General features: G+C 48.1%; 51 protein-coding genes and 2 tRNA genes (1 of these 53 only partly in view). 30 read left to right on the top strand and 23 right to left on the bottom strand.

All coding sequences use genetic code 11. The features are described 5' to 3' along the window. Positions 1-132 precede the first annotated feature (132 nt). The 5 genes from DWY79_RS13025 (at position 133) to DWY79_RS13005 (ending at position 3,762) form a co-directional block, all read left to right on the top strand. Positions 133-456: a hypothetical protein gene (locus DWY79_RS13025; protein ID WP_005856696.1), complete on the top strand. Its 324-nt coding sequence runs from the start codon at positions 133-135 to the stop codon at positions 454-456. A 46-nt stretch (positions 457-502) separates the two neighbouring features. Next, positions 503-1,183 carry an OmpA family protein gene (locus DWY79_RS13020; protein WP_005856698.1) on the top strand — a complete coding sequence of 227 codons (681 nt, stop codon included), beginning with the start codon at positions 503-505 and terminating at the stop codon, positions 1,181-1,183. A 107-nt stretch (positions 1,184-1,290) separates the two neighbouring features. Continuing rightward, positions 1,291-2,352, top strand: coding sequence for an endonuclease/exonuclease/phosphatase family protein (locus DWY79_RS13015; RefSeq protein ID WP_005856700.1), 1,062 nt, complete (start codon positions 1,291-1,293; stop codon positions 2,350-2,352). Between the two features lie 108 nt (positions 2,353-2,460). Then, positions 2,461-3,111: a DUF4136 domain-containing protein gene (locus DWY79_RS13010; protein ID WP_005862113.1), complete on the top strand. Its 651-nt coding sequence runs from the start codon at positions 2,461-2,463 to the stop codon at positions 3,109-3,111. Between the two features lie 30 nt (positions 3,112-3,141). Beyond that, positions 3,142-3,762: an outer membrane beta-barrel protein gene (locus DWY79_RS13005; RefSeq protein ID WP_005862115.1), complete on the top strand. Its 621-nt coding sequence runs from the start codon at positions 3,142-3,144 to the stop codon at positions 3,760-3,762. A gap of 78 nt (positions 3,763-3,840) precedes the next feature. Here the strand turns inward: DWY79_RS13005 and DWY79_RS13000 are convergent, their stop codons facing one another. The 6 genes from DWY79_RS13000 to DWY79_RS12975 all read right to left on the bottom strand — a co-directional run bounded on the left by DWY79_RS13000 (position 3,841) and on the right by DWY79_RS12975 (position 8,596). Continuing rightward, the gene (locus DWY79_RS13000; RefSeq protein ID WP_005862117.1) at positions 3,841-4,467 is read right to left on the bottom strand and encodes a hypothetical protein; all 627 of its coding nucleotides are present in this window, start codon (positions 4,465-4,467) and stop codon (positions 3,841-3,843) included. After that, complete coding sequence (locus DWY79_RS12995) at positions 4,448-5,254, bottom strand: metallophosphoesterase (RefSeq protein WP_087342825.1); 807 nt, start codon at positions 5,252-5,254, stop codon at positions 4,448-4,450. The genes DWY79_RS13000 and DWY79_RS12995 overlap by 20 nt, the downstream gene beginning before the upstream one ends. Positions 5,255-5,344: 90 nt before the next feature. Then, the gene (locus DWY79_RS12990; protein WP_008778335.1) at positions 5,345-6,067 is read right to left on the bottom strand and encodes an HAD family hydrolase; all 723 of its coding nucleotides are present in this window, start codon (positions 6,065-6,067) and stop codon (positions 5,345-5,347) included. Between the two features lie 22 nt (positions 6,068-6,089). Continuing rightward, on the bottom strand, positions 6,090-6,995 hold the full coding sequence (locus DWY79_RS12985; protein WP_008772089.1) for a CDP-alcohol phosphatidyltransferase family protein: 906 nt from the start codon (positions 6,993-6,995) through the stop codon (positions 6,090-6,092). A gap of 22 nt (positions 6,996-7,017) precedes the next feature. Beyond that, positions 7,018-7,881 carry a hypothetical protein gene (locus DWY79_RS12980; protein WP_121961896.1) on the bottom strand — a complete coding sequence of 288 codons (864 nt, stop codon included), beginning with the start codon at positions 7,879-7,881 and terminating at the stop codon, positions 7,018-7,020. Positions 7,882-7,897: 16 nt separating this feature from the next. Further along, entirely contained in the window at positions 7,898-8,596 is a 699-nt protein-coding gene (locus tag DWY79_RS12975; protein WP_005856716.1) for an NDP-sugar synthase, read from the bottom strand. Between the two features lie 349 nt (positions 8,597-8,945). On the opposite strand from DWY79_RS12975, the gene DWY79_RS12970 reads away from it, so the two are divergent. Continuing rightward, entirely contained in the window at positions 8,946-9,191 is a 246-nt protein-coding gene (locus DWY79_RS12970; protein WP_005856718.1) for an RNA-binding protein, read from the top strand. A 123-nt stretch (positions 9,192-9,314) separates the two neighbouring features. Further along, entirely contained in the window at positions 9,315-10,553 is a 1,239-nt protein-coding gene (locus tag DWY79_RS12965) for a hypothetical protein (protein WP_034531243.1), read from the top strand. 99 nt (positions 10,554-10,652) lie between these two features. Here the strand turns inward: DWY79_RS12965 and xyl3A are convergent, their stop codons facing one another. Continuing rightward, on the bottom strand, positions 10,653-13,259 hold the full coding sequence (gene xyl3A / locus DWY79_RS12960) for a xylan 1,4-beta-xylosidase (protein ID WP_122369455.1): 2,607 nt from the start codon (positions 13,257-13,259) through the stop codon (positions 10,653-10,655). Positions 13,260-13,465: 206 nt separating this feature from the next. Between xyl3A and DWY79_RS12955 the strand changes: the two genes are divergently transcribed. After that, positions 13,466-14,296, top strand: a complete 831-nt coding sequence (locus tag DWY79_RS12955) for a DUF5032 domain-containing protein (protein ID WP_005862134.1) — start codon at positions 13,466-13,468, stop codon at positions 14,294-14,296. Between the two features lie 126 nt (positions 14,297-14,422). Next, on the top strand, positions 14,423-15,178 hold the full coding sequence (locus DWY79_RS12950) for a NigD-like protein (RefSeq protein ID WP_005856726.1): 756 nt from the start codon (positions 14,423-14,425) through the stop codon (positions 15,176-15,178). A gap of 143 nt (positions 15,179-15,321) precedes the next feature. Here the strand turns inward: DWY79_RS12950 and DWY79_RS12945 are convergent. The 3 genes from DWY79_RS12945 to DWY79_RS12935 all read right to left on the bottom strand — a co-directional run bounded on the left by DWY79_RS12945 (position 15,322) and on the right by DWY79_RS12935 (position 16,293). After that, a tRNA-Tyr gene (locus tag DWY79_RS12945) sits at positions 15,322-15,404 on the bottom strand. Between the two features lie 19 nt (positions 15,405-15,423). Further along, positions 15,424-15,497: transfer RNA gene (locus DWY79_RS12940), tRNA-Thr, on the bottom strand. Positions 15,498-15,645: 148 nt separating this feature from the next. After that, on the bottom strand, positions 15,646-16,293 hold the full coding sequence (locus DWY79_RS12935; RefSeq protein ID WP_005862137.1) for a superoxide dismutase: 648 nt from the start codon (positions 16,291-16,293) through the stop codon (positions 15,646-15,648). Between the two features lie 196 nt (positions 16,294-16,489). On the opposite strand from DWY79_RS12935, the gene DWY79_RS12930 reads away from it, so the two are divergent. From DWY79_RS12930 to DWY79_RS12905, 6 genes are all read left to right on the top strand, one after another. After that, complete coding sequence (locus tag DWY79_RS12930) at positions 16,490-17,029, top strand: pyruvoyl-dependent arginine decarboxylase (RefSeq protein WP_005856730.1); 540 nt, start codon at positions 16,490-16,492, stop codon at positions 17,027-17,029. Positions 17,030-17,136: 107 nt separating this feature from the next. Continuing rightward, a complete protein-coding gene (locus DWY79_RS12925; protein ID WP_005856732.1) occupies positions 17,137-17,613 on the top strand; it encodes a PaaI family thioesterase in 477 nt (158 codons plus the stop codon). A gap of 28 nt (positions 17,614-17,641) precedes the next feature. Continuing rightward, on the top strand, positions 17,642-18,487 hold the full coding sequence (gene nfo / locus DWY79_RS12920) for a deoxyribonuclease IV (RefSeq protein ID WP_022192129.1): 846 nt from the start codon (positions 17,642-17,644) through the stop codon (positions 18,485-18,487). A gap of 4 nt (positions 18,488-18,491) precedes the next feature. After that, positions 18,492-19,901: a sodium:proton antiporter NhaD gene (gene nhaD, locus DWY79_RS12915; RefSeq protein WP_048927343.1), complete on the top strand. Its 1,410-nt coding sequence runs from the start codon at positions 18,492-18,494 to the stop codon at positions 19,899-19,901. A gap of 12 nt (positions 19,902-19,913) precedes the next feature. Then, a complete protein-coding gene (locus DWY79_RS12910) occupies positions 19,914-21,554 on the top strand; it encodes a dipeptidase (protein WP_005862143.1) in 1,641 nt (546 codons plus the stop codon). Between the two features lie 43 nt (positions 21,555-21,597). Beyond that, positions 21,598-22,080 (top strand): porin family protein, encoded by a 483-nt coding sequence (locus tag DWY79_RS12905; protein WP_008772096.1) that lies wholly within the window; start codon positions 21,598-21,600, stop codon positions 22,078-22,080. Between the two features lie 260 nt (positions 22,081-22,340). On the opposite strand, the gene DWY79_RS12900 is transcribed toward DWY79_RS12905, so the two are convergent. Then, entirely contained in the window at positions 22,341-22,979 is a 639-nt protein-coding gene (locus DWY79_RS12900; RefSeq protein WP_005856741.1) for an HAD family phosphatase, read from the bottom strand. A gap of 112 nt (positions 22,980-23,091) precedes the next feature. Between DWY79_RS12900 and DWY79_RS12895 the strand changes: the two genes are divergently transcribed. From DWY79_RS12895 to DWY79_RS12855, 9 genes are all read left to right on the top strand, one after another. Continuing rightward, complete coding sequence (locus DWY79_RS12895) at positions 23,092-23,901, top strand: DUF1080 domain-containing protein (protein ID WP_005856744.1); 810 nt, start codon at positions 23,092-23,094, stop codon at positions 23,899-23,901. A 106-nt stretch (positions 23,902-24,007) separates the two neighbouring features. Continuing rightward, the gene (locus tag DWY79_RS12890) at positions 24,008-25,309 is read left to right on the top strand and encodes a phenylacetate--CoA ligase family protein (RefSeq protein ID WP_005856746.1); all 1,302 of its coding nucleotides are present in this window, start codon (positions 24,008-24,010) and stop codon (positions 25,307-25,309) included. A 20-nt stretch (positions 25,310-25,329) separates the two neighbouring features. Further along, a complete protein-coding gene (locus DWY79_RS12885) occupies positions 25,330-25,755 on the top strand; it encodes a hypothetical protein (RefSeq protein ID WP_005856748.1) in 426 nt (141 codons plus the stop codon). A gap of 66 nt (positions 25,756-25,821) precedes the next feature. Then, positions 25,822-26,631, top strand: a complete 810-nt coding sequence (locus DWY79_RS12880; RefSeq protein WP_005856750.1) for an outer membrane protein assembly factor BamD — start codon at positions 25,822-25,824, stop codon at positions 26,629-26,631. A 24-nt stretch (positions 26,632-26,655) separates the two neighbouring features. Beyond that, positions 26,656-26,988 (top strand): DNA-directed RNA polymerase subunit omega, encoded by a 333-nt coding sequence (locus DWY79_RS12875; RefSeq protein WP_005856752.1) that lies wholly within the window; start codon positions 26,656-26,658, stop codon positions 26,986-26,988. 76 nt (positions 26,989-27,064) lie between these two features. Further along, positions 27,065-27,526, top strand: coding sequence for a DUF4293 domain-containing protein (locus DWY79_RS12870; protein ID WP_005862150.1), 462 nt, complete (start codon positions 27,065-27,067; stop codon positions 27,524-27,526). Positions 27,527-27,707: 181 nt separating this feature from the next. After that, the gene (locus DWY79_RS12865) at positions 27,708-29,243 is read left to right on the top strand and encodes a sulfatase (RefSeq protein WP_122369454.1); all 1,536 of its coding nucleotides are present in this window, start codon (positions 27,708-27,710) and stop codon (positions 29,241-29,243) included. A gap of 19 nt (positions 29,244-29,262) precedes the next feature. After that, entirely contained in the window at positions 29,263-30,255 is a 993-nt protein-coding gene (gene mgrA, locus DWY79_RS12860) for an L-glyceraldehyde 3-phosphate reductase (protein WP_008772101.1), read from the top strand. Positions 30,256-30,388: 133 nt separating this feature from the next. Continuing rightward, complete coding sequence (locus DWY79_RS12855; protein ID WP_122369453.1) at positions 30,389-33,268, top strand: PD-(D/E)XK nuclease family protein; 2,880 nt, start codon at positions 30,389-30,391, stop codon at positions 33,266-33,268. 151 nt (positions 33,269-33,419) lie between these two features. On the opposite strand, the gene DWY79_RS12850 is transcribed toward DWY79_RS12855, so the two are convergent. Further along, entirely contained in the window at positions 33,420-33,896 is a 477-nt protein-coding gene (locus DWY79_RS12850) for a GAF domain-containing protein (protein ID WP_022192137.1), read from the bottom strand. A gap of 62 nt (positions 33,897-33,958) precedes the next feature. Here DWY79_RS12850 and DWY79_RS12845 point away from each other — a divergent pair, with 62 nt between their 5' ends. The 5 genes from DWY79_RS12845 to DWY79_RS12825 are packed head-to-tail and all read left to right on the top strand — an operon-like array spanning position 33,959 to position 38,826. Then, on the top strand, positions 33,959-35,308 hold the full coding sequence (locus DWY79_RS12845; protein ID WP_022192138.1) for an MATE family efflux transporter: 1,350 nt from the start codon (positions 33,959-33,961) through the stop codon (positions 35,306-35,308). Further along, positions 35,298-36,326, top strand: coding sequence for an agmatine deiminase family protein (locus DWY79_RS12840; protein ID WP_122369452.1), 1,029 nt, complete (start codon positions 35,298-35,300; stop codon positions 36,324-36,326). The genes DWY79_RS12845 and DWY79_RS12840 overlap by 11 nt, the downstream gene beginning before the upstream one ends. A gap of 19 nt (positions 36,327-36,345) precedes the next feature. Beyond that, a complete protein-coding gene (locus DWY79_RS12835) occupies positions 36,346-37,221 on the top strand; it encodes a carbon-nitrogen hydrolase (RefSeq protein WP_122369451.1) in 876 nt (291 codons plus the stop codon). Then, entirely contained in the window at positions 37,221-38,228 is a 1,008-nt protein-coding gene (locus DWY79_RS12830; protein ID WP_122369450.1) for an aminodeoxychorismate synthase component I, read from the top strand. The genes DWY79_RS12835 and DWY79_RS12830 overlap by 1 nt, the downstream gene beginning before the upstream one ends. Then, the gene (locus tag DWY79_RS12825; protein WP_057326277.1) at positions 38,212-38,826 is read left to right on the top strand and encodes an aminotransferase class IV family protein; all 615 of its coding nucleotides are present in this window, start codon (positions 38,212-38,214) and stop codon (positions 38,824-38,826) included. Before DWY79_RS12830 ends, DWY79_RS12825 begins: the two co-directional genes overlap by 17 nt. 101 nt (positions 38,827-38,927) lie before the next feature. Here DWY79_RS12825 and DWY79_RS12820 read toward each other — a convergent pair whose 3' ends face one another. From DWY79_RS12820 to recQ, 11 genes are all read right to left on the bottom strand, one after another. After that, positions 38,928-40,769, bottom strand: coding sequence for a hypothetical protein (locus tag DWY79_RS12820; protein ID WP_122369449.1), 1,842 nt, complete (start codon positions 40,767-40,769; stop codon positions 38,928-38,930). An 18-nt stretch (positions 40,770-40,787) separates the two neighbouring features. Continuing rightward, the gene (locus DWY79_RS12815) at positions 40,788-42,923 is read right to left on the bottom strand and encodes a DUF5686 family protein (protein ID WP_122369448.1); all 2,136 of its coding nucleotides are present in this window, start codon (positions 42,921-42,923) and stop codon (positions 40,788-40,790) included. 4 nt (positions 42,924-42,927) lie between these two features. Next, entirely contained in the window at positions 42,928-44,421 is a 1,494-nt protein-coding gene (gene preA, locus DWY79_RS12810; protein ID WP_005862176.1) for an NAD-dependent dihydropyrimidine dehydrogenase subunit PreA, read from the bottom strand. A gap of 14 nt (positions 44,422-44,435) precedes the next feature. Further along, a complete protein-coding gene (locus tag DWY79_RS12805) occupies positions 44,436-46,952 on the bottom strand; it encodes a hypothetical protein (protein WP_122369447.1) in 2,517 nt (838 codons plus the stop codon). 21 nt (positions 46,953-46,973) lie between these two features. Next, positions 46,974-47,828, bottom strand: coding sequence for a hypothetical protein (locus DWY79_RS12800; protein WP_005862180.1), 855 nt, complete (start codon positions 47,826-47,828; stop codon positions 46,974-46,976). 8 nt (positions 47,829-47,836) lie between these two features. Beyond that, on the bottom strand, positions 47,837-48,226 hold the full coding sequence (locus DWY79_RS12795) for a helix-turn-helix domain-containing protein (protein WP_005862182.1): 390 nt from the start codon (positions 48,224-48,226) through the stop codon (positions 47,837-47,839). A gap of 180 nt (positions 48,227-48,406) precedes the next feature. Beyond that, complete coding sequence (locus tag DWY79_RS12790) at positions 48,407-50,011, bottom strand: helix-turn-helix domain-containing protein (RefSeq protein ID WP_005862185.1); 1,605 nt, start codon at positions 50,009-50,011, stop codon at positions 48,407-48,409. 4 nt (positions 50,012-50,015) lie between these two features. Next, entirely contained in the window at positions 50,016-52,505 is a 2,490-nt protein-coding gene (locus DWY79_RS12785; protein WP_122369446.1) for a TonB-dependent receptor, read from the bottom strand. 14 nt (positions 52,506-52,519) lie between these two features. Next, complete coding sequence (locus DWY79_RS12780) at positions 52,520-54,037, bottom strand: DUF6850 family outer membrane beta-barrel protein (RefSeq protein ID WP_005862189.1); 1,518 nt, start codon at positions 54,035-54,037, stop codon at positions 52,520-52,522. 6 nt (positions 54,038-54,043) lie between these two features. Beyond that, positions 54,044-55,222, bottom strand: a complete 1,179-nt coding sequence (locus tag DWY79_RS12775) for a DUF4876 domain-containing protein (RefSeq protein WP_005862191.1) — start codon at positions 55,220-55,222, stop codon at positions 54,044-54,046. Positions 55,223-55,316: 94 nt separating this feature from the next. Then, a complete protein-coding gene (gene recQ / locus DWY79_RS12770) occupies positions 55,317-57,152 on the bottom strand; it encodes a DNA helicase RecQ (RefSeq protein WP_022192151.1) in 1,836 nt (611 codons plus the stop codon). A gap of 108 nt (positions 57,153-57,260) precedes the next feature. On the opposite strand from recQ, the gene DWY79_RS12765 reads away from it, so the two are divergent. After that, on the top strand, positions 57,261-57,671 hold the start of the coding sequence (locus tag DWY79_RS12765; protein WP_122369445.1) for a DEAD/DEAH box helicase. 855 nt of this gene lie beyond the right edge of the window; the window shows 411 of its 1,266 coding nt (coding positions 1-411); its start codon is at positions 57,261-57,263; its stop codon lies beyond the right edge, outside the window.

Here is a 57,671-nt window from a genome sequence, read left to right as displayed (position 1 = left end):
GAACTATGTTCAAGTAAGGGCATTTGCTTTTGTTAAGTCATGTCCGTAAATAAGCTTAATTGTTTTTGGGATATAAAATCAAAATATTTCCGTACATTTGCCGCTATTCAAACCAATTAAACAAGATTAATTATGAGCACGAACAATGACGAGCTACTTTACGACGAGGATGATTCCGTAAAATTTATCCAGAATTATCTTCCCCAAGAACTGAAAGGAAAGTTCAGTAATGACGATATCAACTATATCGTAGACTTGATCTACGACTTCTATGAATCTAATGGCATGCTAGATGATGATGGTGACGATGAGATCGAGATCGATGAGGAAGAGGTTGTAAATTATGTAATTAAGAACGCCCAGAAAGACGGCGTAGGCAAATTCGAACCGGAGGAAATCACTTTTATAGTACAAGGAGAACTTGAATATTGCGATTCGATCAACATGTTTGATTGATATTTGTTATATATATAAAGTTGTTTAAGTGAAATTGTAGAAGATGATGAGGAACATTAAATTATTATCTGTTTTACTGCTATGTATGGCAGTGGTGTTTACGAGTTGCGGAACGTGGAATAACACGGCGAAGGGTACGGCGATCGGTGTAGGCGGTGGTGCCGCTGTCGGAGCTGGCGTTGGTGCCTTGGCCGGAAATACCGCATTGGGTGCCGTGATCGGTGCGGCCGTAGGTGGTACAGCCGGTGCGTTAATCGGTAAGAAAATGGATAAGCAGAAGAAGGAGCTGGAAGCTACCCTGCCTGAGGACACGAAGATCGAAAGCGTGAACAATGGTGAGGCCTTGAAGGTTACTTTTGACTCCGGTATCTTGTTTGCCACGAACTCGAGTACGTTGAGCGACGCTTCCAAGAGTGCCTTGCGTAACTTCGCTACCAGTTTGAAGGCCAATCCGGATACGGATATCCGAATCATCGGCTTTACGGATAACACCGGCAAGGTGGATTATAACCAGACCTTGTCCGAGAAACGTGCGAAGAGCGTTTACGATTACCTGATGATGCAGGGGGTAAGTACGGATCGTATGGTTTATGAAGGCAAAGGTATACATGATCCTGTGGCTAGCAATGACACTCCCGAGGGTCGTTCGTTGAACCGTCGTGTTGAGATCGTGATCTTGGCTAATCAGAAGATGATCCAAGAGGCTCAACAAGGAACGCTTCGATAAGTTTTTTAAAGCTATCCCTGCCGGAAGCGGACAGGTTATAGTGTATGAATTGGGGGACTGTCTTTTCCGGATAGTCCCTTTTTTGTTTAAATCGCAGGATAGGAAGGATGAAGAAGTTGATATATATTTTATTTGTGTTGATTACGATCGCTTTTGCCGTGGCAGCCATAGCCGGATTCGCTACCGGACGTATGAATCCGGAAGGGAAGGAGTGGATCTCGTTTCCCGGATTGGTGTTATTACCGGTATTGGCGGTCAATCTATGTCTTTTCTTGATGTGGTGTGTCTTTAGGAGCCATTGGTGCTGGGTACCTTTGGCGGCGTTATTGTTGAACTGGGAGTTTTTGATATCGATGTTCCAGATACGGGTCTTCCCTAAAGAGATTCCGATAGGGAAAGAAGCGGTTAAGGTGATTACCTATAACGTGAATAATTTCAATACGGACGGAAAGAAACAGCTTCCTAATATAGCGGATTGGCTGAGAAAGGAGGACCCGGATATCGTTTGCCTCCAAGAATGCCCTGTTGAATCGGCCCTGCGGATGGATTCTGTCGCCAAGACCTTATCGTTCCTACCGTATTATTGCTCTACCCGTTCGGCTACGAAAGCGGCGGGCAACGCTATTTTCAGTAAATATCCGATCCTTCGTTTTGAGTCTATCCTATACCCGGAGTCTAGCAATAAATCCTTGTTTGCCGTCATGGATATCCAAGGGGATAGTGTTCGTGTATTTAATAACCATTTCCAAACGACTAGCGTGAATGCCGTAAAGCCTCGTCTTTACCAAGCCCATGCCGAGGGTAAACAATTGGAGGAAACCGAGGCCGCCTTCCATATGGCTTTTCAGATGAAGAAGAATTTCGTGAAACGGGCTACTCAGGCGGATTATATCCGTCAGATGTTGGATGCCGGGGAGGGGCCCGTGATTCTTTGCGGTGATTTTAATGATACACCGGCCTCTTATACGTACCGTACCGTGAAAGGTGATTTAACGGATGGGTTTCGTGACTGTGGCTCCGGTTTCGGGTACACCTTTCGTCAATTAAAGCGTATATTTCGAATTGATTACATAATTTATTCTCCTGATTTTAAGGGTGTAACTTATGATTCTCCTAATTTAGACTACAGTGACCATAAGCCCGTCGTATGGTTAGGATATGTTAATTAACACACCCAAAAGGATAGTTTTAGAACCTTTTTCAACTCATGCTGTTTTAATAGTGACTTATATATAAGCACAAATAATAGTATAAACTGTTTTAAACGTTAAAATGAGATGAAAAAGATTTTTCCTTTTTTTCTGTTAGTTCTTCTGCTGGCTTCTTGCCAAAAGGACCCGGACATGTCGAAATTGGACAATGATTTTCTGGTGTTCACGAATCATGATAAGGACGCGAAATTCGAATCGTTCACTACGTTCTACATTCCGGATAGTGTATTGGTTATCGGCACAAGCGAGAAACCTCAGTTCTGGACAGCCAATGAAGCAGACGATATTATCACTACGTTGGTGAATAATATGGAAAGCCGCGGTTTCAAACGCACGCTAGACAAAGATAACGCCGACTTAGGTCTGCAAGTTTCTTACGTACAAAGTACTCAATATTTCGCTGACTACAACGATGGCTACAACTACCCGTACTGGTGGTGGAACTATCCGGGATATTGGAGTCCGGGTTACTGGGGACCGGGTTGGGGTAATTGGTATTACCCGTATCCTGTAGTGTATAGCTATAGTGTAGGTTCCTTGTTGACTGAGTTAGTGGATTTGGATGCTCCTGCCGCTTCTAAGGCAGACGCTAAACTTCCGGTTCTTTGGACCGCTTACATGAGTGGCTTGTTGTCTGGTTCTGATAAATTCGACACTCAGCTAGCTGTTCGTGCTATCGAGCAAGCATTTGTACAATCTCCGTACGTAAAGAAATAATAATTCGAATGATTAAAAGTTTGAGGTTCTATGAAAAAGATAAATAAATTAATCGCTTTACTCATCGTTTGTATGGCGATGCCTGCTCTGGCTGGCGCCCAGGTTTTGAAAAACGCGTATTTTAATGTAGACTGGCAGATCAACTCTCCGTTCGGTCAAGACTTCTCAAAGAAGACTAGCGGTTGGGGTGCTCACGCTGAGGGTGGTTACTATGTGATTCCTAATTTCGCTATAGGTGCGTTCATCTCTTATCATACAAATAATGAGTATGTGGACCGCCAGACGATTCCGGTAAACTCAACATCCGTAATCACTTCCGATCAACAGCATTCTATCTTCCAGTTACCTTTTGGCGCGGCTTTCCGTTATAACTTCGCTCCGGAAGGACAATTCCAACCGTATGTTGGCGCTCAGTTAGGTGCTAGCTATAGTGAGATGTCTACCTACATGAACGTGTTGAAGGTTTACGATCGTAACTGGGGATTCTATGTAGCTCCCGAGATCGGTATGACCGTGTACTTCACACCTCAGAAACAGATCGGCGTACATATGGCCGCTTATTATAACTACGCTACCAACAAGGGGGATGTCCTCAGCTATCATATCGATGGTTTGAATAACTGGGGTATCCGCTTAGGTCTAGCGTTCTGATAGACAACGTTTGTTCTTTTAAGTGTTTTATGTAGTTTAGGGAAACGGAGGGCAGTGAATGTCTTCCGTTTCTTGCTTTTATAGGATCTGTAGTTTCACCCCGAATGAAAGGCTTAAATAATCTTTTGGCTTCAAGTAGCTGTTGCCGATAGCGTTTATTATATACAAATCGCAGGTGCTCAACTCATAGAAGAAGCTGATGGATTTATGCCAGCTACTATTTGGATTCAGTTTGAGCGTGATCCGCTCCCCGATAAAGATATGGTTACGGATGCGGGTGGAGAACCAATAATATCCCGGGGGATACTTATTCGGTTGCTTGGCCCAGAAATCCCGGTCAAATAGGAAATTTACGTAGATACCGCAACAAAGAGGCTCGAAAGATACTTTTTCTCCCAGATCGATATTCCAAGGAAAATAGTTTTGTTTCAAGGTGAAAGTCACGTTCGCGTGATCATTCGCGTTGCGGGGGACGATACCCAGCAACATATCCGTTTCCCAATGATTCCGGTAATAATTCCAACCGGTACCCACGGAGAGCATCGCCATGGAACCTGCGAATTGTACTTTCGTATAGCGAGGGATGACCCGTTGCCATGCGTTCTCGTACCGTTGCACTCGTTTCGTGTATTTATCCTCTTGCGCATGGAGTGTAAGGGGAAAGACACAAGTTAAGAGGAGAAGCTTAAAAATTGACCACTTCATACATATAATCGTCAGGGGTTAAGGTAAAAAGAAGATAACTTCGTTTGGCGATATTGGCGCAACCGTAGTAGATAATACCATCCTCAAACAAATCGGCTGCCGATACACAATGGTTATGCGCATGCAAGCAGAACATTAAAGATGGTAATGTCTTGATATAAAGTTGGAACACGTCTTTCACGTTATTGTCGAACTGTTCGTTCCCGGGAGGGGCGTGCATGACTACGATCGTGCGTTTATTACGGGTACTATCCGCTATCTCATTCTTTAGGAAATTAAAATCGGGTACCGGATGGGAATAATCATACTCGATAGCGTTCGTATTGAGGCATACGAATTTCACGTCGCTCACGACAAACGAGAAGTTCTCATTCCCAAAGATTTTACGAAATACTTGGTCGCCATTACCGATCACGTCGTGATTACCGATCAACCCTACGTAAGGCACTTTTAGTTTGGACAAGATATCATCGTTCCACTCGAATTCCTTCTTTAAGCCGAACTCCGTATAATCTCCTCCATGGATAATGAAATCGATGCTATCTAATTGATTAACGTACTTGACGAAATCTTCCGTCTCGTTATAACTCCGCTGGGTATCGCCCATAAAAATAAAACGGATCGTGTCTTTCCCTTCGCAGACTTTCTCGATACGCTCGATATTGGTCGGGTTGATCTCCTGGGAAGTATCGGAATCCAGACGGCCGTCATACGGATGATAGTCGATTAAGTCGCAAGCCGTGAGGAGCGTAGCGGCAGAAAGCCATATGTATTTCTTTAAAAACATAGCATCCTAACTTTTTTATATGCAAAGTTAGGATGCTATCAGTACCAAAAAAGGTCATTTCTGAGCTTATACTGGTCTAAAATGTATATTCTATAAAGCGAATACTTGCTTTATTTCCGTGAAGTCGGATAATACGATATCGGCAGTCTCATTTCCTTTATAAGCGCTCCAACCAATACTTTTTAGCCAGATTGTCTGGCATCCGATCCGGGTGGCGGGGACGATATCCTTATCATAGGAATCACCTACGACAACAATCTCGTCGGCGGGAAATCCCAGTTTATCCACTCCTAATCGGAAGATCGCCGGGTCCGGCTTACGGATACCTACGACCGCCGATTCCACGATAGCGCCGAATAAATGATCCAAACCGAAATCTTTCAACACGGATTCTATGTTCCCATAGAAGTTCGATACCAATACCAATGGGTAACGTTCCGCTAATTGCTCCAGAATGGGGCGGGCGCTATCGATTGCCTTCCGGGCGTATTCGTAACACCAATCCGCTAATTGTTCCGGTAACTCCGGGGTAATCGCCTCGGCGGATAAATGCCCGTTCTCTTTCAGCCATTGGATTTGTAAATCGCTTTTCAAGCGCAACATATCCAAAAACGTATGATGAGGCTTCACGATCGGATTCTTTCCAAGCGTTCTTTCTCCATGTACATAGGCATCACGGAAAACCGCTTTGGATACGGGAACCTTCAAGGCCTCATACGCCATCCAGATCACCTCTGCCCAGTGCATGCCGTTACTGTCTATCGTTCCGCCGTAATCAAAGAGGATTCCTTTTACTTTGTCTAAATTGAACATAATCGAATGGGGTAAAAAAACGTTATAACTGTTTGCTGAAATCTTCACAAATATGCTCATGCTTTTTGATCATATAGAGCAACATCGAGTTTAATACGGTCAGCTCGAATACGAAATACAGCCAAGGCATGTCGATGAAAAGGCTGACAAACAAAGCGATCACCCGGGTATTGAATGATAGCATATTTGTATATTTCATTAATGGCAGGCTCTTTGTTCGAAAAGCCTTACGGAACCATTCCGGCGCTTGTCCGTTGTATTTCTCACGGATGATGTTCATCATGTGTTGGAATTTAGGTGTCCATGCTTCTTGACCTACCGTATAATTAATGTAGAAGGTCTCGAACAATTTATAGATAAAGTCATGTTTCCAACTCATCTTCTTATAATTCTCCTTCAATAGGGGAGAGTGGGAGAGCTCGCTACCCGATTTACCTTTCAAGAACAACAAGTGAATATTGCGATAATAATCCGCCATGGCCGCTTGCTTGCTATGGAAGAATCCCGTCGTAGCCGCCAATAGCCAGATCCATATTCCCCATTCCGGCGTGAGGCGTAAGCAGATTGCCGCGTAGATAGCGATAAACCAGAAATCGCCGGCGGCACCGTCCAAGATACGTCCCAAGGCACTTTTCTGTCCGGTCATACGGGCCAATTGTCCGTCTGCGCTATCATATGAGTTTGCCCAGATTAACAGTAACATGCCGATCACGTTGATAGCGAGGCTCTGGAAATAGAAACAGATACCTGCCGCTATGCCGATAAAGATGCTGGCGATCGTGATGCTATTGGGCGATACTCCCAATTTATTAAAGAACAAAGCCCATTGGTAACCAATGGGACGATAGAAATGAATATCGATAAACTCCTCGGTGTCCAGAGATTTTAAGGTTGACTCCAGACTGGGAGTAGACTTAGTCTTACTCATGATTGATTTTGTTAAAACGATTTTAGATGTGTTCTCGCATAAGATCCCAGATGCGACGTGCGATGTTTGGCGCCGCTTCTTCCCGGCAAGGGGCGAAACTGGGCCAATCGTTGAAATCGATAATTCGCATGACACCATCCTCGGAGACGATACAATCTCCCCCGTATATATGCACGTTCAATACCTCGGCTGCCTTGTGGCAGAGCAGACGAAGCTGCGCTTCGTCGAAGGGGATCCCCTTCGCTGTACCATTGATAACTTCTAAGCCAAATTTACTATGATGCATGTTCGATGGATAGAACCAATAAAAGAAATCGGTTCCAGCTACCCCGTAAAATTTCACCAAATCGCCTACCAGATGCTCATTGATTACCGCCGACGGGATACCACGGATAGCGTATTCCTTCAGTATGCTTCTCGCCTCTTCCGGGTTTCTCACGTAGGTGACGTCTTCCCGGTGGATAGCGTGGAAATCTCCCCGTTTGATCCAGCAATTAAAGAAACCGGCTTTCTCAAGGGCTTCTGTCGGATCCTCATCTGTCCGTAAGATTAAGCTTTCCGGATGGGAGATATGATTGGATAATAGGAGGCGGGTCATTTTCTCACGGGTACAATTCTCGATCCCGTAACCCGAGTTCACCACGAAATAATTTTTATCCTCTAGTTCTTGCAGCTTATGGATGGACTTCCAGTCTCTTACCATATTAAAGATACCCTTTTCCTTCGGGTCTTGTAGCAGCAGATCCGATTCGATATATTCGTTTACATCGCATCCCAATTTTCGTAAATGCTGGGCTGTCAAGGCGAAGATCGCCGCATCGTTGCCGATATGATTGGGGGAGAATTGATTTCCTCTGCGGATACCTGCTAAAGTTAATTTACTCATTGTTAGACAGTATTCTTTATGACTTTAAAAATGATTCGGCTTTCAAAATGTCATCGGCGTGATCCACGTCGATGATCTTGCTGAAAGGATAGGCCTTTAGCCTCAACCCCTCGGCGATGAGCTGCCGTTGATAATTGCGCATTCTCGACATTCCCTGCGAGATGGCGTTGTTCAATACACCCAGAGCCGGACGCCTCAAGCAATAGATACCTCCCGATATGTAACGGCAATCACCGTCTGCCTGATCTAGGAAATTCCGGATGTAAAGTTCGTTGTCTGTTTCTACATATAAGGGTTTCTCGTCATCAATAAAATCAGTGACGGCCATCAATCCGTCCAGTTTATCCTCTTGGATGAACTGTTGGATATAGCCGCTGAACTCTTCTTCCTTGAAGATCGTGTCTACAGTAGTTAAACAAATCTTATCACCGTCCAGATAATGACTCAGCTCGTAGAAGCTGTGCATAGAGCTGGGGGTGGATTTTACCAACAGGTAAAAGGGTATAGGTAGTCGCAGGGCCTTCAGGTAATCCTGTACCTCGGTCATCTCCTCGTTTACGATGATACTGATAGAGGTAGCGTTATTTTTCAAAAAAACGTCTATCAACCGGTCTATCAAAGCGACACCGTTGAGTCTAACCAGAGGCTTTGGCCACTTAACACCTTCTTGCGCCAAGCGGGAGCCTTCGCCGGCGGCAATGATCGCGTAATCCATAACTTTTATTAGTTCAAATAATAATTTCGCAAAGTTACGAGATTTCTGAGATAGTTTTAGGCTATATCGTTGATATAATTGGTCAAAATTTCTATAAATTAGGACTATTTGACTAGAACAACAAAGACGTTATAAAGAGCTTGAATGTTTTTTTGAAAATAATTATCGTTTTATAGTTGCTAATTCAAATAGAATGCTTTCCTTTGTGCCATGAACAAAAGATAGTTTGTATAGCTCTTTTATCTTTTAGCATTTATTCATCAGCGATGATAATACTTTCTTTTAGAGATTGACTTCACCAACCATCCTTGTTTTATTATTAATTTTTATTTTTTTATATCATTTTCGTATGAATATTTACATTGGAAACCTGAATTATCGGGTAAGAGAATCAGACTTACAACAGATTCTGGAAGAGTATGGTGTTGTAGACTCAGTTAAAATCATTGTTGACCGTGACACAAAACGTTCTAAGGGCTTCGCTTTCGCTGAGATGCCTAACGCTGCAGAGGCTCAAAAAGCTATCGAGGAGTTGAACCAAGCTGAGTACGAAGGTCGTCAGATGGTTGTTAAAGAAGCTATCCCTAGACGTTAAATTTTAGAAGAAAGAAATTTTTAAAATAAGACGAAAAAGCGGGGAAACGAGGTGAAAACTTCCGTTTCCCCGCTTTCTTTTTTCGGTGTATTTTGTTTATGTTCGCGAGAAATTTTAAGAGTGATGAAGAATATAGGTGTTAGGAGTCTCATTGTGGGTCTTTGCTTGATGGGATTGGGGAGTTGGTCTCCCTCGCTGAAGGCGCAGATCGCGGATCGTGTCTATAAGACGGATTATCATATCGACCCGGAGAAGGCCCGGGAGTTGTCCGTGGAGTTGGATAATATTAGCTTCTTCAAGGATAACGAGTATACGGGTAAATTTACCAAAGGGTATTCGTTGCCGGGGCTTTGGGTACAAGGCAAAGCGGTTTATTATCCCTTGCGGAATATCAAGTTGGAGGCGGGTGTCCATATGTTGATCTATCATGGGGCGAATAAATATCCGAGCATGGCTTATCAGGATATCGCTTATTGGAAGGGAGACCAATACCAAAAAGGGGTACATGTGTTGCCCTATTTCCGGGCGCAGATGGCCCTCTCGGATCATGTGAACATCGTGCTGGGAAATATTTACGGCGCTTCCAACCATAATTTGATAGAGCCTCTTTATAATCCGGAGTTGAATTTGACCTGCGATCCCGAGGCGGGCTTGCAGTTGTTGTATGACTCGAAGGCTTTCGACTTGGATGTGTGGGTGAACTGGCAGAGCTTTATTTTCCGGGAGGATGTGCATCAAGAGGCGTTTACCGTCGGGATCTCTTCGCGGCTAAAGTACAACGACCCGGCTTCCCGTTTCCATTTCTATACGCCGGTGCAAGGATTGGTGCAGCATAGGGGAGGCGAGATCGACACGATCTTCAACAATTCCGTGCAAACCTTGATGAATGGCGCGATCGGTGTCGGAGGTGTATGGAATACCGGACATCGTATTTTCAAGAACTTGAACGTGGAACTGGATGCTACCGGTTATTATCAGCAAGCGGGAGAGATATGGCCTTTTGACAGCGGATATGGCTTGTATGCCCGTGCTTCCGCCGATATCTATGATTTCCGGGTGAAAACGTCGTATTGGACCTGCAAGGATTTCATCTCTATGTTTGGTAGCCCGTTTTTCGGGGCGGCCTCGATGATTGATGAGGGGGTTACGTTCGACCGTCCGCAAATGATCTATCTGGGGGTGGAATATTCCCGGCAACTAGCGAAGGGTTTCTCGATAGGGGTAGATGTGGACGTTTTTCATCATCTCTCCGGAGATATGAATGATGCGGATGGAGTAAAACAACCGATGGGAAGCGCCACGAGTTTTACGGCAGGGGTTTACATGCGTATCAATCCGTCTTTCTTGATTAAAAAATTCTGATCATTACCTTCATAGAAAAACACAGTAGTATTCGATTGTGAATACTACTGTGTTTTTCTATGAATACTATTGTGTTCAGCCGTGAATACAATAGTGTTTTTATTCAATTACTAAATCAATCTTTTTCAGTGTCTTATCGTCCGAGGAACCTCCATATAGGATTTGGTATTTACCCGGGCGAACCTCCATGGTCTGCGTATTGTCATTGAAGGATTGGAAAGCTTTCGGTTCCAATTGGATGCTAACCGGTTGTTCGCTGCCAGCCTTCACGTTCACACGTTTGAATGCTTTCATCGCTTTTAGCGGTCCGGCAGGATCGTTCGGGTTCTTGATGTAGATCTGAGCGACCTCGTCACCATCCATCTTGCCTGTATTGGCGATATCGAAGGAGAGGGTAACCGATTCGTTGGAAGCGATCTTATCCTTTGATAACTTGGCGTTCTTATAATCGAATGTCGTATAGCTCAAGCCATAACCGAACGGATAAAGCGGAGTCTGCGTCATGTAACGATAGGTACGGCCTTTCATGCTGTAATCTTGGAAGTCCGGAAGCTGGTCTACGGATTTATAGAACGTGATCGGCAAGCGTCCGGCCGGGTTATAGTCTCCGAATAAAACGTCGGCCACGGCTGTTCCACCTTCTTGTCCGCCATACCAAGCGTTCAAGATAGCGTTTACATGATCGTTCTCCCAGTTCAATGCCAATGCGCTACCCGTACATACCACGTATACCACAGGCTTTCCGGTGGCTACCAAGGCTTTGACCATTTCCTTCTGTACGGCCGGGATCTCGATATTCGTGCGGTCGCCTTTCCGGAAACCTTCAGCGTCTACTGGCATTTCCTCACCTTCCAGACGTGGAGAGATACCACCTACGAATACGATGACATCAGCGTCTTTAACCTTGCTGGCCGTAGCTTGGAAATCTACGGGTGTGCGTACGCCTACCGTAAAGTTCAGATCAGCGCTACCCGTGCGTTGCATGTATTCGATCTTTATGGGATATTTCTCACCTTTCTTAGCGTTTAGCGTATAGAGTTTTTCCGCTCCATATTCGTTTTCCCATACCTCGGCGACTTTAGCCGTATCGATATACAGGCGGAATGCGTCGTTTCCGGATAGTTTGAACTCGACAGGACCATCTATCGGAGACTCGAATTCACCCGTAAAGCGAGCCGTGAAATTCGTCAAGTTCACGTTCGGGGCGAATTGGGTGTTACCTCCAGTGGTATAATGAAGCTCTTTCGCTAATCCCTTGTAGGCGGGGGTACCCTCGAACTCGGTATTGTTGAAGAATTCGGAGGCGAAACCCTGTCCCGCCGTGGAAGATACGTGGCTACCTAGGTCTGTCACGACAAAATCGGCGGTATGGTTGCAACCCAGCTCGTAGATAACCTCTGCGTTCGGGACTTTATTGCGGATACCTTCCACGATCGTAACGGTCTTGCTAGGGAAGCCATTGTAGTTGGCCCATAGCATGGTAGAGTCCGCCGCGTTCGGTCCTACTACGGCGATCTTCTTGATATTCTTGTCCAAAGGAAGCATATTATTCTTGTTCTTCAACAAAACGATACTTTTACGTGCCATATCCAGTGCCTTGGCGATATGCTCCGGGCTCTCGACTACGCTGTAAGGTATTTTAGAATAAGGAACCCGCTCGTCCGGATCGAACATACCTAGCTCGAAGCGACCTTTCAGCAGGCGGCGTAAGGATACGTCCAGATCTTTCTCCGAGATCTTACCGTCGGCCAAGGCTTTGTTTAGCGCACGGTAGCTACCGCCACATTCTAGGTCGGTACCGTTCAATACGGCGTCGGCGGATGCGCTCTCAGCGTCCGGGTGCGTCTCATGGCGAGGCGTATTCTTGTCTTTTCTCCAGAAATCATCGATAGCACCGCAGTCGGAGAGGATGATATTGTCGTATCCCCAGCTATTACGCAAGATATCGATCAATAATTTGTCGCTGCTACAGCAAGGTTTGCCCTCAAAACGGTTATAGGCGCACATTACCTCTTGTACATCGCCCTCCTTAACCAATGCCTCGAAAGCTGGAAGGTAGGTCTCGTACAAGTCACGAGGGGTAGCTTCTGTGTTGAATTCGTGGCGGTTCCATTCCGGGCCGCTGTGTACGGCGTAATGCTTGGCGCAAGCGTGTGTCTTATAATAATTAGGATCATCGCCTTGCAATCCGCGGGTTACGGCTACGCCCATCTTCTCGGTCAAGTAAGGGTCCTCGCCATAGGTTTCCATACCCCGTCCCCAGCGAGGGTCACGGAAGATATTGATATTCGGGGTCCAGAAAGTAAGACCTTTGTAACGGTCGTACTCCTTGTCTTTCTGGTATTGGTGGTATTTGGCACGGGCCTCGTCGCTGACCATCGTGAAGGTCTCGTGAACGGCGTTATCGTCGAAAGTAGCCGCCATGGCGATCGCTTGCGGGAATACGGTCGCACGTCCGGCACGAGCCACGCCGTGAAGAGCCTCGTTCCACCAGTCGTAAGTCGGGATTCCCAAACGCTCGATGGCGGGGGTTACGTTCATCATTTGGCCGATTTTCTCCTCCGGTGTCAGTCGGGATAGTAAGTCGTCGATACGTTCTTCCAAGGGAAGATCCGGATTCCGGAAAGGGTAATCTTGTTGTTTTTCACTACAAGAGGCGGTGAGTAGGAGGGTGATCATCGCTACTGTCAGTTGTTTCATTTTCATGTTATTAAATTTTAGATATTGTTTATCTTACATTATTACTTATTGTAAACTATTTTAAGATAGATCGTTATCTTTGATATTGATGGAGCAAAACTACGATTTTAGAAGCATTTTTTCAAACAGGAACACTTAAAATAGGTTACTTTCGTGGTTATTCATTTAAAAGCCCTACTTTTGCCGTAACAGATTAAAAACACGAAAGAATGATGAAGAAGTATCTATTTTTGTTACTAATAGGGGCCGCTAGCCTGACGGCCTGCGGAGACGATGACGATCCCGTTGTTCCGGAATTGAATAAGCTAACGAAAGTTTCTTGTTATAAAGACGGAGCTTCAAGCCCGCTTTTTACCGCTGATATCAATTATATGAATGACGGGAAAATATCGAGTATATCTTTCCATGGAGATAAAGAGTTTCGTCTTTTCTCTTCTGACAACAAATATTTGATGATAGATATCTCTACCGGGGACGAACTAGGAGAATATATATTAAGTGGAAATGTGATCACGGCAAAGAACGTCTTGAGGAAAAATTCGTATGCGAGTAATGAGGTCTATGTGAGTGATGAATATAAGTATGGTTATTCCGGATCTAATCTGGTGTTGACCTCATGGGTAGCTCGTTGGCCGAAAGAAGACGGTCAAGGGTATGAGAGTGAGGATTACAGGGAATATGATAAGTTTTATTGGGAAAACGGGAATGTGGTAACTTTTTCTCGGAATCAGGATCGGATGGAGTATGAGTATAGTACGGTGGAGAGGCCTGAAAATTATCCTCTACGTGTGATCGGCTCTTTTGCTCCGGTTGATTTTGAAGCTGTGACTCCCTTGAACCTATTATATGGTGTTCAGAACCGGAATCTTCCGATCCGTGCCTACACCTATACGATCCCTAACCAGAGCGAGGTGAAAGCTGAGTACAAATACACCTATACCACCGTGGGAGATTATATAATGTGTATGACTATCGATGAGAATGACGGAGGAACCGCAAGCTCTTATAAGTATACTTTCGAGTATAATTTCGCCGTGAAGTAAGGAGACATGCCTTGTTTGGTTTAATTAACATACGCATATGCAGCATTTCCGCCCTAAAACGCATTTCTAATTTTATAGAATTAAAAGGTTGATTAGTTTAATTGATAAACTTAGAAAGGAAGTATTATGAACGGATTCTTTAATTTTAGGAAATTAGTTGTAGGTGTAATGGCGGCTACTTGTTTTATGGGATTTCAATCTTGCTTGGACGATGATGATGATTATCCTTACAGTAAAGTGTTGCCGAATGCGTTGGTGACGGTTAAGCCGGTCGATGATGGTTCATATTTTCTTCAATTGGATGATAGCACGACCTTGTTGCCTGTCAATATGACCTCTTCTCCCTTCGGGCAGAAGGAGGTGAGAGCGTTGGTGAATTTTGACGAGACGAACGAGTCTAGCGGAATTTACAGCAAGGCCGTAAATATTAATTGGATCGACAGTATCCTTACAAAACCAATCGCTCCGGATTTGGGGGTGACTAGCAACGATTCGATCTATGGCTCCGACCCTGTGGAGATTGTGAACGATTGGGTTACCATCGCCGAGGACGGATATCTGACACTCCGTTTCAGGACGATCTGGGGAGACCGCAATAAGGCTCATTTTGTAAACCTACTGACAGGCAAGGACCCGGAGAATCCTTATGAGGTAGAGTTCCGCCATAATGCTTATGGCGATGTATATGGCGCATATGCGGATGGACTGGTCGCTTTTAAATTGGATAGCCTTCCGGATACGAATGGTAAGACGGTTAAGTTGAAATTAAAATGGAAGTCATTCGATGGCGATAAGTCTGTGGAATTCAATTATTGTTCACGCAAGTCTACTCCGGCAAAAGCATCCATAGCTGCCGAGAGAAGCGCCTTAAATTTGAAATAGGTCGGTTTGATCGTTTAAATAGATGGGGATTTGGCAGGGAGTGAATCTCCCTTGCTTTTTGAAAGTTCTTTCCTAGTGATAGGGAAGGACTTTTTTTATGGATAGAAACAAAAAAGGACTCTAAGAAGAGTCCTTTTTATTCGTGGGCAGTGATGGATTCGAACCACCGAAGGCGAAAGCCAGCTGAGTTACAGTCAGCCCCATTTGGCCACTCTGGTAACTGCCCATTCCAATATATTTTCTTGAGCCTCTTGTCGGATTCGAACCAACGACCCCGAGATTACAAATCACGTGCTCTGGCCAACTGAGCTAAAGAGGCATCTGTTATTCGTTTGCGGGTGCAAAGGTAGTAATAATATCTTACGATGCAATAGCTGGAGGTATTTTTTTTCAAAAGGGAACGAAAAAAGCCGTCCGGGAAAACTCCCGGGCGGCTCTTCTCTACACGTAACTTACATCAAATTAAATCAATATCTCTTACCAACGGTTTCCCAGTCGATAATCCCCCACAATGCGTTCAAATGATCCGCACGGCGGTTCTGGTAATCCAGATAGTAAGAATGCTCCCATACATCGAATCCCATGATCGGAGTCAATCCCTTAACGACCGGGTTACTACCGTTGGGTTCTTTGGTAATTGAAAGTTTGCCGTCTTTATCTTTAGCCAACCATACCCATCCTGAGCCGAACAAGCCTGTACCGGCAGCCACGAACTCTTTCTGGAAGTTCTCGAACGATCCCCACGTAGACTTGATAGCCTCGGCTAGCTTACCCGTAGGCTCGCCACCTCCGTTCGGGGAGAATTGGGTAAAATATAGATTGTGATTCAATACTTGGCCGGCATTGTTGAAAATGGCTCCGTCAGACTCACGAACGATCTGCTCCAGCGGAGCGTTCTCGAATTTCGTGCCCTCAATCAGCTTATTAAGGGTATTTACATAGTTCAATAAATGTTTTCCGTAATGGAAATCAATTGTTTGTTTGCTGATAACTGGTTCTAAACCGTCGTTTGCGTACGGTAACTGGATTAACTCGAATTTCATAACTTCTTCTTTTTTATCTGTTATTTGACTATTTGTGATCATTAATAATAAACTTAAACATAATGTAAGCATTGTCTTCTAGTTTTTTATGTTGATTTACTATATAAACAGAGCCGAGGGGATGAAAGTTCTAGGTTCGGTGATGATTTTTTAGTGAAAATATGTTTGCGGCTAAAGTTTTATAGGGAAAACTATGCGTTATATATCGCGAAAGTTTCTATTTTTGTGCGCTCTTAAGCTTTTATTAATTAGTAAAACATATTTGTAGATGGTAAAGAAAGTTGGGAATTTAATTCCAAACACCTTTTTTATTACAAAAGGAAGTGGCGAATCAGACTTGGAGAAACACGCTGGTTCTTACCACATGGCTCTTTATGACGCCGGTATCTCTGATTTTAATATCATGACGTATTCGTCAGTGATACCCGCTACGGCACATCTGGCAACCATGGATGAACTAGACCTTCCTCCATTTGGTTCGGAAATGAAAACGATCATGGCTGTATCCCATGGATATCAGGATGAGTTCGTGTCTGCTGGTGTGGTTTACGCATGGATGTATAAGGATGAGAACTTCGACGAGAAGGTTGGTGGCCTTGTGTGTGAGGTCAGCGGACGTTACCGCATCGAGGAGCTTGAGTCTCGTCTGATCCGTGTTATTAACGATCTTCATCAGAAGACGTATGGGAAGTATTATCTTGGAGAGCTTAACTTTATCACCGAGGGAATTACGATCGAGAAACGCTATGGAACGGCGTTGGCCGCCCTTTGCTTCGTGGATTTCCTTCAACCGGAGATCGAGGAATAAGTCGTGTTGAGTATTTTTTGTGATATTTATAGAGCCGGTTCCTTTCAAGAGCCGGCTTTTTTGTTAACTTTGAGCAACAAAAAACATATAAATATTGTTTTCGTGATATGAAAAAGATAATTAATCCGTGGGAAGGGCTGGACGGTTATATGTGTTTCGGTTGCGCTCCGAACAATCCGCTGGGGCTGCATATGGAGTTTTTTGAGGATGGTGACGATATCGTGGCGTTCTGGAAGCCTCAAGGTACTTACCAAGGATGGCTGCGTACGTTGCACGGAGGTATACAGACTACGCTGATGGATGAGTTGGCCGGCTGGGTGGTCTTGAGGAAGTTGCAGACCTCCGGGGTGACTTCACGCCTCGACGCCAAGTTTATGAAGAGTATCTCTACGGACGAGCCCCAACTGACGATACGGGGACGGATGACAGACCGGAAACGGAACGCCATCTTCATAGAGACCGAGATCTATAACTCGGCGAATGAGTTGTGTACCCGTGCCGAGATGGTTTATTTCATCACCCCGCAAGAACGTGCGATGGAGGAGTTTGGTTTTTGCGGGTGTAAGACTGAGGATGAACATTAGTATAAATAAAAAGAAAAGTTAGGTTATTATGAAGTATGTTGGGGCTCACGTGAGTGCGGTCGGTGGGGTTGAGAATGCCCCCGTTAATGCCCATGAGATCGGTGCGAAGGCTTTTGCCCTTTTCACCCGGAATCAGAGGCAATGGAAGTCGCAGCCGTTGAAGGCGGACAGTATCCATTTATTTAAGGAGCGGTGTGAAGCGTACGGTTACGATCCGGGATGTATCTTGCCGCACGATAGCTATTTGATCAATCTGGGGAACCCGGACGCCGAGGGATTGCAGAAATCCCGTGACGCTTTTCTGGACGAGATGACACGCTGCGAGCAACTGGGACTGAAAATGTTGAATTTCCATCCCGGAAGCCATTTGGGGAAGATGGAGGTGGATACCTGCCTGTCTCGCATCGCCGAGTCGATCAATATCACGTTGGCTCAGACGAGTGGCGTATGTGCCGTGATAGAGAATACGGCGGGGCAAGGCTCGAACTTGGGATATACTTTCGAGCAGATCGCCTATATTATAAACGAGGTAGAGGATAAGAGTCGGGTGGGAGTATGCCTCGATACGGCGCACACGCTTGCCGCCGGTTACGATATAAAGACACCGGAGGGATTTGCCGAGACATTCCGTCATTTCGACGAGGTGGTCGGTTTTTCTTATTTAAGGGGTATGCACTTGAACGATTCTAAAAAGGAGCTGGGATCACGTGTGGACCGGCACGAGAGTATCGGTAAAGGCTTGATGGGCCTTGATACCTTCCGCATGATCATGGCGGACCCCCGTTTCGACAATATGCCCTTAATCCTAGAGACCCCGGACGAGGCGCTTTGGCCGGAGGAGATACAGCTTCTATATAAACAATTAAAATCTTGATTATATGTTCATTTTAATGCCTGTCATTTTTGTCTTAGGAATCCTCGCTATTGCCTTGGAGGATAAGATCAAAATAAATAAAGCGGCCATAGCGTTGTTCATGGCTATCTCTATGTGGATGATATTGATGTTCGATGCTTACAATATTTTCGTCGAACGCTCCAGTACGATCTTTCAAGAGTTCTTGACCCAGAACCCGGAGATGGCCAGCTTGCCCCCGCATGAGCAATTTATTAATTTTATATCGAACCGTGCGATTGTTTATCATTTAGGAAACGTCTCCGAGACGCTTTTCTTCGTGATGTGTTCCATGTTGATCGTGGATATCGTGGATAAGCATGGTGGTTTTAGGGCCGTGACCGGGTATATCCGTACGCCGAATAAACGTAAGCTGTTGTGGTATATAAGTTTCGCTACTTTTTTCTTCTCCGCCTTGTTGGATAACTTGGCAGCCGCTATCGTGATCATGGCGGTGTTGCGTAAGCTGGTACCGGATCGTACGGATCGTTTGAAATATGCCTGTATGGTGATTATAGCGGCGAACGCCGGTGGCTCATGGTCGCCGATTGGTGATGTGACGACCATCTTGCTTTGGGTCGGAAAGAATATCTCGGCGATGCATCAGATCTCTCACGTATTTATCCCTGCTTTGGTTAATATGTTGGTGCCGTTGACGATCGCCCATTTCTGGTTGTTCAAGAAAGGATCTACCTTGCGTGTGTTGAGCGAGGAGGAGCAAGGCGACGAGTACATACCAGAGATACCGAACCGCTCACGTCGGATGATCTTTGTGATCGGCGTGCTTTCCTTGGCGTTGGTGCCTGTCTTCCAGATGGTGACGAACTTGCCGCCGTTCTTGGGCGTCTTGCTGGGATTGGTGATCCTTTGGTTCTATACGGATTTGATGTATAGCAAGCTGCATATGCATGAGTCCCAGAAACTCCGTATTTCCCAATTGTTGCCGAATATCGATTTGGCTACGATCTTCTTTTTCTTGGGTATCTTGATGGCCGTGGGAGCGTTGGAGACCTCCGGGCAGTTGGGCATCATGTCCGCTTTCTTGGATAAGCATGTGCATGAGCCGTATCTGATCAGCTTCGTGATCGGCGCCTTGTCCTCCTGCGTGGATAACGTAGCCTTGGTAGCTGCTACGATGGGTATGTACCCGATCGTGGAGCAGGCGGCCGACTTATCGCCTTATGCCCAGTTCTTCGTATCGGACGGTGGTTTCTGGACCTTCTTGGCTTATTGCGCCGTGACGGGTGGTAGCATCTTGATCATCGGATCGGCTACGGGCGTTACGGTAATGGGATTGGAGAAGATCGATTTTATGTATTATACGAAACGGTTCTCTATCTTGGCGTTGATCGGCTATTGTTGCGGCGCCGGTGTATATATGCTTTTATTTGCTTAAAACTTTATTTATATGAAGAAGAGTTGGATTTTATTAACCGCTTGCGCCGCCCTGTTATCCGGGGTGGAGGCTATCGCCTGTACCGGTTTGCTGGTGGGCAAGAAGGCTTCGACAGACGGTTCGGTAATGATTAGTTATGCGGCGGACTCGCATTCCCTGTATGGGGAGATGTATCGTTGGCCCGCCGCTACATGGCCGAAGGGCGCCATGTTGGAAGTGAAGGAATGGGATACAGGGAAACCGCTGGGCAAGATCGCCCAAGTGGAGAAGACCTATTCCGTAGTGGGTAACATGAACGAGCATCAGGTGGCTATCACGGAGAGTACGTTCGGCGGACGCCATGAATTGGTGGATACGACGGGTATCATGGATTACGGTAGCTTGATCTACATCGCTTTGCAACGTTCCAAGTCGGCCCGTGAGGCGATTAAGGTCATGACGGACTTAGTAAAGGAATATGGCTATTACAGCAGTGGCGAGACGTTCTCTATCGCCGATAAGAACGAGGCTTGGGTGATGGAGATGATCGGTAAGGGACCGGGTAACAAAGGTGCCGTTTGGGTAGCGATCCGCATCCCGGACGATTGTATCTCGGCGCATGCCAACCAGTCCCGTATCCAGCAGATACCGTTTGACGATAAGGAGAATTGCATGTACTCGCCGGATGTGGTTTCTTTCGCCCGTGAGAAAGGATATTTCAAGGGAAAGGACGCTGATTTCAGTTTCGCCAAGGCTTATTGCCCGTATGATTTCAGCGCCTTGCGTGGATGCGAGGCTCGTGTATGGTCTTTCTTCCGTAAATATGATACCACGATGGATCAGTATATGGATTTTATCAAGGGTGATCCTTCCAAGGAGCCGATGCCTCTGTATGTGAAGCCGAATCGTAAGCTTTCCGTTCAAGACGTACAGAATGGCATGCGCGACCATTACGAGGGAACGGATCTGGATATGACGAAAGATGCCGGTGCCGGCTCGTATAAGGTTCCTTACCGCTGGCGGCCGATGACGTTCGAGGTAGACGGGCAGGAATATACGAATGAACGTGCCATAGCGACGCAACAAACGGGCTTCGTGATTGTTCCACAAATGCGTAACTGGTTGCCGGACGCTATCGGTGGTATCTTGTGGTTTGCCGTGGACGACGCTGATATGGCAGTCTTCACTCCTGTATATGGGTCGGTAACGGATGTTCCGGAGTGCTATCGGGTGGGAAACGGCGATTTGCTGAACTTCTCTTGGACTTCCGCTTTCTGGATTCATAACTGGGTGGCTAATATGGCTTACCACAAATATAGCTTCATGATTCAGGATATCCGTAAGGTACAGCAGGAGTTGGAGAATGGTTATCAAGAGACCGTACCGGCTATCGATAAGGCGGCTCAGGAGTTGTATGCCAAGGACCCGGCGGAGGCTGTCAAGTTCTTAACGTGGTATAGCACGACTAATTCAGACTCCGCTACCGCCCGCTGGAAGCAATTGGGTGAGTATTTGCTGGTAAAATACATCGATGGAAACGTGAAGAAAGAGGTGAACGGACAGTTCAAGCGTAATCCGTACGGCCAGCCCGCGTCTCCCGATTTTCCCGGATATGACGAGGACTATTACCGTAGCATCGTGAAGAGTGCCGGCGATCGACTGAAAGTAAAATAAATACCAATAATAATCTAATGTTGAACTAAACGAAAGAAAGCGTATGAAAAAGTTTGTAATGATGCTGATGTTAGCAGTCTTTAGTCTGGGAGCTTATGCGCAGACGCAGCAAGGACAATCTGCCGTGGGATTTAACATCGGTTATGGATTCGATTCGAAGAATGCCACGTTAGGAGTTGATTACCGCTATTGTATCACGGATGCAGTACGTTTGAGCCCCTCTCTTACTTATTTCGTAAAGAATGATAATCACAGCACTTGGGCGATCGACTTGAATGCTCATTATGTAGTGAAGTTAAGTGAGATGTTCGGTTTTTATCCATTAGCGGGGCTTAGTCTGTCCTTTTGGAATTGGGATGCGGGCCATGGCCTTTCTCATAACGAGACTCGTCTGGGAGCCAATATCGGTTTAGGCGGTGAGGTTTATGCTACCGACAATCTTTCGATAGGATTGGAGGTGAAGTATAATATCATCAAGGATTTCGATCAGGCCATGCTGGGTGTTCGCGTAGGATATAGTTTCTGATCCCAATATAGTCACAGCCCCACGGCAGTACTGCCGTGGGGTTACACCAGTACTGCTTCCGGCTCTCGCCGATACTGGTGTAGCCCATTGCCGGTACAGGCGTTTCCTTTATTCCTTCATTCCTTCACCGGCTCCTACACACACACACACGCACGTATACGCATACGCGTATTATTAATGTACGCATACATGTGTGTGGGTGTGTGTAAAGGGGTAGGTGAAGGAATGAAGGAAATAATCATTTCCTTTTTCTCGATTGCTTACCATCTCAAATAATCCTCGAACGTGACTTTCTCGAAATTGGGGATTACCTCATATACTTTATCTCTTAAAGATTCCGCCGGATTCGTCGTACTTAACCCGATGACACGCATCCCTGCGTCCTTCCCGGACTGTATGCCGTTGAAAGAATCCTCGAATACGATACAATCCTCGGGAGATACGTTCAAGTCTTTCGCCGCCAATAGATAACACATCGGATCGGGCTTACCTTGCGTGATGCGGTCGGCGGTCACTAGGGTATCGAATAGATTGTCCAGATGTAGAAGCCCGAAAGCCCGTTTCACCTTCGCGTTATCCGAGCTGGTAACCAAGCCTATCTGTACGCCGTGCTCCTTCAGCATACGGATGAACTCGATGGAGCCGGGCATGGGAGGCAAGGGCATCGTCTTCTCATACTCTGTAGATTCTTTGGTCACCATTTGGCGGAACTCCTCCGTATATCCGGAAAAATACTTCTCCAGAATATACGGTAGGGTCGTACCCTTTATAATATCAGCGAAATTATCGATACCTAAGCCATAACGTTTAGCGGCATCGTTCCAGAATAAATCGTAAATAGGTTCCGTATCTACTACTACGCCGTCAAAATCGAACAAGGCGGTCTTTAGTTGTTTCATATAAATAATCATTTAATATTTATATCGCGAAGATACGTCTATTTTTTATGAAATCGATTATCTTTGTGGACGCACACATTGCTTGATTATATACATTAAAAATAAATAAGACATGAAGACACTAGTAATTTGTACCGCCATGAGCGCTATGATCCTTTGCGCCTGCGGTGGAAAAAACACGCAAAGTACGGAAGAGACAGCTAAGGTAGTACCGATGGCCGTAATTACACCGGCGATCAATCAATTGACCGACCAAGAGAAAGCCGAGGGTTGGGCGCTCCTTTTTGATGGTAAGACAACGAAAGGCTGGCGTGGAGCGCACAAAGACGCTTTCCCGGATCACGGATGGATGGTGAAAGATGGCGAATTGATCGTGCAGAAATCCGACGGTAGCGAATCTACGAACGGAGGCGATATCGTTACGGAGGGTGAATATTCCGCCTTTGAGTTCAGCGTGGATTTTAAGATCACCGAAGGGGCCAACAGCGGTATTAAATACTTCGTGACCGAGCAAGAGAAGCAAAAAGGCTCCGCTTACGGCTTGGAGTTCCAGCTATTGGATGACGCTAAGCACCCGGATGCCAAGCTTTACACGACTTTCCCCGGTAGTCGTACCCTTGGAAGCTTGTATGATCTGAAGAAAAGCGAGAACATCCATTTCAACGGCGTAGGAGAGTGGAATACGGCCGTGGTGAAGGTATTCCCGAACAACCACGTAGAGCACTGGCTGAATGGTGTGAAGGTATTGGAGTACGAGCGTGGCAGCAAGGAGTTCCGTGATTTGGTGAAGGGCAGTAAATACGCTGATCCATCTTATAATGCGGGTGGTGCTTTCGGCGAGGCTCCGAAAGGACACATCCTTTTGCAGGATCATGGGGATGAGGTAGCGTTCCGCAATATCAAGGTGAAGGAGTTGAAATGATCGCCTCGTGACTAATTTTTCGTAACAAAAGGGTGCCGATTTAAAAAAAGTTGTTACTTTGCGGCGGATTTAGACTACTAACTTTAAAAGATAACAGACAAATACCATGATTTGGAACGAAACTATTGAATGTATGGACCGTGAGGAAATGCGGAAACTACAGAGCCTACGGTTGAAAAGAGTTGTTGAACATGCTTACCATAACTCCCCGTTTTATCGCAAGAAAATGCAGGAGATGGGCATTGCTCCCGACGATATACAGACAATAGATGATATAACGAAATTACCGTTCACGGTAAAACAAGACTTGCGTGATAACTATCCTTTCGGCTTGATGGCCGTGCCGATGTCCGAGATCGTCCGTCTGCATGCCTCTTCCGGTACGACAGGTAAGCCTATCGTCGTGGGATATACCCGTAAGGACTTGGGTATTTGGGCCGAGGTGGTGGCTCGTTGCCTGACCGCCTATGGTTTGACAAAGAACGATTCCGTGCAAGTATCCTATGGTTACGGAATGTTTACCGGAGGCTTGGGTGCCCATGCCGGAGTGGAGAATATCGGTGGTACGGTGATCCCGATGAGTAGCGGTAATACCCAGAAACAAATCCAGTTGATGCACGACTTCGGTGCGAAGGGTTTGGCTTGTACGCCCTCGTACGCCTTGTATCTGGCGGAGACCATCCACCAGTCCGGTATTCCCTTGGAGGAATTCCAGCTACGTGTCGGAGCGTTCGGTGCCGAGCCTTGGACGGAGAATATGCGTAAGGAATTAGAGACAAAACTAAATATCAAAGCTTACGATATCTATGGCTTGACGGAAATCTGCGGGCCGGGCGTTGGTGGCGAGTGTGAGTGCCAGAACGGTACCCACCTGTGGGAAGACCATTTCTTCCCGGAGATCGTGGACCCGAATACCTTACAACCGGTGGAACCGGGACAAGTAGGAGAGTTGGTCTTCACCACGCTTACGAAGGAGGGTATGCCGATGCTTCGTTACCGTACACGTGATTTGACCTCGCTGACTTACGAGAAGTGCGCCTGTGGACGTACGGCGGTTCGTATGGGACGTATTTTAGGTAGAAGTGACGATATGTTGATTATTCGTGGCGTAAATGTTTTCCCGTCTCAGGTAGAATCCGTAATTTTGGAGCTGCCGGAGTTTGAGGCGCATTACCTGATCGTGGTGGATCGTATGAACAATACCGATACCTTCCAGATACAGGTGGAGGTTCGCCAAGAATACTACTCGGACGAGATGAACAAGATGATCGCCTTGAAAAAGAAGATCGCCGCCCGCATGCAGAGCGTGATCGGTTTGCAACCGGACATCAAGATCGTGGAGCCGCGTAGTATCGAACGTAGTATGGGTAAGGCAAAACACGTGATCGATAAACGTAAGTTAGTATAACCTCTAAAAGATTAAGTACTATGTTAATAAAACAATTATCAATCTTTCTGGAAAACAAGAAAGGCCGTTTTACGGAAGTCGCCAAGATATTAGGGGAGGCAGGGGTCAATATGTCCGCTTTCACGGTAGCCGAGAATTCCGATTTCGGTATCCTTCGCCTAATCGTATCCGATACGGAGAAAGCGATATCCGTGCTTCGTGAAAAGTTATACGCTGTAAGCGTGGCCGACGTGGTATGCTTGCATTGTCCCAACCAGCCGGGAGCCTTGGCAAAGGCGATGGATATCATTACCTCGGCCGGGATCTTCATTGAATATATGTACGCTTTTTCTCAAGGCGACGCTGCTAACGTGATCATCCGTCCGGACGATGTCAATAAGTGCGCGGAGGTTTTGAAAGCGAATAAATTGGAATTGATCGCTGCTAGCGATTTATATAAGTTGTAAATATTAACGTTTTGGGTTTCATTTATTCGCCTAAAAGCACTAATTTTGCACGCTAAAAGTATGTGAATGAAAAAGGTTGTATTTTTACTGATGATGATGACAGTACTATTATCCTCTTGTGGAGAGTATAATAAGATACTGAAGAGCACGGATTACGAATTGAAATATTCGTACGCGAAGAAATACTTCAACGCGAAGCAATACTCGAAATCCGCTACTCTGCTGGATGAACTGGTTACAATCTTTAAAGGAACAGCTTATGCCGAGGAGTCCTTGTACTTGTTGGCGCAAAGCTATTACGGTCAGAAAGATTATCAGACGGCTTCGCAATACTTCGAGACCTATTATACGACCTATCCGAAAGGGGAGTTTACGGAATTATCCCGTTTCTATTCCGGTTATGGTTTGTATCTGGACTCTCCGGATCCCCGGTTAGACCAGTCGCAGACGTATAAGGCGATCGAGCAGTTGCAACTTTATTTGGAGTATTATCCGCAAAGTGAACGGGCCGAGGAAGCGCAGAACATCATGTTCGAGCTTCAGGAGAAGTTGGCTTACAAGGAATTGATGGCCACCCGCTTGTATTTCAATCTAGGTACCTATATGGGGAATAACTTCCAGTCTTGCGTGATCACGGCGCAGAACGCCTTGAAGAATTACCCGTATTCCAAGTATCGTGAGGAATTCATGTTCCTTATCATCCGTGCGAAGTACGAGTTGGCGCTAGTATCCGTAGAGGAGAAGTTGCAGGGCCGTTACCGGGATGTGGTTGACGAATATTACAACTACATGAACGAGTATCCGGAAGGTAACTACGTAAAGCAGGTAACGAAGTTCTACGACTATGCCAGCAAGCGAATTACAGATGCATATTAAGCGAATTTAATCAATAAAACGAAAATGGATTACAGAAAATCAAACGCTCCTACCAATACGGTAACCCGTGACATGATGAAGTTAAGTGAAGAAACGGGTAACGTATATGAGACAGTCGCTATCATTTCAAAACGGGCGAATCAGATTAGTGTTGAGATGAAACAAGATCTGGAAAAGAAACTTCAAGAGTTCGCTTCTTACAATGACAACTTGGAGGAAGTCTTTGAAAACCGTGAGCAGATCGAGATTTCACGCTACTATGAGAAACTTCCGAAATCAACGTTGATCGCCGCTCAAGAGTACGAGGATGGCAAGGTTTATTACAAGAATCCTGCTAAAGAGAAGAATAACTTCTAAGAAGAAATATTTTTGAACATCGGAAAGGCTGACCCTCAAATGAGTCGGCCTTTCCATTTAAAACGAACTAATTACCATGTTACAAAGAATACAAACTGTTTACCTGCTAATTATCGTGGCGCTTACGGTCGCTACCTTATTCTTGCCGTTGGCCGTGTTGCAACAAGGAGACGCTCTCTTTTCGTTCGATGCTAGCGGGTTGAGCACGATGATCGGTGAGCCGGAATTACTATACCCGGCATGGGGCTTATTTGCCTTGACTGCTATCATCGCTATCATTGCCTTAGTGACGATCTTCTTATATAAGAAAAGAATCCTGCAAATCCGTCTTTGCGTGTTCAACGCATTGCTGATATTGGGCTTTTATGGTTTCTTTGCCTTCTTGATCTATTCCTTGAAGGGGGATATGGAAGGTGCCAGCGTAAGTGTTAAGATCGCTCTTTCCTTCCCGTTGGTCAATCTGATCTTGGATTATCTGGCGATCCGTAATATCGGGGCCGATGAGGCGCTGGTACGTTCCTTGGATCGTTTGCGTTAAGGCTTTCCGGATAAATCATTGGGTATAAGATATTAGGTAAGGGACTCTTTTTGTCAAGGGCCCCTTATTTTATGTCCGGAAAAGTATAATACATAAGACAATATTATTTTGTATATGAAACAATATTGTTTTTCGGTGAAATATATCTACTTTCGTAGAATACAAATATCCGTTGCCTATCATGAAGAAGACTCAGTTTATTCCCATCGCTTTATTGTCGGTATCGGCGGTAGCGAACGCCCAGAGTGCCAGTCGTCCCCCGAATATCATCCTGTTCTTGGTGGATGATATGGGATGGGAGGATACGTCCTTACCTTTTTGGATCCAAAAGACGCATTATAATGAGGTATATGAGACCCCGAACATGGAGCGATTGGCGAAAGGGGGCATGATGTTTACCCAAGCCTACGCTAGTAGTATCAGCTCGCCTACCCGTTGCAGCTTGATCACGGGGACGAACGCCGCCCGTCACCGGGTTACGAACTGGACACTTTTTAAGGATAAGACGACCGACCGGGAGAGTGATGTGCTAACCCTGCCGGATTGGAATTATAACGGCGTGGCCCAAGTGGGTGGGACGAATAATACGTTTGTGGGTACTTCATTCGTGCAGATATTGAAGAATAACGGATATCACACGATCCATTGCGGCAAGGCGCATTTCGGGGCGATCGATACCCCGGGGGAGGACCCGCATCATTGGGGATTCGAGGTCAATATAGCCGGGCATGCCGCCGGAGGTCTCGCCAGTTACCTCGGCGAGAATAATTACGGGCATACCAAGGATGGTAAACCTTACGCTCCGAACGCTATCCCCGGATTGGAAAAGTATTGGGGAAGCGACACCTTCGCTACGGAGGCCCTAACGCAGGAGGCGATCAAGGCGTTGGACAAGGCTAAGAAATATAACCAGCCGTTTTACCTATATATGTCTCATTATGCGATCCATATCCCGATTGATAAGGACAAGCGTTTCTACCAGAAATATATCGATAAGGGGTTAACGGCTAAAGAGGCGGCTTACGCTGCCTTGATAGAGGGTATGGATAAGAGTCTGGGCGATTTGATGGACTGGTTGGAGAAGAATGGCGAGGCGGATAACACGATCGTGATCTTCATGAGCGATAACGGTGGTCTTTCCAGCGAGCCCGGATGGCGTGACGGCGAGATCCATACACAAAACTATCCCTTGAACAGTGGTAAAGGCTCCGCCTATGAGGGAGGAGTCCGTGAGCCTATGATCGTGCGTTGGCCGGGGGTGGTGAAGCCGGGAAGCAAATGTGATAAATACTTGATTATCGAGGATTTCTATCCAACTATCTTGGAGATGGCAGGCATAAAGGGGTATAAGACCGTACAGCCGATAGATGGCGTCAGTTTCATGCCTTTATTAAAAGGTACGGGAGATCCTTCCGTGGGACGTAGCTTATTCTGGAACTGCCCGAATATATGGGGTAATGACGGGCCGGGAATCGGTCCGACTTGCTCGGTTCGTAATGGAGACTGGAAACTGATCTATTATTACGAGACGGGGAAGAAGGAATTGTTTAATATCACGGAGGATATAGGGGAACATAATGACGTGGCAAGGCAGCATCCCGATATCGTAAAGCGTCTGTCCGGGGAATTGGGTACGTATTTACGGAAAGTGGACGGGCAACGTCCGTCGTTTAAGGCGACAGGCAAACCGGTTCCTTGGCCGGATGAGATATATTAATTAAAAAAAGAAAGAGCATATGGAGTTTTACAAAGCGGAAGAGAATCGCTATGCGGATATGATATATCGGCGGTGCGGACGGAGCGGTATCTTATTGCCGGCCGTTTCCTTGGGATTGTGGCACAACTTTGGTAGTGTGGATGTGTTCAGTAATTTTATCCAGATCGCTCACGCCGCATTCGATCATGGCGTGACTCATTTCGACTTGGCGAATAACTATGGTCCGGCCTACGGATCGGCGGAGGAGAATTTTGGCCGGATATTGAAGAAGGGCTTGGGCGCTTATCGGGATGAGATGATTATCTCTACGAAGGCGGGCTACGATATGTGGCCGGGACCGTATGGGAACTGGGGAAGCCGTAAATATTTAATGGCTAGCTTGGATCAGAGCTTGAAACGGATGGGACTGGAATACGTGGATATCTTTTACTCCCATCGTCCGGACCCGGAGACTCCGATCGAGGAGACGATGGGGGCCTTGGCTGATATCGTCCGGCAAGGAAAGGCTTTGTATGTAGGTATCTCCAACTATGATGCGGACCAGACCCGTAAGGCCTTGGCCGTACTGAAAGAACATAAGGTGCCTTGCTTGATTCACCAAGCCCGCTATTCGATGTTCGATCGTTGGACGGAACCGGATTTATTGCCTGTATTGAAGGAAGAGGGTGTGGGTATGATAGCGTTCTCGCCGTTGGCGCAAGGCTTGCTTACGGATAAGTATTTGCGTGGAATTCCGGAGAATTCCCGTGCGGCGAAATCGACCGGTCATTTGCAGACCTCTCAAGTTACCCCGGAGGCCGTGGAAAAGGCCCGTAAGCTAAACGAGGTAGCCGCCCGCCGTGGACAGACCTTGGCGGAGATGGCGCTCGCTTGGTTATTAAAGGACGAACGGGTAACTAGCGTATTAATTGGCGCCAGCTCTGTCGCCCAATTAATGGATAACCTGAAGGCGTTAGATAATATCTCTTTCTCCGGGGAAGAATTGCAGGAGATAGAGAACATCTTAATATAACGTGAATCGTATCCGATTGTAGAGACGGGGCGTGCCCCGTCTCATCCCCTCAAAAGAGTATTTAAAGTTACTATTAGATGGTGGAAGACGGGGCACGCCCCGTCTCTACAAGCCTGTATAAATTTTAGAATAAATGAAACCGTTCTTATATCAAGTAGCGTCTCTTTTTTACGAGAAATGGGGGGCGGAGGTCAGTTGTCTGGCCTTTGTTTTCCCAAACCGGCGTACGGGGCTTTTCTTCCAGAAATATCTCTCGGAGGTAGCCGATACCCCCCTTTTCTCTCCGACAATCCTTACGATCAACGATCTCTTTATCCAGTTGAGCGGAAAACAATCCGCCGACCGGATCAGTATGCTTTTTACCCTGTACGACATCTACATCCGCCAAAGCGGTTCCACCGAGACTTTCGATGAATTCCTGTATTGGGGCGAGATGTTGCTCAACGACTTCGACGATATTGATAAGTACATGGCAAATGCCCGCATGCTATTCAGTAACGTGACGGACCTACGGGAGATAGAGAATGATTTCGATTTCTTAAGTGATGAGCAGATCGCCGCTATCCGTAGTTTCTGGTCCAGCTTTTATCCCCGGGGCGATACGCCGAACCAGCAACAGTTCTTGGCGGTCTGGCAAGTGCTATACGATCTCTATGAGGAATTCCGTGCGACCTTGGCCGCCGAGGGAAAAGGCTACGAGGGCATGATCTTCCGGGAGGTCGTGGAAAGCATGGAACGGGGCGAGTCTCCGGATTTACCTTACGAGCAAATTGTCTTCGTCGGTTTGAACGCCTTGTCCGTATCGGAAGAACGTTTCTTAGCCCAGTTGCAGAAGCGGGAGATAGCGGATTTCTATTGGGATTATGTATCCGATAAGGTAACCGATCCGGATAATAAGGCTTCTTACTTCGTCTCCCGTAACTTGAAGAGCTTCCCTTCCTCGATGAAATTACCCCCCGAGGAGAAGGTAAAGACTGAGATCGAGGTGATCGGCATCCCTTCCGGTATCGGGCAGGCCAAGCACGTCTACACCCTGTTGAGCGATTGGTGCAAGGAAGCGGAGATGAGCTCGGAAGAAGCCCTGCGTACGGCGGTGATCTTGCCCGATGAGCATCTGTTGATCCCGGTGCTGAACGCCATACCGGAGCAAATCCGGCGTATCAACGTCACGATGGGTTATCCCTTGGCGGGAACCCCGGTCGCCTCGTTGATCGAGTATATCTTGGCGTTGCAGAAGAACGTACGCTACATAGACCGGAATCCGTTGTTCTATTTTCGTGACGTGCTGCCGGTATTGAACCATCGCTACATCCTCTCCACCTCACCGGAGATTATTTCCTCCTTAGTGAAAGAAATCACGGAGAACAACAAGATCTATATCTCGCATACGGAGTTAGGGAAAACGCCTTTGCTAGAAATCCTGTTCACGCCGGTGACAGGGGTGGAGGCCTTCTCGGACTATCTGATCAAGGTGTTGGAAGAGCTGAACAAGGTTATGTCCGCCCTTTCCGATGAAGAAGAGGAGGACGCTACCCTACGGACGAACGATTTGGAGCAAGAGTTCATCTTCCATTATTTCACCACGGTAAACCGCATGAAAGAGGTAATGAAAGACGCTCGTATAGAGATGAAAATAGATACCTTCTTCCGCCTATTGAAGCGGGTGACTGATACGATCACGATCCCCTTCCACGGCGAGCCGCTTTCCGGCCTCCAGATTATGGGTGTGCTCGAGACCCGTGCCTTGGATTTCGACCGTCTGATTATCTTATCCATGAACGAGGGTATTTTCCCGCAGCGGAAAGCGGCGAACTCCTTTATCCCTTATAACCTACGCAGGGGTTTCGGGTTGCCTACCTACGAGCATCAAGATAGCGTATGGGCCTACCATTTCTATCGTTTGATAGAGCGTGCCAGCCACGTGAGCCTTTTATACGATACCCGCAGCAACGGATTGCAGACGGGAGAGGTAAGTCGCTTTGTTCACCAGCTGCATTATCATTACGAGGTGCCGATGCGAGATAAATTGGTGGTCTATAACGTATCTTCCTCCAAGACCCCGCCATTGGCCGTGCCGAAAAGGGAGGATATCATGCGCCGTTTAGACGCTTACCGGAAAGGGGGGAGCAAGGCGATCTCGGCGAGCGCTATCAATACGTATCTGGATTGCCCGTTGAAATTCTATTTTTCCGTCGTGGAAGGCATTCGAGAGGAAGAGGAGGTGAGCGAGACGATCGAGAGCGATGTATTCGGAAGTATCTTACATAAAGTGATGGAGGAGCTTTACAAGCCGTTCCAAGGGAAGATGGTTACCGTGGATTTGCTGAAAGCGATCCGTAAGGATACGGCCTTGCTTACCGGAGCTATCGCCCGGGCTTTCGCCAGCGAGTTTTTCAAGACAGAGGTGGTTCGCTCCCTTACCGGACAAAACTACCTGATCGGCGAGATGATCCGCAAATACGTGGAGAAAATCTTGGAGCGTGACGGCAAGCTGACCCCTTTCGTTTACATCGAGTCCGAGCGTAAGATAAACGGTCTGATCAGCCTTTCCGACCATTCCGAGATCCGGTTGAAAGGCTTTATCGACCGTGTGGACGAGGTTCGCGACGCTATCCGTATCATCGATTACAAGAGCGGTAGCGGAACTACGACTTTCAGTAGTATCGAGAGCCTATTCAACAAGGAGGAGAAAGATCGTGCGAAAGCCGTGATGCAGGTATTCATGTATTGCTGGATGTACGCCCATCTCACCGAGAACAAAGGAAAGACGATACAACCGGGCATTTATTACGTCCGTTCCCTTTTCGCCGATCCGTTCGACCCATCTGTCTACCACCGTATCGAACGGGGGAAGTCGGAGAAGGTAGAGGATTTCTCCGGTTATGCCCAAGCGTTCGAGGAGGGGTTGCGAGGCTGCTTGGACGAGATCTTCAATCCAGAAATTCCCTTTACGCAAACCCCTACGGGGAAGGCTTGTTCTTATTGTCCGTTCAAGGGTATTTGCGGTAAGTAGCATTTGTCCCGGTACTTCTGGGAGAGTACCGGAGTACTCCTTGTAAAGTACTGTGGTATTTCTCCGGATAGTACTGGAGTACTCCTTACAAAGTACTGCGGTACCTCTTAGGCAGTACTGCGGTACCTCTTGCGAAGTACTGAGGCGAGGCTTACTGATGAGGAAGCAATTCCACTATCTTTTCCAAAAAGATCTGATCTGTCTCATTAAAACTGTCTAATTTGTCGCTGTCTATATCCAGAACGGCGATTACCTTATCCTCCCATATCACCGGAACCACGATCTCCGAGCGTGAAGCGGAGCTACAAGCGATATGTCCCGGGAAAGCGTCTACGTCCGGTACGATGATCGTACGGGTCTCTTTCCAGGCCGTGCCGCATACCCCTTTTCCGTATTTTATACGTGTACAGGCGATAGGGCCTTGAAAAGGCGCTAATACCAACTGATTGTCTATGACCCGGTAGAAACCTACCCAAAAGAAACCGAAAGTCTGCTTGAGTGCTGCGGCGATGTTCGCCATGTTAGCGATTAGGTCGGTCTCGTTACCTACCAATGAGGCGATTTGCGGGAGCAACGTCTCATACATTTCCTGTTTATCACCGTTTTTAATCCGTAGTTCCTCTGCCATATTTAAACTATTATAAGGTCGCGAATATAAAGAATAAATCGAAATATCCGTATCTTTGCGGCATGACAAAACAAAATTCTCCATTGGTATTAGGGACCGAGCCTATCGGTAAATTACTTACGCAATATGCGATTCCTGCGATTATCGCAATGACAGCTTCTTCTTTATATAATATGGCCGATAGCATTTTTATTGGCCATGGAGTGGGGGCGTTAGCGATTTCCGGCCTAGCCTTGACCTTTCCGTTGATGAACTTGGCGGCCGCCTTCGGTTCGTTGGTGGGAGTCGGCGCCTCTACGTTGGTGGCCGTGAAGCTGGGGCAGAAAGATTATGAGGGGGCGAATAAGGTGTTGGGGAATGTGTTGATCTTGAATGTGGTTTTGGGTGTCGCTTTCACGATCGCTTTCTTGTTCTTGCTTGATCCCGTGCTGTACTTTTTCGGTGCTAGTGAGAACACGATCTCATATGCCCGTGATTATATGCGGATTATTCTGTATGGCAATGTGGTTACGCATATGTATCTGGGATTAAATGCGGTCTTGCGCTCCTCGGGCTTCCCGAAGATGGCGATGTATGCTACGTTGGCGTCGGTCGTTATCAATTGCGCCTTGAATCCGTTGTTTATCTTTGGGTTTGGATGGGGTATAAAGGGGTCGGCTTGGGCGACGGTGATCTCGCAGGTGATCTCGCTTACCGGGCAGTTGATTCATTTCTCGGGACCGAAACAACTCCTTCATTTCAAGAAAGGTATTTATAGGCTGCGCTCGGAGATCGTGAAAGGTATCTTGTCGATCGGTTTATCTCCGTTCTTGATGAACCTTTGTTCCTGCTTGATCGTGATCCTTATCAACCGGGGATTGAAAGAGCATGGGGGAGATATGGCGATTGGCGCTTATGGTATCGTGAACCGTATCGCTTTTCTTTTCGTGATGATTATCATGGGATTTAATCAGGGTATGCAACCGATAGCCGGTTATAATTATGGTGCCCGGCTCTATTCCCGGGTGACGGACGTGACCCGGCTGACGATGCGCTGGGCGGTAGGAGTGGCTACGCTGGGGTTCTTGCTTTGCCAGTTGGTGCCGTCGTGGATCGTCCGTATGTTTACGAGTGACGGAGAGTTGATCAGTGCCGCCTCTTATGGCCTGCACATCGTCTTCGCCGTATTCCCGATCGTGGGCTTCCAGATGGTGGCGACTAACTTCTTCCTTTCCATCGGCATGTCTAAGAAAGCGATCTTTCTCTCCTTGACCCGGCAGATGCTCTTCTTGATACCCTGTTTAATCCTCCTCCCCCCGTTATTCGGAACTCTCGGTGTCTGGATCAGTATGCCTATCGCCGACACGGTGGCGGCGATCGTGACAGCGATCGTGCTTGTGAAACAATTTAAACAATTCAAATATGGAACATAACGTGATATTACCTGCGGAATGGTATCCGCAAAGTGCCGTGCAGCTTACGTGGCCGCATGAGAATACGGATTGGGCCCCGATATTGGACGAGGTGATTCCTTGCTTCGTGGCTATCGCCAAGGAAGTGATCAAGCGAGAGAAGTTATTGATTGTCTGTCCGGACGAGACCGCCGTACGTGAACAATTGGGTGAGGTTGATTACGACCGTGTCATTTTTCGTGAGATGAATACGAACGATACGTGGGCACGGGATCACGGGGGAATTTCCGTCTTCGATGAGGGAACGCCCATGCTTTATGATTTCGTGTTCAATGGCTGGGGAATGAAGTTTGCCGCCAATCATGATAATTTGATTACCCGTAATCTTTGTCATATGAAGACCTTCTCCGACGAGGTGGTGCCCGCTAATATGCAACCTTTCGTGCTGGAAGGCGGTAGTATCGAATCGGATGGGAAAGGTACGTTGATGACTACCGTTGAGTGTCTGGCATCCGTAAACCGTAATGAGTATTTGCAACAAGAGGAATTGGAACGTTATTTGAAAGACATATTTGGCTTGGATCGTATCCTTTGGATTACCAGCGGTTATTTAGCCGGGGACGATACGGATAGCCACGTGGATACTCTCGCCCGTTTTTGTAGCGAGGATACGATCGCTTATGTCCGCTGCGAGGATGAGGAAGACGAGCATTATGAGGAACTGAAGGCGATGGAGGAGGAGATCAAGGAGTTTACTAGGGCGAATGGTGAGCCTTATCGTCTGATTCCACTTCCGATGGCGGATCAGGTGGAATGGGAAGGGGAACGCTTGCCCGCTACCTACGCTAATTTCCTGATCATGAATGGGGCCGTATTGGTTCCGTTCTATGACTCACCGAAGGATGAGATCGCTAAAGCGGCTTTGCGGGAGGCGTTCCCGGACCGTGAGATCGTGGGTATCAATTGCCTTCCGCTTATCAAGCAACACGGTTCCCTGCATTGCGTAACGATGCAGTATCCGGAAAGCTTTATCGAATAACAACTACAACCAATTAAATATGAAAGTAGGATTAATACAACAAAAGAATACCGCTGATAGAGCGGCGAATATAGAGAAGCTAAAGGTAAATATCCGTAAAGCTGCCCGGGAGGGAGCGGAATTGGTCGTCTTGCAAGAACTGCATAACGGCCTGTATTTCTGCCAGACGGAAGATACGAGTATGTTTGACTTGGTGGAGACGATCCCCGGCCCATCGACGGAAACCTTCGGTGCCTTGGCGAAAGAATTGGGTATCGTCTTGGTGCTTTCCCTTTTCGAGAAGCGTGCCCCGGGCCTGTACCATAACACGGCCGTCGTCTTGGAAAAAGACGGTACGATCGCCGGAAAATACCGCAAGATGCATATCCCGGATGACCCCGCTTATTACGAGAAGTTCTATTTTACCCCCGGTGATTTAGGCTTTGAGCCTATCAATACCTCTGTGGGGCGTCTTGGTGTGTTGGTTTGCTGGGATCAATGGTATCCGGAAGCAGCCCGTTTGATGGCTATGCGTGGCGCCGAGATGTTGATCTATCCGACCGCTATCGGCTGGGAAAGTAGCGATACGCAGGAAGAGAAGGACCGTCAGTTGGGTGCGTGGGTGACCATACAGCGGGGACATGCCGTGGCGAACGGACTCCCGGTCATTTCCGTAAATCGTACCGGGCATGAGCCGGACCCTTCGGGACAAACGGGCGGTATCCGGTTTTGGGGAAACAGTTTTGTGGCCGGTCCCCAAGGTGAGCTATTAACCGTATTCCCGAATGACGAGGAGGAGGTACGTGTGATAGAGATCGACAAGACTCGCAGTGAGAACGTGCGTCGTTGGTGGCCTTTCTTCCGGGATCGCCGTATCGATGCGTTTGGTGGTTTGACAGAACGATTTTTAGTATAATGACCGAATACACGCAAGAAGAGGCCGTCTTCCGCATGAACGAAATGGGGAAAGCGGGACGGCCTTTCCTTTTTATCATTGATTATAAACGAGAGCGGATCTACGTGGAGAGTCCGAAAGAGATCGCTCCCTCCGAGTTATTGTACGATTTGAACGGCTTTACGAATACAAATCATGAATGTAACTTGCGGGATTCCTCTCATCTTATATCCGGAGAACCTGTTGAATGGCAACCCTCGTATGTTTCTTTCGAGGAGTATGCCCATTCATTCGAGACCGTTTCCCGGCATATCCATGCGGGTAATTCTTATTTGGTAAACTTGACATGCGCTACTCCGGTATATACGAACCTCTCCTTGAAAGATATCTTTTACCATTCCAAGGCGATGTATAAGCTTTGGATGCGGGATCGTTTCGTGGTATTCTCGCCCGAGATATTCGTGCGGACGCGGGATGGTCTCATCTATTCGTATCCCATGAAAGGTACGATCGACGCTACGCTGCCCGATGCCCGGAGATGTATCCTTGATGATCCCAAGGAAGCGGCGGAGCATGCCACGATCGTGGATTTGATCCGGAATGACTTGAGTATCGTAGCCTCCGAGGTTTGTGTTCCCCGGTATCGTTATATTGATGAATTGCGTACGCATAACGGAAGTTTGTTACAGGTCAGTTCTGAGATAAGAGGCCGGTTGCCGGAGGGATGGAACGGCCATGTCGGGGAGATTTTGTTCAGCCTCTTGCCTGCCGGCTCCATCACGGGCGCTCCCAAGAAAAAGACCTTGGAGATCATCGCCGAGGCGGAAACCTATGAGCGAGGCTTCTATACGGGGGTGATGGGGTATTTTGACGGCCAAGATTTAGACAGCGCCGTGATGATCCGTTTTATGGAACAAGTCTCTCCCCGTTCGTTTATTTTCAAGAGCGGTGGGGGAATCACCTCTAAAAGTGAGGTGAGATCGGAGTATAACGAGATGAAACAAAAAGTATATGTGCCCATCTATTGAGACCTTATCTGGGAGTCCGTTTGTGGAGACGATCCGTATCGAGAAGGGACGGATACATAACCTTCCGTACCATAATGCCCGGATGAACCGTACCCGCAGGGAGCTATTCGGAGCGAGAGAAGAAATTGATCTCGCGGGTTATATTCATCCGGGGCCTCATCAAGAACGTACCAAATGCCGGGTGGAATATACCCGTGAGGTCTTAAAGGTAGAATACGTTCCTTACCGTATGCGTCCGGTTCATTCCTTGCGATTGGTTACATGCGATGAGATCGATTATTCCTATAAGAGTACGGATCGTCAATGCCTAAATGATTTATTCGCCCAACGAGCGGGACATGACGATATCTTGATAATCCGTGACGGTTTGCTGACCGATACTTCCATTTGTAATGTCGCCCTTTGGAATGGCACCTCTTGGATCACTCCCGCACGCCCTTTGTTATGCGGTACGATGCGTGCTTACTTATTGGATAAAGGCTTGGTACAGGCCGGGGATATCCCGGTAGGGGATCTGCCTAAGTATACCCGGATCCGTCTGTTTAACGCCTTGATCGGGTTCGGTGAAATCGATGAGATCACGCGTATATACGTATGACCCTACGCGAGTATCGGCGTGGCCCTGTGCCTATATAGGTAAGGGGTTACACCGATATCCGTGTGGCCTCTTACCTATATAGGCATGAATCAAGGTGTTTCCTAGAACAATATATCCACCTCCATATTGCTGATCCATTCTACCGGACGGCCGGCCACCTTATTGCAAGTGACGGCGAATTTCAAGGGGAGGATAATTCCCAACGGAATGCGTAACCATCCCGGCATATTGAAATTATGGACACCGATCAGGGAACCTAGCTGGATACCGACCGAGGGAGCTACCAAGAAACGGGTCTCGTCATTACGGCGGTCTATACCCATCTCGAAATAACTATACAGGCCGAGGAAACGTTTCGGGGAAACGAATATATCCATGTTATAATTGGCGCCCGCCTTCACGTTCCAGTTCTTGATCGTGTAGGAGGAGGAAGGGGCGTGCATATAATAACCGGAGATCGTAGGGGATACCCAATGAGCGATGTCGCCCGGCTCCATGATCATGCCTTTCCCTTTCCCGAACTTATGCCAATTGATCATGCTGACGTTCAAGCGACCGCCATACGTCATGACACCGTCCCGGTTGCTATGGATCGGCGTACCGATCAGGAACATGAAAGAGTTGGCTACCCTCGACCGGATAAAGTTGCGGGTAAAAGGCTTTTGTACGATCAGCTGTAGCTCATCCTTGCGGCCGGCGACAGAAGCTTCCAAGGGGACGTCATCCAGATCCGTCCCGAAGGGGATCGGGAAATCCTTGATTACCGGGAAACGATCGTAGACGAACTGGGGCAGGTCGTCTCGTTCGGAAGGGATCTCGTTCAAGATATTCTCGCCTGATCCTTCCAAAGCATTCTGGTAAGCTTTCCAGACTTCTACGATAGACTCGCAGGTGGCGGTCACGACTTGGTAGAATACTTTCGTCTCCCGCTCGTAGCTATCGCCTTTCTCCAAGGAATAAGGGTGCTTCTCCGTGACCCGGATATGCCGGTAATCATCGGCCTCGTTGTACTCCATCATGTTTTGGTTCAAACGTTTATCGCCGTAAGCGCTCCAAGTCTCACCCTTTAGGTTGGCAGTCTGTACGGGGATGGTATTGTAGAAATCGTGCAGGCTCTTATTGTTGGATACGGCGGAGGCGGAGAAGCCCCTACGTACCATTTGGTGTCCGGAGGCGAAGGAGTCTTGTAGGAAATGCTCGGCAAAAGCCTCGTACATCGTGGCGTAGAACATAAGGTTGCTCGCCATTTGCGTATCTCCTTTACACATCTCCTTGCCTGCTTCTTGCGCTAGATAGATGGCGAAGATGTGGATGCAGAAATACTTGCTCATGGAGGGCAACTGATTTAATTTATCGAAGACCTTGTTTACTTCCGAGGGGCGTTGAAGGCGGCGGATCAGCTCGGGGTCGATCATCTTCAGATGCTCGTTCAATCCCTTGCCATAGGCGTAGAAGTGGGAGAGGTCCTTGATCGCCAGGATACCGTAAGCCAGATTGATGTCGAGCAGCTCCTTGCTGTTGGCTCCGGTGAGGAACTCGTTCATGGCTTGTGTCTCCAAAGCCAGCGTACGGTTCGTCTTGGAGAAATGGGTCTGCAGGCCTGTCTCCAAGAGCATGGGATTTTCCACATGGTCGCCGGCCAATCCGCAAAGCGTACCGTAGGTTACGATATTCGGCAACTGCGTCAGCTCATTCATGGCGTAGGCGTTCGAGCCGGGCATATGCGACATGTTGAGGATCTGCAGCAAGGCGCTATCGGCGACGGCCTCGTTGGGGAAGATCCCGTTTTCCACCAGATAACGCGGGAGAAGGCTCATGGCACGGTCGCCGATCTTACGATGCTCGGCGAAATCCCATGCGAAGGCCGAACTTGTTATTGCGCTGATACCCATAAGTAGGCATCCGCGGTGAAGAAGTTGTTTAATAGTGTTTCTCTTGTTCATATCTATACTTGTTTATAATTATCTGAATAACTCAAGCGCGAACTTCAATCCGACGCTTTGATACTTGAACTTCTCGAAGCCTAGGAAAAGCGCTATATGAAAAAGGTCGCTACCGATACCATACCCGAGCTCGCTGTAATTCGGCAATACGGGAGTCCATAGTTGGCTGAGGTAGAAACGTTCGGACACGAGGTATTTATGCGCCTTGGGATTGGGCTTGAGGAATCGCAATAGAATGAATGGACTCTCGTACATGAGGTGCCCTTGAATATATTTGTCGGAGGCATTGCACCAATCCCCACCTAGATTATGAAAGATCCCGCCAAACCGGTCGCCCCAAGGCTCGGGGAAATAACGTTTGGCGAAATAGCTGAAATCGGCGAAGTACATGTTATGCTGGTTAAAAAAGAGTCCACCGCTTAGATTGTAACTCAGTCGTTCGGATAAGCCCAGCCGTACGGTCTGGTTCATGCCGGCCTCCATCCGCCAATAATTTCCCGTACAGCCGAGCAGGTCCGGTATGCTTCGTGCCAGCTCGATCCGGAAGGTCGGGTAATGGGAATGCAGGTACTCTTTCCGGTAACCGTCCATCCAGTAATATTGCCGGGGCGTGTAGGTAAGGCCGATAACCGGGGTGAACTCATTATGATCCTTAAGATCCAATCCGGTATCCTTGTTCTTTTTCATGGGCGTACGATGGTGGTATGCGAGTCCGGCCGAGAGCCGGAAGCCGTTCATCAGTTCTATCTGGTTCATCAGCTTGGCATAGTAGTGCTGGAAATACTTCAAGTTGAGATCTTCGAAACGGATTGGGGTATCTTTTAGGATCTCGTTGATCTGGTGGATCACTTCGGAGGAATAGCTTTGGTTGTCATTGGCTATCGTGAGGTTGAGGATACCTTGACGCTCGGGGTGATACTCCCAGTCGGTTGTTAGCCGTAGGCGTAGCTCTTTCTCCTTGAATAGGAAACCGATCTCGGGGTGGAAGCGTAGCTGACGGTCATGCTCGAATGTCTTACTGATACGTGCTTCTTGCTTATAGGTGATCCCGTTGCTTCCGAAAGATAGCTGGAACGGGTTGAGAAGGCCGGAATACTTCACACGAGTACTCTTGTAATCCCTGTTGACCGTGCTGGTGAGCCGCTCGCCGAGTTGGAGGTAGCGAGTGAGAGCGCTGCTGTCCGCTTCCGTCCTCACCACGTTCGTTCCGGTGGTGTACAAGGCTTTCTCGTCGGTAGTGAGCGGCTTGTCTCTCCGGCTGTTCCAATAAGCGCTGTCTTGGGTAAAGGAGAGTGTGTCGGAGGTGATCGTATAGTATTGGGTTTGATCGAGCGAGTATAATTTCCTGCTCTCATGGTCTTCCTCTACCCAAGAGATCGATTTATAGCGGAAAGCGGCGTGGATGTCGCTCTCTATCCGGTTGCCTAGGGCATGGTAGCAGACTTGCAGGTCAGCCTCTTCCGGGAGGATGAAATGCTTCTCGTCACGGTTGAAACGTATGCTTAGGTTGAACTCGGAGAAAGAGGAGTGCCCTTGTATCTCGATACGGTCGATGGTCCAGAGTTCGTCGGTTACGTACAGGTTTCCGGATAGTAGTTTCTGGCTCCATTGGCGAGGGGTGAAACGGATGTTATACACAGGGATGCAGGAGATCGTGTCCGTGCCTTCCTGCCGAAACGTGTAATATTTGAAAGCATCGGGCGAGAGTGGCATGATCATTCCCTTATTGTAGATCGTGGGGGAGTAGACGTTCAAGTTGACGAACGAGGCTATCTCCTTGTAATGCCTTCCGGCGGCGAGATGGCTGCTGTTGATGGCTACAATCTCGTTGCGATAATGGTTGGGAGCGTCGTAGCGGGTGAGGCCACTCATCTCGAAGAAGGCATCGCGGGGATGACGCTCTATCGGGAAGACCAGATAGGCGTATCGTAGCAGCTTGTTCTTCCGGGGAACGTGCGTACGGCCTTTCACGTAGGTCTCCGCTTCATAGCTCTCGAGGACGTGCTCGTAGATGGGGGCTTGATGGATTACCTGCCGCATGATGGAGTCGGCTCGTGTGACGGGTGTCTTCTCTTGTGCCCGCAGGTCTGAATGGACTAGCGGGCACAGAAGAAGTATGGATAGTAGAATAAGGTGTCCCGTCTCGATCCTCATCCTGTCAATGTATGGCGAAGGTTGGGCATACTAATGCGCAAAGATGGCAGCCGACACATTTTTGCTCGTCTATCACCGGTTTGCGCATAGAGGTGAAACGGATAGCTTGATGTCCACCGTCGTTACAGGAAACGAAACAGCGTCCGCAGCCGAGGCATAGGCTGTTATCTACTGTCGGGCGGTGTATCTGCGTACGTTCCAGTTTCTCGGGGGGTACGATGTTCGGTAAAGCGATACCTATGAGGTCGGATAGGGTTTTATATCCGTTCTCTTGCATGAACAGTCGTAACCCTTCGCATAGATCGTCGATGATCCGGAAGCCGTATTGCATCACGGCGGTACATATCTGTAGGTTCGTGCAGCCTAGTAGCAGGAAATCGAGGGCATCCCGCCAAGTCTCTATACCGCCTATCCCGCTGATAGGCATCTTGCCGGCAGAAGGATCGCTCGCCAGCTCATGTATGAACCGGAGAGCGATAGGGCGCACGGCTTTCCCCGAATAGCCGGACACGCTGCTCAGTCCGCAGACAACGGGCCGGGCCGTAAGTGCTTTCTCATCGATACGGGTGATACATTTGATGGTGTTGATGGCGGCTATCCCGGTGGCTCCTCCTTCGTGGGCGGCGAGCGCCACGGGTGTCATCTGCCCGATATTCGGTGTCATCTTCGCTAGTATCGGCAGATGGGTACCCCGGCGTGTGGCGGCGGTGAACCGGCGTACCAGTTCCGGGTTTTGTCCTACGTCGCTGCCCATCCCTTCTTGCGTCATTTGTGGACAAGAGAAGTTGCACTCAATGATATCGGCCCCAGCCTGCGTGGAATATTGGGCAAGCCGTGTCCACTCATCGTCTGTCCGTCCCATAATGGAGGAGATGATTAATTTGTCAGGATAGCGTTGCTTGAGGCGATAGAGAGTATCGAAATTCTCTTCGACAGAGGCTTCCGACAATTGTTCCATGTTCTTGAATCCGATGAAAGGTACGCCATCCACCTCCATTTGGTCGAAGCGGGGGGATACCTCATGGATCGGATAGAACGATATCGTCTTGAAGCAGATACCGGCCCAACCGGCTTCGAGGGCCCGGACGCACATCTCGTAATTATGGGCTACGGGTGAGGAGGCCAGTATAAAGGGATTGGCGCAGCGGATGCCGCAAAAGTCGATCGCCAAGTCCGGAGACGAAGTGAGGGGAGAACTATCCGTCGGGTTTGGCATATCTTGCAATTGCCGTACGATTTGAGTGATGGATATCGCCCGGTCGGTTCGTCCGCGGAGGCAGGCCTTCTCGCAAGGATGCCCGTCGCAATCCTTGCAGGCTTCCATCCGGTAGGCCCGGAGGATAGCTCCCGCTAGGTTGTCCATTTTACAGGCCCGCAGCAAGCGGCCCGGATCTAGTCCGGGCTTGCATGCCTTTGTGCAGACAGGGGCATCGCACAGATAACAGCGATTCGATTCTTCCGTTAGGAGGCGTTTTCTCTGGAGGAGGTTTGTCTTCATGGCTTCTAACTGTATTATCTTACTACTTTCTGTACTTTCCGGTAACGTTCGGTCACGACCTCCACGGTGTACAGGTGTCCGGGCAGGCTGAAGATTGCTTTTCCGGATACCGCTTGCTGGTGACCAGCCAACGTGCCGTTCATGCTGTAGACGTTGACGGTGGCTCCCGGCAGGCAGTCTACCGTAAGCATGCCGTCGAGGAAGCGGATAGACAGGGGCTCGTCGGTCGTTACCACCTCATTTCCGGTGATGCTCACGTTACCTCGTACATAGGTGATGTTGTTGATGTCCCACGCCAATACGAAGGGTTTGTCGCTGTTTACCATGAAGGGAAAGGTGTCGGTGCCGAAGCTAATCTTCCGTTCGAGTAGCTTGGGGTAGTACTGGTCACGGAGCGTGTTCGACTTCTCGGCAGTGAGCAGATAGAGGGTGGATGAGAAGGACTCGGCTGTCTCTTCCGGCCTGACGTGCTTGTCCGTGCGTCGTATCTTCGAATAGGATGCGCTGATACCCTGCGAGGTTGTCGCTGTGGTCTGGTCTGTCCATTCCCAAGAACTTTGGTTCTCCAGTTGGAAGAAGGGGAATTTCAAATCCATAAGGCTGATGGCACCTTTGGTCTGACTGTCGGAGATTGTGCCGCTGGTTTCCAGCGTCATGTCGATCCGTTCGGAGTTGAGGCTGAAGTTGACGGACTTGCTGACATTTGGCTCGCTGGCGGTCATGGTGAGGATCTCACGGGCCTCCCAGTCTCCAAGTTTGCTTGGATTGTCTATGCGGAAAGGCTCTAGGTCAAGAGGCACTTCTACTTGTTTGATACTCTGCCGTGTCATGTAAGTATAGCTGAATATGGGCATTCGTACACTCTGTCTCCGGGTGGGGGAGAGGTATTCTAGGTCGCAACGGGTCAGAATGGGTACAGAGTAGAGGGCGATGGCCCGGTAGTCTGCTGTGTCGTTTGCTTCGAAGGTAACGGTGATGGACTCGGACTGGCTTGTTACTTCCTCGTGTTGTTTCTGGAAGGAGTATCCGCCGCCGAATGCTGCCGTGAGTTTATCCGTATGCGGTCCGAAGGAGCATTTTAGGTCACTTTTATAGAGTCGGCTCACGGAGTTGCTGGTGCCCGATCCCATGGTGAAGGCAAGGCTTGAGGCTACGCCGAGGTCGCCGAACCACTCGTTATTATCCACTACCGTTGGAGGTGGTCCTTCGATGATGCCGACGAGGCGCACGAGATTGCGTAGCTCGCTGTTGCCGAACAGGGCCTTCTCGTCGTTGAAGGAACTGCGTCTTTCTACGATCTCGTTGGAGCGGATGGAGGCGATGTAGGCGTGCTTGTACCAATGGTATGGAGTCTGGTTACCTCGCAGCAGGTAGATATATTGCTTGTAGTAGAGCCCTCCGCCGGGAGCTGTCTCGGTGGTAGGATCTGCCGCGGTGGCTACGACCGTGTAGCCGTAGGGCAGGTCGGTGTAGATGGGTGCGTCGGTGGCAAAGCTGTTGCTGCCGGGGTAGAATTTCTTTAGGAAGTGTTCGCCCGTTCCCTTGCCATCATAGGTACAGTAGCTGAAGATCAGGGGATTTGAGGAAGCTTTGTAGCCGCTGGTATTGTCGGCTGCGTAGCCTTCTATATCGGCTTGGATGAGCTTGAGCGAGAAGGTCTTCGAGCGTCCTATGTCGTGATGCGCGTATTCTTCCCAGTTGGAGGGCCATATGTTATCCTTGCCATACTCGCCGCTGTAGCTGAATGCCTCGAAGGTACCGCTCTTGAGTCGGCCTATGATGAGTTTCTCCACGTTCTTTTTCTCGGTGTCGTCGTAGCCGTACCACGAGGTGGCGTCCCAGTGGTCGTCGGGATCGTATTCCATTGATATGCCTGTTGAGCCTTTTAGCTCGATATTATCGTGTCCGGCGTTGCGCACGGTGCCGCACCAGTCCCAGCCGCTGTTCAGCTCGGGGTCGCCGTATTGGTAGACTTGCAGTTTCTTGTTGGTGCGGCGGTGTAGGATGACGCAGATCTTGTCACGGTAGATGGTGGCGGCGAAGTTGGCGTAAGTTTTCCCGTCATCGAGCATACGAGTTTTCTTGTATTCTCCCTTTTTCATATCCACCTCGCCGATCCATATCTGGCCATTGGTATTATTCTTCCAGAGCACGTAGAAGCGATTGCGGTATACGATGATCTCGGCATCTTGGTATACGCCGAAATCATTGAGAAAGATCATTTTCTTACCGGTGTCGCCAACGGTGGATTGTTCCATTGTCCGGGTCTCGCCGTTCACCTCGAAAGCGATGAGGCGTATGGATGAGGGGCCGTTATTATCTATGTAGACCCCGTAGAGCTTCCCTTGGTAGTATTGTGCGTCGGTGAAGCAGTAATAGGCACCTCCGTCTTTATCGATATTGTGGAATTCTTTCACCTTATACAGTTCGGGATGTTGGCTGATCTGTGCCTTGACGGTGGTGGTAGAGGCACAGATAAGCAAAAATATGGCGATCAGCCGTATCGCTTGTGCTTTGAGTGTCGTTCTCATGTATATATCTGTTTAAGAGGTTTAGAAACTGATATTGAATTGTAACTGTACGGACTGCCTCTTGCCGAAGCTTCCGTTTACTCCGAGCGAGATGTTGTCAGCGAGGAAATAGTTCACCCCGGCCAAAGCGTACAGCTTGTGACGGGCGTGGAAAGTCTCGTCGATACGAACGGTATAGTCCTCGCCGGCATATGTCTTGGTGAACTCGTACCGGTCTTTCATCGTGTAGTCCTTGTAGAGGATGCCGGCATAGGGCACGAAATTCCCCAGTGCGTATCCGGCCACCACGGGCACGGCCCACTCTAGGTAACGGCGGTTGAGGCTGAGGTCTCGCAAGGGGATGGTCTTGCCTTGGTAATACACCTCGGTGGTCATGTTATCGCTGTTGGCATAGCGCACGCCGGGTTGGGTAGACATGAAAAAGCGGTCGGTGAAGGCATGGCCGTAACCTAGCCCTCCGCTGTAGATGGGTACCATGTTCTTGCTGAAGATGGTACTGCTTAGGTCGTCATCATCTCGGAAAGTCTCCTCGTGGGTGAAGTTGGTGGTACCGATGCCTGCCCACAGGCTGAGATTGTCCCATACACGATAGGAGAGGCGCAGGGAAATACTGTTCATGATGAGTCGGTGACTTACCGAGTGATTGTCCTCGTCGATTTGTTCGGATGTCCAATTCTCCGGGTTTCCCATCTGCCCATCTTCATCCACGCCAAATGACGTGGTGGAGAGCCAAGGGGTACTGGTATCGTGACTTCCGTTGATCTGTAAGTTGAAACGTTTTTCCCCCGTAGGATATTTGTCTAAGGGGATCAATATATCCGCCTTGGCTTGATAGACAGTAAAAACGGATAAGAGTAGGAGTGTAAAATGTCTCATATCGCTATTTATTTAGTTGAATCATTTACGTTGTTATAATATAGGTTGGCGAAGTACTCGATGGGAGTGTTGCCCGTCACCTCCTTGAATTGGCGGTAGAAAGAGGTACGGGAGGTAAACCCAGCCGTCTTGTATAACTCCTGCGGCTCTTGTGTGAGGCACTTGGAAAATTCCCGTATGAGGTACTCTACCCGATAGATAGCCAGCCAGCGACTGAAGTTCATACCCGTCTGATTGTTCAAGGTAGAGGATAGCCGGGTACGGTTCGTGCAAGCGAGGTTGGCCAACTGGCACAAATTGAACTGTGGATCGAGATAAGGCTTCTTATCCTCCATGATTTGTAAGATGCGGGCATATAGCCTGCGTTCGATTAGGGATGGCTTTTGCTTTTCTTCCATATTGGTACTGTCTTAAGTAACCCGCATAAGAGGGACTTGCGAGGTCAAATATAGACAGTCCCATTTGGTAAATCAAGGGATGAGAAAAGATGCGAACGTATTGAAACTTGATCCGAACGATCTGGTACACCAAAGGCCGTAAAGCCCCTGCATCAAAGGCTAGACACGTACTTTAACAGATTATTTGCCGGTCTCTTTTCGTACGTTTCTGTATTGGTTGGGCGTAAGTCCGGTGACTTGCCGGAACTGCCGGAAGAAGGAGGTTCGGGAGGTGAAGCCTGATTCGGAGGCTAGTGCGGTGATGTCGCTGTCGGGACGTAGGGCGACGAGCGAAAGGAGGTGGTGTACCCTGTATTCAGCCAGCCAACGACTGAAGTTCATTCCCGTCTGCCTATTGAGGGTGGTGGATAGTTGTGTTCGGTTAGTACCCACTAGACGGGAGAGGGTCACAAGGTCGAGATTAGGATTTAAGAAAGGCTTTTGCTCTTTCATAACTGATAGGATTCGTTGATATAGGAGATTATCAGCTTTTGTTGTGACCTCGGTGTTTGCCTCTGAATGATCTGGTAACTTTATTTGTGGCCGGGAGATTAGCGGAAGCGGATCGTGTATTAGCAACCAAGCCGCATGATGGCTTATCAATAAATCGAATAACTGGCGTAGGCGACGGCGATGATTTCTCCACCAAAGGTATCCTCCGGTTAGGATAGCCATGAGCAAAATAATGACTCCGGTAAGGATATACTGGATGAGCCGTGCCTGTTCCGCTTCCGCCTTCTGACTTTTTAAGCGGGTGGATAATAGTTCGTTTTGCAGGCTTTCGCTGATCATCTTTCTGCGTATGTTCATTTGCTCTTGGGCATAATGGGATTGTAGGGAGTCTGCCCGGTTTGCCTGTTGGATGGCTTCCGATTGATTTCCGGTCGCATAATGGCATTCGGACAACATACGTGCCACACGCACCTTATATTCCTCGATATTGTCTTTGTTCCTCAAGAGAGGCGTGGCGACATTATTGAATGAGACTCTGTCTAATTCCTCCAATACGGATAGTGCCTCTTTGTTTTTTCCATGTTTCCGGAGAGAGACGGCGTATTCCATGAAGAGTTGATATTGCAGATAGCTGATCGTGTGTATTTGGTGTTTCGCCTGAAAGTGGCGGATATCGGTAATGCATCGTTGGGTCCATTCCTCCGCTTCGGCGGTCTTTCCCGTACGGCTTAATGCTATAGCTTTTACTAAGTGAGGAGAGCTTATCACTTTATATTTCAAGTTCACCAATGCTGAATCCGCATAGATGAGTGCTTGGGGATATAATCCACATTCAAGACAAGCGCTAGCCGCCGTGATATACCAGTTTTGAGGATTTATATATGCATATTTTCGTGCCTCGTTTATCCATCGCTCGCATTCTGCGGGTTGGCGTATCTGTGCGTGAAGAAATGCCATACGCAGGTGATTCATGAGAAGGTGCTTGTCTTTTATGCGGATGGCATAAGGTTTCATGCGGTCGAGTAGCATTCTCGCATGGGCCGTGTCCTGTAATCTGCAATAGCGGGTGTATATGATTTGGCGGGTTGCCAGCAAAAGCGAGTCATTCCCTATTTCTTGGGCATGGGTTTCTATCTCTTCGCATAGCTGGTCGTTCAAGGGACCGCTCAACAAAGAATAATCATTCAGTTGCGCTATTTGCTGATCCAATTGCTGCTTGGGTGGAAGAAGAGAGTGGGAGTCGCAGGCGTAAAGGACTGACAGTAGGAATATGTAAAGTATGCTTGTTTTCATGATGTCATAGTTTTATTTGTAATTCCAGACCGAAAAAAGGCTGGGTATTTTGTTGAAGGTAAGATCTCGTGCTGGCCGAATAGCGAGTGGGGCGTAAATCGGCGAGGTTGTTGGCAAAGAATGCCAGCGTGATGTGCTCTCCGAAAGCTTTGTTTACCCGGATATTCAGCATACCATATGGTTTATAAGAGTTTGGCAGGAATCGTTCCGGCGCGGTGGTGGAGAGTAAAGGCGCGAAGGCTGGATCCTCTTTCTGTGTCTCGGTGAACGGATGTATGATTCCGTCTGTTCCACACCAATATAGGGGCCATACATTCTCGCCAGTGCTACCGTTGTAGAGCGTACGATATTTATAGAGCCATATCATTTGCCACGTAAGGGTAGTGACCAGTCCGATTCTGGGGATGCGCGTGATGAAACGGAAGTTCGTGGAGATGATCTCCGAACGACTTTCATTTCCCGGTCCGCCTTGCTTGTCGTAAAAACCTACGTAGGGGTATTCTGTTTTATCTGTGTACTGGATCGGCCAGATCCCGTTAAGGGCCGTATTCTTTTCTCGTACATATAACCAGATCCCGTCTACGATTAGGGAGGTACGCAAGGGTGAGAAAGTCCCGAGGTCCGCTACCATCTCGATCCCATGTTTCTTCCTATGGAGTGTATTGACTGGTACAGATACCGGCGTGTAACTATATTTCTCTTGATAAGGGACAGCCTTACCGTTCACCCATACCTGTCCATCTTTGTATTCAGGACGAAGTTGGGCGGTTGGTAGATAATCATATTCCCGATAGCTGAATGGAATATATTGTGCCGAGGAGGAAAAGCCATCCGTTTGTTTCTCGAAAAAAGCGGTCATGTCTAGTCGGATGGCCGGAGTCTTCCCTATAAGGCCAACCTCTATCTTTCGATTTACGGTAGGTTTTAATTTCATATTTCGTTCCATTCCGGGGGCATGTGTCGTGAGAATACCAAGGGTGTTTCCACTTTCATTGCTATCATTATAATAGAAAGAGACCTTATCATTATAAGTAGCTTCCGGATAGAGTTTATCCAATGTCGGCATGAAACTGATCCATCCGATCCCGGCTTTTAAACTCAATGTATAGCCGGAGGGAGAGGAGAAGAGAGACCATAAGAGATTCAGGCGAGGTTCTGTCTGATAGATTAAGGCATAATCCCGGCTTTTCAATCCTTGATTTCTTAATCCGGCTTCTACATGGAGGTTGGAAGTCCGGTATGTGGCCTCAATGAAGCCACCGAACGTATGCAAGGACGGGATTTCCCGGAATGAGCGGGGACGGATAGATGTAGAAGGAGGCCTCTGCCGATCGAAATCCCTGCCTCGCCCTTCGTTACCCTCACTACGGTATGAGAATCCGGCTACTAAGCTGATCTCCCTCCCTTGTCGTAGAGGGAATAAGGTAGACGCCAGCATCTCGGTTTCTACATAAAAAGGTCGGCTTTCATTGACTAATGTGTACATGTAGTTTGAGGATAAAACACGGGCTTCCCATTCGCCGCTCTCTTTCTGGTCTGTATAAAGCTGGCTAGAGGCATTGTTGACCTGACTCTTTGTTTGTTTGCTTTTTTGAAGGGAACCGTCTATTCTCAGAGACAGCTTCTTGAGCCAACGTCGGTCGGGTTGCCATTCCCCTTGTATGGAAAATCGCTGATCCAATCGTTGTCTTTGTGTATGATTCTGCTCGTTGACGAATTGCTTTTCCTTTCCTATGCGAGAGGTGTAAGTAAGGCTTAATTCTAGTTTTTTCCCTGCGGGCAACCAATGGTAAAGGTTTGCCAAGCGTATGCCGCCGGTATGGAAATCGCCTTGGCTGGTATAGTCCGCTAACAGGTTGAGCGTATGGCCTCGTGGGGAGATACAGAAGCCTTTTCCAAGCATATATTGTTTCAGTTTCGGATTGTAACGTATGCTGGTGGAGAGAGGCATTCTACCTTGATGAGTCTTGAGTAATAATACGCTATTTGTTAAGTTTCCGTACCGGGCAGAAGGTATTCCCCGGATGATTTCCGCCTCTTTCACTTGGTTGAGAGATAGAAAACGGGCATCATATCCTTCGTAAGGCTCGTTGATGCCGGTGTTGAAATGAAGAGGAGAGCCGTCTACCCATATTTGGGCACCCATAGCTGCGTTCTTATGAAATTGGTTTACCCCGTTCTTTAAAGAAACCTCCCGCACTGAGAAATATTGTGCGTCTGTCACCCCAGAATTATTGGTGAGACCTCCCGGTAATAATTGTGTCAGATCAGCGATCGTGATCGGTTGCGTGTGTTCTAATGTTGATGCAGGAAGCAAGGAAACCGTACCCGGAGTCTTAGACTCGATGGCTGTTACCAAAATGTTGGGTAAATAGAAGGACAGAGTATCCGGTTGCTCTTGCCCGTGAAGGTAATTGCCCGGATGAAGTGATGACAATAAGAGAAATATCGTCACGATCTTTATTGGTGTTTTGTACAAAGTTGAGTAACGCATAGTATTAAGACCTATTATAGCCAGATGACAATACTGAGATTTCCGCCCCCTCCGAGGGGCGATTGAGGACTTGTCGTTTGTTCGAGACTACCTATTAAACGAAATCCCGCTGATAAGGCGGAATGAATGGGATGCCGATATTCCATTTCCGCACCGATACCCAGACGGGTTGCCGTGCGAGCAATAAAATCCTCGTTCACTTTTTGCATGTTCTGCTCTAGCTTGATTTCTGCAGAGCCATTCTCATCCTTCTGCGTTTCCTTCTCCCATTTGATCTCGGTGCCATAGCCCGACACGATATACACGGACGGGCGGATACTTAGCTTGTTTTCTTTAGGTAGGCGGATTTGTCGAAGAAACGCGATCTCTCCGTGGAAGAGTCCTGTATATTGTTTGACCGTAAAAGGATATATGTAGAAATCATTTTCCAAACGATTCCATCCGACAGTCATTTGCCATGTGGATACCTTTTCGCCCGAAGTATCATTCTTTGTCGCCTCGTAACTTAGTTGGGTAGATAACATCCGTTGCCTTGCTAGGCGATAGGTGGCGAATGTAGTCCATATGGCAGACGAGCTTGTGGTGGGATTCCGTTGTAATATGCGGTTGGCCGTAGTTTGGTTGAATCGGGCTGTGGGCGACCAGATATGCGTCCACGATTTATTCGTTCGGGTAAAACGACCTTGGTAACTGATTTGATGCAGCCGTTCTTCCCAGCCTCTCAAGTTGCCGGAGTTATTTGGATTGTCCGCTAATTGCTGGGTCTCGTAGAAGAGATCATGGAAAAGACTCCAATGCTCTTTTAGGGTTTCCGTTTGCAAGGAAACACCTAGGCGTTTTCCTTGGCTGCGAAACAGGAAACTTCCCGATAATTCTTGCATCGGAAGCCAATACCCCAGAGGAAATGTATAAAGTTTATCTTTACTATCCGTATCATACGTTAATTCCTCTGTTCGATGGGTATAATGGATCGAGGCTCCAAAACGTCTGCGTACTTGTTCGTAAACGACACCTCCTGATATCCGGATTAAGTGTGCCATCCCATGGTAGATATGGTAAGAGGAGCGATCTTCGTTGCTTGTAGCTGTATAGTCTCCATCTATCCCGACCTTGATTTTCGGGGATAAGACGTAAGCCGCTTGTCCGTAGATCCTGTATTTCTCGATGCGTTGTGGCTCTCCCAAGGAATCGCCGGCCGTAATCAGATAGTCCGGTTGCGATAATAAATTCCATTTTCTCCCTTCCAGTAGGCTTTGCGACCAATCGATACCACCCGCCAGCCAAAGCAGACCCAGCTTTCGGTTACCGGATACATAAGCCCTATAGGTCTGTGTTTGATCCGGCTGGTCGCTGGCAGGTAAGGCGGCTTGATGGATCAAATAACTTAAACCAGCTTCCATAGCGCTGTCCTTAGGCACATAGCTGATGCTGACAGGATTGGCGGATAAAGCCCATGCGCTCTCTTGTTGAGCCCATGACCGTGAGGCATAGACAGATAGTGATATCATATATAGAATGATAGTGATCTTCATAGAGGCTTACCGTTTTAAGGAAGGTGGACTTTTCTCGAAATCCTCGGCGGTGTTATTGGAATCTTTCCAGCGGAAGCGTTTCCCCTCTTGCTCATATTTCCGACGCATTGCCAGGCCGGAGCCGCCGGACGTGGCTATACCCGGACTCACATCCATAGAAGATGGGATACGTGTGTAAGCTACCGTAGAGGTTGAAGAGACGAAATTTGCGATATCCAGCACCCAATCAGCGGGTATATGGAGGTATTTTAGCGTATTGAAACTCTCAGGTTCTTTTTGGATGTGATCCGGATTGGCGATCCATTCTCTTAAGTCCGTTTTGGGACGGAACAAGAGGATCGTCGGGCCGTTCATGGAAAACAGATAGGAGAAACCGGTGCCACGCCATACCAAGTTTAGAGGTTTTACACCGGCGGAGATTTGGCTTCCGGTCAAGATAGGATCCCAAAAAGCCCATTCCACGCTGGATAAATCGAGCGAGGCCGGAACTCCCACTTCGCTATTGGTATGGTTTATGGCGTTAATCGCTATCGTTTGTCGCTCCCCCGGTTGAATGGGATATTCGGCTCCCGTTCCCGGAAACTCCCAGCACATCATGAATAAAGGTATTTCTTTCATATCGGTATGGAGCATCCATCCGGAAGGCTTTGTCACGCTTACGGGTCCTGCTTGTGCGATACATAGGCCATCTAGGAAAATCAAGTCATCGGAGTTATTGACCAACGTGAGGTATTGATCTTTGTTATAGACATTTTTCCCGTCAGGCCAGAGACAACCGCTGAAATAAATCTCGCTAATCAGCAGACGGCCTCGTTCGGACACTTCCAAAGGTATTTCCACGGATCGTTCTTCTCCATTGGCCTCGAACTGGATATTGGAGAGGCTACCACTCAATATATAATCCCTGTTGCCAGTCGTGGTTTCCTGATTTGCGGAGATTGCGCATATGCCAGCGGTTAGTTCAAATAGAGCTAGTCCATTTGTGTCGGTGGTCGTGGTGTAGACACAGCCTATACTTTGATTGATTAGTGTGACCGGGATATTCGCCAAGGAGATATCTGCGTATCCGGAAGGTTTCTTCAATTGGATATGGATACTCCCCGTTTTGAAATACTCATTCTCGCATCCTGCCAGAAAACACAGACAGAGCAGGTGGGTGAGGAGAGAAAGATGTTTGTCTATCATGAATATGGGGCATTGTGCTTAATAACTGTAGACAAATATATGTGATTTTTTTATATTTCCATTTAGGAGCTAAAAACATTAACATGTGTTCTTCTTATTTCGGTAGCTTCAGCACGAACCGGATCAAGGCCACGAACACCTTCCCGTACCGGTCCAGCTTGATTTGCCCCACGCCCCGGATGTCGCTGAACTGGTCCAAGGTGACCGGTTTCTTCTCCACCATGTCTTCCAAGGAATCGTCGGAGAAGATGATATAAGCCGGCGTATGCTCTCGCTCGGCGATTTGCTTGCGAAGCTGTCGGAGGGAGTCCAGCAAGGTCTCGTCCGTGGAGGCGGACCGGATCGGCCGGATCGGCTGGGCTTTGAAGGAGGATTTCCGCTCGCCTCTCCGGACGGGGCGTGTCAGCTCATCCGGTTCCCGATAGATGACGAGCTGGGCCTTTTGCTCCCCGTACAGGACACGCCTGCCTAACGGGGTCATCCGCAAGACACGCTCGGCGGCGTAGTCGATCTCCATGTACCCGAGTTGGATCATCTGGTAAATGTACTCCTTCCATTCCTTATAAGAGAGGTCCCGTCCGGCGCCGTACGTCTTTAGCTTATCGTATCCTCTCTCCAAGAGTTCCGCCCGACCGGAGGCACGTAATATGTCGATCAGCATTTGCATGCCTACATGCTCGCCGGTCCGGATGACGGCGCTCAGCGCTTTTTGTATCAAGACACTGCCATCGAAGCGTCGCGGAGGGTTCTTGCACACGTCGCAGTTGCCGCAATCATGGTCCGCCTCCTCGCCGAAGTAACTGAGCAAGACACGGCGGCGGCACATGTCGGACTCGCAATACCGTCTCATCCGGTTTAGCTTCTCCAAGTTCACCTCGCTTTGGCCACTCTCCTCGGCGAAACGGCGAAGTACGATCAAGTCGCTCAAGGAATAGAACAGGAGGGTATCGCTTTTCATCCCGTCCCTTCCGGCACGGCCGATCTCTTGGTAGTAATTCTCGATACTCCCCGGCATGCTGTAATGCACGACCCAACGGACATTACTCTTGTCGATACCCATCCCGAAAGCTACCGTGGCGCACACCACGTCCACCCGGTCGTTGATGAAATCGTTCTGGGCCTGTTCCCGTTGGGCGGGCAGGAGGCCGGCGTGGTAGGCGATCGCCTTGATATTATACATCGCCAACTCATCGGCCAGCTCGGTCGTATCGTTGCGGCGCATGCAATAGATGATACCGCTCTGCTCCCGGTGCCCCCGGATGAAATGGACGATGGCGGCGATCTTCTCTTTCTTGTTAAGTCCCCGGCGTACCGTGAGGGAGATATTCGGGCGGTCGAATGACGATATGAACGTTTGGGGCGTGCGAAGCCGTAACTGCTCTAGGATATCCTTCCGGGTGATTTTATCGGCGGTAGCGGTCAGGGCCACGACCGGGACTTTCGGGAAACGTTCCTTCAAGATCGCCAGTTGCGTGTATTCCGGACGGAAGTCATGTCCCCAATGCGATACGCAATGCGCCTCGTCGATAGCGATGAGCGAGATGTCCAGCCGGGGCAGGAACCAGTCCGCTTCCATCTTGATCCGTTCCGGGGAGATATACAATAATTTGATCTTGCCCTGCACGCAAAGTTGCTTCACCTGTTGTTGCTCCTCTTCCGGCATCATACTGTTCAACGCCGCCGCCGGGATGCCGTTGGCGATCAACCCCTCTACTTGATCCTTCATCAAGGCGATCAAGGGGGACACCACCAAAGCCGTACCCGGCAGATAGATAGCCGGTAGCTGGAAACAGATCGACTTGCCTCCACCCGTGGGCATCAGCACCAACGAGTCCTCTTTCTGTAAGATACGCTGTATGATGTCCGCCTGCAAGGGACGGAAGGAGGTATATCCGAAGAACTTCTTCAGTAGTAGTAATAATTCTTTCATATCGCTTTACGGGCATAAAAAGCGCAAAGATAGTTTATATCATAAAGTTTTACTACCTTTGCCCGCATTATTTACATAACGAGCCGTGATGGCTCACCCTATTTTAGAATGACATTTGAAGATTTAGATTTGATAGAGCCGATATGTAAGGCTCTCGTGCAAGAAGGTTATACGACTCCAACACCTATACAATCAGAAGCGATTCCCATCGTTTCGCAAGGTTATGATTTATTGGGTTGCGCCCAGACAGGAACCGGTAAGACGGCGGCGTTCTCCATCCCGATTATCCAGCGGTTATATCTCCAGAAGAAGAAAGGTTACAAACGGGGTATCAAGGCATTGATCCTTACGCCTACCCGTGAGCTTGCCATCCAGATCGGAGAGAGCTTTGCCGCTTACGGCCGTTTCGCCGGATTACGCCATACGGTGATATTCGGCGGGGTGGGACAGAAGCCCCAGACGGAAGCCTTGGAAAGAGGCATCGATATATTAATCGCTACGCCGGGACGTCTGCTGGAC

The organism is Parabacteroides sp. AF27-14 (assembly GCF_003635425.1).
GTDB lineage: Bacteria > Bacteroidota > Bacteroidia > Bacteroidales > Tannerellaceae > Parabacteroides > Parabacteroides distasonis.
Note: the sequence above shows the minus strand (reverse complement) of the source record. Positions and strands in the feature narration are given on the sequence as shown.

Bases quoted from the DNA above. Each gene is read 5' to 3' on its own strand.
- DWY79_RS12815 (WP_122369448.1), bottom strand. From the start codon at position 42,923: ATGAGGATCGAGACGGGACACCTTATTCTACTATCCATACTTCTTCTG.
- DWY79_RS12985 (WP_008772089.1), bottom strand. From the start codon at position 6,995: ATGAGTAAGACTAAGTCTACTCCCAGTCTGGAGTCAACCTTAAAATCT.
- nhaD (WP_048927343.1), top strand. From the start codon at position 18,492: ATGTTCATTTTAATGCCTGTCATTTTTGTCTTAGGAATCCTCGCTATT.
- DWY79_RS13005 (WP_005862115.1), top strand. From the start codon at position 3,142: ATGAAAAAGATAAATAAATTAATCGCTTTACTCATCGTTTGTATGGCG.
- DWY79_RS12865 (WP_122369454.1), top strand. From the start codon at position 27,708: ATGAAGAAGACTCAGTTTATTCCCATCGCTTTATTGTCGGTATCGGCG.
- DWY79_RS12980 (WP_121961896.1), bottom strand. From the start codon at position 7,881: ATGAGTAAATTAACTTTAGCAGGTATCCGCAGAGGAAATCAATTCTCC.
- DWY79_RS12790 (WP_005862185.1), bottom strand. From the start codon at position 50,011: ATGAAAACAAGCATACTTTACATATTCCTACTGTCAGTCCTTTACGCC.
- DWY79_RS12975 (WP_005856716.1), bottom strand. From the start codon at position 8,596: ATGGATTACGCGATCATTGCCGCCGGCGAAGGCTCCCGCTTGGCGCAA.
- DWY79_RS12955 (WP_005862134.1), top strand. From the start codon at position 13,466: ATGAAGAAGTATCTATTTTTGTTACTAATAGGGGCCGCTAGCCTGACG.
- DWY79_RS12885 (WP_005856748.1), top strand. From the start codon at position 25,330: ATGTTAATAAAACAATTATCAATCTTTCTGGAAAACAAGAAAGGCCGT.
- DWY79_RS13020 (WP_005856698.1), top strand. From the start codon at position 503: ATGAGGAACATTAAATTATTATCTGTTTTACTGCTATGTATGGCAGTG.
- xyl3A (WP_122369455.1), bottom strand. From the start codon at position 13,259: ATGAAAATGAAACAACTGACAGTAGCGATGATCACCCTCCTACTCACC.
- recQ (WP_022192151.1), bottom strand. From the start codon at position 57,152: ATGAAAGAATTATTACTACTACTGAAGAAGTTCTTCGGATATACCTCC.
- DWY79_RS12910 (WP_005862143.1), top strand. From the start codon at position 19,914: ATGAAGAAGAGTTGGATTTTATTAACCGCTTGCGCCGCCCTGTTATCC.
- DWY79_RS13010 (WP_005862113.1), top strand. From the start codon at position 2,461: ATGAAAAAGATTTTTCCTTTTTTTCTGTTAGTTCTTCTGCTGGCTTCT.
- DWY79_RS12785 (WP_122369446.1), bottom strand. From the start codon at position 52,505: ATGCGTTACTCAACTTTGTACAAAACACCAATAAAGATCGTGACGATA.
- DWY79_RS12875 (WP_005856752.1), top strand. From the start codon at position 26,656: ATGGATTACAGAAAATCAAACGCTCCTACCAATACGGTAACCCGTGAC.
- DWY79_RS12850 (WP_022192137.1), bottom strand. From the start codon at position 33,896: ATGGCAGAGGAACTACGGATTAAAAACGGTGATAAACAGGAAATGTAT.
- DWY79_RS12845 (WP_022192138.1), top strand. From the start codon at position 33,959: ATGACAAAACAAAATTCTCCATTGGTATTAGGGACCGAGCCTATCGGT.
- DWY79_RS12840 (WP_122369452.1), top strand. From the start codon at position 35,298: ATGGAACATAACGTGATATTACCTGCGGAATGGTATCCGCAAAGTGCC.
- DWY79_RS12795 (WP_005862182.1), bottom strand. From the start codon at position 48,226: ATGGAAGAAAAGCAAAAGCCATCCCTAATCGAACGCAGGCTATATGCC.
- DWY79_RS12805 (WP_122369447.1), bottom strand. From the start codon at position 46,952: ATGAGAACGACACTCAAAGCACAAGCGATACGGCTGATCGCCATATTT.
- DWY79_RS12930 (WP_005856730.1), top strand. From the start codon at position 16,490: ATGGTAAAGAAAGTTGGGAATTTAATTCCAAACACCTTTTTTATTACA.
- DWY79_RS13015 (WP_005856700.1), top strand. From the start codon at position 1,291: ATGAAGAAGTTGATATATATTTTATTTGTGTTGATTACGATCGCTTTT.
- nfo (WP_022192129.1), top strand. From the start codon at position 17,642: ATGAAGTATGTTGGGGCTCACGTGAGTGCGGTCGGTGGGGTTGAGAAT.
- DWY79_RS12995 (WP_087342825.1), bottom strand. From the start codon at position 5,254: ATGTTTTTAAAGAAATACATATGGCTTTCTGCCGCTACGCTCCTCACG.
- DWY79_RS12900 (WP_005856741.1), bottom strand. From the start codon at position 22,979: ATGAAACAACTAAAGACCGCCTTGTTCGATTTTGACGGCGTAGTAGTA.
- DWY79_RS12925 (WP_005856732.1), top strand. From the start codon at position 17,137: ATGAAAAAGATAATTAATCCGTGGGAAGGGCTGGACGGTTATATGTGT.
- DWY79_RS13025 (WP_005856696.1), top strand. From the start codon at position 133: ATGAGCACGAACAATGACGAGCTACTTTACGACGAGGATGATTCCGTA.
- DWY79_RS12820 (WP_122369449.1), bottom strand. From the start codon at position 40,769: ATGAACAAGAGAAACACTATTAAACAACTTCTTCACCGCGGATGCCTA.
- DWY79_RS12990 (WP_008778335.1), bottom strand. From the start codon at position 6,067: ATGTTCAATTTAGACAAAGTAAAAGGAATCCTCTTTGATTACGGCGGA.
- DWY79_RS12855 (WP_122369453.1), top strand. From the start codon at position 30,389: ATGAAACCGTTCTTATATCAAGTAGCGTCTCTTTTTTACGAGAAATGG.
- mgrA (WP_008772101.1), top strand. From the start codon at position 29,263: ATGGAGTTTTACAAAGCGGAAGAGAATCGCTATGCGGATATGATATAT.
- preA (WP_005862176.1), bottom strand. From the start codon at position 44,421: ATGAAGACAAACCTCCTCCAGAGAAAACGCCTCCTAACGGAAGAATCG.
- DWY79_RS12870 (WP_005862150.1), top strand. From the start codon at position 27,065: ATGTTACAAAGAATACAAACTGTTTACCTGCTAATTATCGTGGCGCTT.
- DWY79_RS12950 (WP_005856726.1), top strand. From the start codon at position 14,423: ATGAACGGATTCTTTAATTTTAGGAAATTAGTTGTAGGTGTAATGGCG.
- DWY79_RS12835 (WP_122369451.1), top strand. From the start codon at position 36,346: ATGAAAGTAGGATTAATACAACAAAAGAATACCGCTGATAGAGCGGCG.
- DWY79_RS12970 (WP_005856718.1), top strand. From the start codon at position 8,946: ATGAATATTTACATTGGAAACCTGAATTATCGGGTAAGAGAATCAGAC.
- DWY79_RS12965 (WP_034531243.1), top strand. From the start codon at position 9,315: ATGAAGAATATAGGTGTTAGGAGTCTCATTGTGGGTCTTTGCTTGATG.
- DWY79_RS12775 (WP_005862191.1), bottom strand. From the start codon at position 55,222: ATGATAGACAAACATCTTTCTCTCCTCACCCACCTGCTCTGTCTGTGT.
- DWY79_RS12905 (WP_008772096.1), top strand. From the start codon at position 21,598: ATGAAAAAGTTTGTAATGATGCTGATGTTAGCAGTCTTTAGTCTGGGA.
- DWY79_RS13000 (WP_005862117.1), bottom strand. From the start codon at position 4,467: ATGAAGTGGTCAATTTTTAAGCTTCTCCTCTTAACTTGTGTCTTTCCC.
- DWY79_RS12825 (WP_057326277.1), top strand. From the start codon at position 38,212: ATGTGCCCATCTATTGAGACCTTATCTGGGAGTCCGTTTGTGGAGACG.
- DWY79_RS12780 (WP_005862189.1), bottom strand. From the start codon at position 54,037: ATGAAGATCACTATCATTCTATATATGATATCACTATCTGTCTATGCC.
- DWY79_RS12890 (WP_005856746.1), top strand. From the start codon at position 24,008: ATGATTTGGAACGAAACTATTGAATGTATGGACCGTGAGGAAATGCGG.
- DWY79_RS12935 (WP_005862137.1), bottom strand. From the start codon at position 16,293: ATGCTTACATTATGTTTAAGTTTATTATTAATGATCACAAATAGTCAA.
- DWY79_RS12800 (WP_005862180.1), bottom strand. From the start codon at position 47,828: ATGAGACATTTTACACTCCTACTCTTATCCGTTTTTACTGTCTATCAA.
- DWY79_RS12830 (WP_122369450.1), top strand. From the start codon at position 37,221: ATGACCGAATACACGCAAGAAGAGGCCGTCTTCCGCATGAACGAAATG.
- DWY79_RS12880 (WP_005856750.1), top strand. From the start codon at position 25,822: ATGAAAAAGGTTGTATTTTTACTGATGATGATGACAGTACTATTATCC.
- DWY79_RS12895 (WP_005856744.1), top strand. From the start codon at position 23,092: ATGAAGACACTAGTAATTTGTACCGCCATGAGCGCTATGATCCTTTGC.